Annotated in this window: 52 protein-coding genes, 1 pseudogene and 1 other annotated feature (2 of these 54 only partly in view); of the genes and pseudogenes, 49 read left to right on the plus strand and 4 right to left on the minus strand. The window is 34.8% G+C overall.

From position 1 onward, the window contains the following. The 34 genes from ACX6U0_RS13355 to spoIID all read left to right on the plus strand — a co-directional run. A protein-coding gene (locus ACX6U0_RS13355) for a serine hydroxymethyltransferase (RefSeq protein ID WP_464960407.1) crosses the window boundary here: on the plus strand, positions 1-1147 show its 3' portion. Its footprint begins 95 nt before the window's first position; 1147 of the gene's 1242 nt are visible here — the last part of the coding sequence; its start codon lies beyond the left edge, outside the window; it ends in the stop codon at positions 1145-1147. A 170-nt stretch (positions 1148-1317) separates the two neighbouring features. Further along, positions 1318-1824 carry a DoxX family protein gene (locus ACX6U0_RS13360; RefSeq protein ID WP_464960408.1) on the plus strand — a complete coding sequence of 169 codons (507 nt, stop codon included), beginning with the start codon at positions 1318-1320 and terminating at the stop codon, positions 1822-1824. 285 nt (positions 1825-2109) lie between these two features. After that, positions 2110-2739, plus strand: coding sequence for a uracil phosphoribosyltransferase (gene upp, locus ACX6U0_RS13365; protein WP_464960409.1), 630 nt, complete (start codon positions 2110-2112; stop codon positions 2737-2739). 185 nt (positions 2740-2924) lie between these two features. Next, on the plus strand, positions 2925-3872 hold the full coding sequence (locus tag ACX6U0_RS13370; protein ID WP_464960410.1) for a sugar-binding transcriptional regulator: 948 nt from the start codon (positions 2925-2927) through the stop codon (positions 3870-3872). A 200-nt stretch (positions 3873-4072) separates the two neighbouring features. After that, entirely contained in the window at positions 4073-4738 is a 666-nt protein-coding gene (deoC, locus tag ACX6U0_RS13375) for a deoxyribose-phosphate aldolase (protein WP_464960411.1), read from the plus strand. Between the two features lie 139 nt (positions 4739-4877). Beyond that, positions 4878-5282: a cytidine deaminase gene (locus tag ACX6U0_RS13380; protein ID WP_464960412.1), complete on the plus strand. Its 405-nt coding sequence runs from the start codon at positions 4878-4880 to the stop codon at positions 5280-5282. Between the two features lie 129 nt (positions 5283-5411). Then, on the plus strand, positions 5412-6596 hold the full coding sequence (locus tag ACX6U0_RS13385; RefSeq protein WP_464960413.1) for a NupC/NupG family nucleoside CNT transporter: 1185 nt from the start codon (positions 5412-5414) through the stop codon (positions 6594-6596). A 113-nt stretch (positions 6597-6709) separates the two neighbouring features. After that, entirely contained in the window at positions 6710-7342 is a 633-nt protein-coding gene (locus ACX6U0_RS13390; RefSeq protein ID WP_464960414.1) for an AmiS/UreI family transporter, read from the plus strand. A 247-nt stretch (positions 7343-7589) separates the two neighbouring features. Then, positions 7590-9797, plus strand: a complete 2208-nt coding sequence (locus ACX6U0_RS13395) for a S8 family serine peptidase (RefSeq protein ID WP_464960415.1) — start codon at positions 7590-7592, stop codon at positions 9795-9797. Positions 9798-10058: 261 nt separating this feature from the next. Then, the gene (locus ACX6U0_RS13400) at positions 10059-10283 is read left to right on the plus strand and encodes an AtpZ/AtpI family protein (protein ID WP_464960416.1); all 225 of its coding nucleotides are present in this window, start codon (positions 10059-10061) and stop codon (positions 10281-10283) included. A gap of 4 nt (positions 10284-10287) precedes the next feature. After that, positions 10288-10668: an ATP synthase subunit I gene (locus tag ACX6U0_RS13405; protein ID WP_088001391.1), complete on the plus strand. Its 381-nt coding sequence runs from the start codon at positions 10288-10290 to the stop codon at positions 10666-10668. Between the two features lies 1 nt (position 10669). Next, positions 10670-11404 carry a F0F1 ATP synthase subunit A gene (gene atpB, locus ACX6U0_RS13410; RefSeq protein WP_464960417.1) on the plus strand — a complete coding sequence of 245 codons (735 nt, stop codon included), beginning with the start codon at positions 10670-10672 and terminating at the stop codon, positions 11402-11404. 77 nt (positions 11405-11481) lie between these two features. Next, positions 11482-11697, plus strand: coding sequence for a F0F1 ATP synthase subunit C (atpE, locus tag ACX6U0_RS13415; RefSeq protein ID WP_025568599.1), 216 nt, complete (start codon positions 11482-11484; stop codon positions 11695-11697). 183 nt (positions 11698-11880) lie between these two features. Continuing rightward, a complete protein-coding gene (gene atpF / locus ACX6U0_RS13420; RefSeq protein ID WP_464960418.1) occupies positions 11881-12408 on the plus strand; it encodes a F0F1 ATP synthase subunit B in 528 nt (175 codons plus the stop codon). Further along, positions 12405-12944, plus strand: coding sequence for a F0F1 ATP synthase subunit delta (locus tag ACX6U0_RS13425; protein ID WP_464960419.1), 540 nt, complete (start codon positions 12405-12407; stop codon positions 12942-12944). The genes atpF and ACX6U0_RS13425 overlap by 4 nt, the downstream gene beginning before the upstream one ends. A 22-nt stretch (positions 12945-12966) precedes the next feature. Continuing rightward, entirely contained in the window at positions 12967-14475 is a 1509-nt protein-coding gene (atpA, locus tag ACX6U0_RS13430; RefSeq protein ID WP_088001383.1) for a F0F1 ATP synthase subunit alpha, read from the plus strand. Between the two features lie 85 nt (positions 14476-14560). Further along, complete coding sequence (atpG, locus tag ACX6U0_RS13435) at positions 14561-15415, plus strand: ATP synthase F1 subunit gamma (RefSeq protein ID WP_088001381.1); 855 nt, start codon at positions 14561-14563, stop codon at positions 15413-15415. 63 nt (positions 15416-15478) lie between these two features. Then, complete coding sequence (gene atpD, locus ACX6U0_RS13440) at positions 15479-16891, plus strand: F0F1 ATP synthase subunit beta (protein ID WP_088001378.1); 1413 nt, start codon at positions 15479-15481, stop codon at positions 16889-16891. 85 nt (positions 16892-16976) lie between these two features. After that, positions 16977-17378 (plus strand): F0F1 ATP synthase subunit epsilon, encoded by a 402-nt coding sequence (locus ACX6U0_RS13445; RefSeq protein ID WP_088001376.1) that lies wholly within the window; start codon positions 16977-16979, stop codon positions 17376-17378. 491 nt (positions 17379-17869) lie between these two features. Continuing rightward, positions 17870-18238 carry an NADH-quinone oxidoreductase subunit A gene (locus ACX6U0_RS13450; protein WP_088001374.1) on the plus strand — a complete coding sequence of 123 codons (369 nt, stop codon included), beginning with the start codon at positions 17870-17872 and terminating at the stop codon, positions 18236-18238. Beyond that, entirely contained in the window at positions 18229-18747 is a 519-nt protein-coding gene (locus ACX6U0_RS13455; protein WP_464960420.1) for a NuoB/complex I 20 kDa subunit family protein, read from the plus strand. The genes ACX6U0_RS13450 and ACX6U0_RS13455 overlap by 10 nt, the downstream gene beginning before the upstream one ends. Beyond that, positions 18744-20066 carry an NADH-quinone oxidoreductase subunit C gene (locus ACX6U0_RS13460; protein WP_464960421.1) on the plus strand — a complete coding sequence of 441 codons (1323 nt, stop codon included), beginning with the start codon at positions 18744-18746 and terminating at the stop codon, positions 20064-20066. Before ACX6U0_RS13455 ends, ACX6U0_RS13460 begins: the two co-directional genes overlap by 4 nt. Before the next feature lie 8 nt (positions 20067-20074). Then, positions 20075-21175, plus strand: coding sequence for an NADH-quinone oxidoreductase subunit D (locus ACX6U0_RS13465; protein WP_464960422.1), 1101 nt, complete (start codon positions 20075-20077; stop codon positions 21173-21175). Next, positions 21175-22176, plus strand: a complete 1002-nt coding sequence (gene nuoH, locus ACX6U0_RS13470; RefSeq protein WP_464960423.1) for an NADH-quinone oxidoreductase subunit NuoH — start codon at positions 21175-21177, stop codon at positions 22174-22176. The genes ACX6U0_RS13465 and nuoH overlap by 1 nt, the downstream gene beginning before the upstream one ends. A gap of 31 nt (positions 22177-22207) precedes the next feature. After that, positions 22208-22627: an NADH-quinone oxidoreductase subunit NuoI gene (gene nuoI, locus ACX6U0_RS13475; RefSeq protein WP_088001364.1), complete on the plus strand. Its 420-nt coding sequence runs from the start codon at positions 22208-22210 to the stop codon at positions 22625-22627. Then, on the plus strand, positions 22624-23142 hold the full coding sequence (locus ACX6U0_RS13480; RefSeq protein WP_088001362.1) for an NADH-quinone oxidoreductase subunit J: 519 nt from the start codon (positions 22624-22626) through the stop codon (positions 23140-23142). The genes nuoI and ACX6U0_RS13480 overlap by 4 nt, the downstream gene beginning before the upstream one ends. Next, the gene (nuoK, locus tag ACX6U0_RS13485; protein ID WP_088041657.1) at positions 23139-23453 is read left to right on the plus strand and encodes an NADH-quinone oxidoreductase subunit NuoK; all 315 of its coding nucleotides are present in this window, start codon (positions 23139-23141) and stop codon (positions 23451-23453) included. Before ACX6U0_RS13480 ends, nuoK begins: the two co-directional genes overlap by 4 nt. A 17-nt stretch (positions 23454-23470) precedes the next feature. Further along, positions 23471-25327, plus strand: a complete 1857-nt coding sequence (nuoL, locus tag ACX6U0_RS13490) for an NADH-quinone oxidoreductase subunit L (RefSeq protein ID WP_464960424.1) — start codon at positions 23471-23473, stop codon at positions 25325-25327. Continuing rightward, a complete protein-coding gene (locus ACX6U0_RS13495; RefSeq protein WP_464960526.1) occupies positions 25327-26835 on the plus strand; it encodes a complex I subunit 4 family protein in 1509 nt (502 codons plus the stop codon). Before nuoL ends, ACX6U0_RS13495 begins: the two co-directional genes overlap by 1 nt. 3 nt (positions 26836-26838) lie before the next feature. Then, entirely contained in the window at positions 26839-28335 is a 1497-nt protein-coding gene (nuoN, locus tag ACX6U0_RS13500; RefSeq protein ID WP_464960425.1) for an NADH-quinone oxidoreductase subunit NuoN, read from the plus strand. A 79-nt stretch (positions 28336-28414) separates the two neighbouring features. Next, positions 28415-28651: a DUF1146 family protein gene (locus ACX6U0_RS13505; RefSeq protein WP_464960426.1), complete on the plus strand. Its 237-nt coding sequence runs from the start codon at positions 28415-28417 to the stop codon at positions 28649-28651. A gap of 80 nt (positions 28652-28731) precedes the next feature. Then, a complete protein-coding gene (locus ACX6U0_RS13510) occupies positions 28732-29451 on the plus strand; it encodes a YwmB family TATA-box binding protein (protein ID WP_464960427.1) in 720 nt (239 codons plus the stop codon). Positions 29452-29483: 32 nt separating this feature from the next. Continuing rightward, complete coding sequence (gene murA, locus ACX6U0_RS13515; RefSeq protein WP_464960428.1) at positions 29484-30788, plus strand: UDP-N-acetylglucosamine 1-carboxyvinyltransferase; 1305 nt, start codon at positions 29484-29486, stop codon at positions 30786-30788. A gap of 320 nt (positions 30789-31108) precedes the next feature. Then, complete coding sequence (gene spoIID / locus ACX6U0_RS13520; RefSeq protein ID WP_464960429.1) at positions 31109-32140, plus strand: stage II sporulation protein D; 1032 nt, start codon at positions 31109-31111, stop codon at positions 32138-32140. 59 nt (positions 32141-32199) lie between these two features. Here the strand turns inward: spoIID and ACX6U0_RS13525 are convergent, their stop codons facing one another. Continuing rightward, positions 32200-33819, minus strand: coding sequence for a peptide ABC transporter substrate-binding protein (locus ACX6U0_RS13525; protein ID WP_464960430.1), 1620 nt, complete (start codon positions 33817-33819; stop codon positions 32200-32202). 44 nt (positions 33820-33863) lie between these two features. After that, positions 33864-34164: a binding site (T-box leader), on the minus strand. 335 nt (positions 34165-34499) lie between these two features. Between ACX6U0_RS13525 and ACX6U0_RS13530 the strand changes: the two genes are divergently transcribed. The 10 genes and pseudogenes from ACX6U0_RS13530 (at position 34500) to ACX6U0_RS13575 (ending at position 48278) form a co-directional block, all read left to right on the plus strand. After that, on the plus strand, positions 34500-35297 hold the full coding sequence (locus ACX6U0_RS13530) for a peptidoglycan DD-metalloendopeptidase family protein (protein WP_464960431.1): 798 nt from the start codon (positions 34500-34502) through the stop codon (positions 35295-35297). Between the two features lie 291 nt (positions 35298-35588). Then, complete coding sequence (spoIIID, locus tag ACX6U0_RS13535; RefSeq protein ID WP_088001342.1) at positions 35589-35858, plus strand: sporulation transcriptional regulator SpoIIID; 270 nt, start codon at positions 35589-35591, stop codon at positions 35856-35858. A 157-nt stretch (positions 35859-36015) separates the two neighbouring features. Further along, the gene (gene mreB, locus ACX6U0_RS13540) at positions 36016-37017 is read left to right on the plus strand and encodes a rod shape-determining protein (RefSeq protein ID WP_088001340.1); all 1002 of its coding nucleotides are present in this window, start codon (positions 36016-36018) and stop codon (positions 37015-37017) included. 468 nt (positions 37018-37485) lie between these two features. Next, positions 37486-40143 (plus strand): hemoblobin-interacting domain-containing protein, encoded by a 2658-nt coding sequence (locus ACX6U0_RS13545; protein WP_464960432.1) that lies wholly within the window; start codon positions 37486-37488, stop codon positions 40141-40143. Between the two features lie 40 nt (positions 40144-40183). Then, entirely contained in the window at positions 40184-42349 is a 2166-nt protein-coding gene (locus ACX6U0_RS13550; RefSeq protein ID WP_464960433.1) for a cohesin domain-containing protein, read from the plus strand. Between the two features lie 286 nt (positions 42350-42635). Continuing rightward, positions 42636-42815: pseudogene (locus ACX6U0_RS13555) on the plus strand (sugar phosphate nucleotidyltransferase); the annotation flags it as partial. A 102-nt stretch (positions 42816-42917) separates the two neighbouring features. Next, positions 42918-44252: a UDP-glucose dehydrogenase family protein gene (locus ACX6U0_RS13560; RefSeq protein WP_464960434.1), complete on the plus strand. Its 1335-nt coding sequence runs from the start codon at positions 42918-42920 to the stop codon at positions 44250-44252. Positions 44253-44435: 183 nt separating this feature from the next. Beyond that, positions 44436-45959, plus strand: coding sequence for a spore germination protein (locus ACX6U0_RS13565; RefSeq protein WP_464960435.1), 1524 nt, complete (start codon positions 44436-44438; stop codon positions 45957-45959). Between the two features lie 3 nt (positions 45960-45962). Continuing rightward, a complete protein-coding gene (locus ACX6U0_RS13570; RefSeq protein WP_464960436.1) occupies positions 45963-47144 on the plus strand; it encodes a Ger(x)C family spore germination protein in 1182 nt (393 codons plus the stop codon). 15 nt (positions 47145-47159) lie between these two features. Next, on the plus strand, positions 47160-48278 hold the full coding sequence (locus tag ACX6U0_RS13575; RefSeq protein WP_464960437.1) for a GerAB/ArcD/ProY family transporter: 1119 nt from the start codon (positions 47160-47162) through the stop codon (positions 48276-48278). Positions 48279-48294: 16 nt separating this feature from the next. Here ACX6U0_RS13575 and ACX6U0_RS13580 read toward each other — a convergent pair whose 3' ends face one another. After that, positions 48295-48546 carry a hypothetical protein gene (locus tag ACX6U0_RS13580; protein WP_464960527.1) on the minus strand — a complete coding sequence of 84 codons (252 nt, stop codon included), beginning with the start codon at positions 48544-48546 and terminating at the stop codon, positions 48295-48297. Positions 48547-48715: 169 nt separating this feature from the next. Between ACX6U0_RS13580 and ACX6U0_RS13585 the strand changes: the two genes are divergently transcribed. The 5 genes from ACX6U0_RS13585 to ACX6U0_RS13605 all read left to right on the plus strand — a co-directional run bounded on the left by ACX6U0_RS13585 (position 48716) and on the right by ACX6U0_RS13605 (position 53301). Then, a complete protein-coding gene (locus tag ACX6U0_RS13585) occupies positions 48716-49990 on the plus strand; it encodes an MFS transporter (RefSeq protein ID WP_464960438.1) in 1275 nt (424 codons plus the stop codon). Positions 49991-50429: 439 nt separating this feature from the next. After that, positions 50430-51263: a flagellar hook-basal body protein gene (locus ACX6U0_RS13590; RefSeq protein WP_464960439.1), complete on the plus strand. Its 834-nt coding sequence runs from the start codon at positions 50430-50432 to the stop codon at positions 51261-51263. Between the two features lie 111 nt (positions 51264-51374). Next, positions 51375-52196, plus strand: coding sequence for a flagellar hook-basal body protein (locus tag ACX6U0_RS13595; protein WP_464960440.1), 822 nt, complete (start codon positions 51375-51377; stop codon positions 52194-52196). A gap of 106 nt (positions 52197-52302) precedes the next feature. After that, positions 52303-52725 (plus strand): 3-hydroxyacyl-ACP dehydratase FabZ, encoded by a 423-nt coding sequence (fabZ, locus tag ACX6U0_RS13600; RefSeq protein WP_088001322.1) that lies wholly within the window; start codon positions 52303-52305, stop codon positions 52723-52725. 186 nt (positions 52726-52911) lie between these two features. Then, the gene (locus tag ACX6U0_RS13605; protein ID WP_192603549.1) at positions 52912-53301 is read left to right on the plus strand and encodes a hypothetical protein; all 390 of its coding nucleotides are present in this window, start codon (positions 52912-52914) and stop codon (positions 53299-53301) included. Positions 53302-53865: 564 nt separating this feature from the next. Here the strand turns inward: ACX6U0_RS13605 and ACX6U0_RS13610 are convergent. Then, complete coding sequence (locus tag ACX6U0_RS13610; RefSeq protein ID WP_464960441.1) at positions 53866-56622, minus strand: DEAD/DEAH box helicase; 2757 nt, start codon at positions 56620-56622, stop codon at positions 53866-53868. After that, positions 56606-57671, minus strand: the 3' portion of a protein-coding gene (locus ACX6U0_RS13615) for a hypothetical protein (RefSeq protein ID WP_464960442.1). 560 nt of this gene lie beyond the right edge of the window; only the last 1066 of its 1626 coding nucleotides appear in the window; its start codon lies off the right edge, out of view; it ends in the stop codon at positions 56606-56608. Before ACX6U0_RS13615 ends, ACX6U0_RS13610 begins: the two co-directional genes overlap by 17 nt.

Below are 57671 nucleotides of genomic sequence, written 5' to 3' on the forward strand. Positions count from 1 at the left end.
AAACTTTGTTAGTGAAGCAGTTATGGAAGCACAAGGTTCAGTATTAACGAATAAGTATGCTGAAGGTTACCCAAGTAAACGTTATTATGGTGGTTGCGAATACGTAGACATCGCTGAGAATATTGCTAGAGACCGTGCGAAAGAAATTTTTGGAGCAGAGCATGTAAATGTACAACCTCATTCAGGTGCTCAAGCAAATATGGCAGTTTATTTCACGATTTTAAAACATGGTGATACAGTATTAGGTATGAATTTATCACATGGTGGACATTTAACTCATGGAAGTCCTGTAAACTTTAGTGGACTTCAATATAACTTCGTTGAGTACGGAGTAGACCCAGAAACTCAAGTTATTAATTATGAAGATGTATTAGAAAAAGCTCGCGAGCATAAGCCGAAACTTATTGTTGCTGGTGCAAGTGCATATCCAAGAGCGATCGACTTTAAAAAATTCCGTGAAATCGCTGATGAAGTAGGAGCATTATTAATGGTTGATATGGCACATATCGCTGGTTTAGTAGCTGCTGGACTTCATCAAAATCCAGTACCTTTTGCTGACTTTGTTACAACGACAACTCATAAAACATTACGCGGACCACGTGGTGGAATGATTTTATGTAAAGAAGAGTATGCAAAAGCAATCGATAAATCAATTTTCCCTGGTATTCAAGGTGGACCATTAATGCACGTAATTGCTTCTAAAGCAGTAGCATTTGGTGAAGCTTTACAAGATGACTTTAAAGTGTATGCTCAAGCGATCATTGATAATGCAAACCGTTTAGCTGAAGCATTAAAGGCTCAAGGAATCCAATTAGTATCTGGTGGTACTGACAATCATTTAATCTTAATTGATGTTCGTTCATTAGAATTAACTGGTAAAGTTGCAGAACATGTATTAGATGAAGTGGGTATTACTTGTAATAAAAATACAATTCCATTTGACCCAGCGAGTCCATTTGTAACAAGTGGAATTCGTATTGGTACAGCTGCAGTTACGTCTCGTGGATTTACACTTGAAGACATGGATGAAATAGCTTCTATTATTGCAGATACATTAAAAAATCACGAAAATGAAGAAGTACTTGAAACATCACGTAAACGCGTTGATGCATTATCAAGTAAATACGTTTTATATCCTGCATATTAATCAATCAAAGTAGCCATTTATAATGGCTACTTTTTTATTTTGAATAGTAGGAATTATGTGATTATAGACACAATAAGTTCAATATAACTTGTGAAAAAGTTCACAATGTAAGGATTAAATTAGTTAAAATATAAGTGTAATCATAAATAAAATTGACGGAGGAAAAGATTATGTTTATTACCTTTTTAAGAACAAATAATATAGCAGCCGGTGTTTTAACGGTGCTTCGTCTCTACTTAGGCTATTCTTGGTTAGATGCAGGCTGGGGTAAATTAACTGGAGAGGGATTTGATGCAACAGGATTTCTACAAGGAGCAATTGGTAGTGCGACTGGTGATCATCCAGCAGTACAACCGTGGTGGGCTGACTTTTTATCAAGTTTTGCTTTACCGAATGTAGATTTATTTAACTTCCTAGTGCCAATTGGAGAATTTGCTGTAGGACTTGGTTTAATTCTTGGATGCTTTACAAAAACTGCGATGTTCTTTGGGCTAGTTATGAATTTTGCGTTCCTATTTAGTGGAACGACAAGTACAAATCCACAACTAGTTTTATTAGGTATCTTTATTATAATCGCGGGTTCAAATGCTGGAAAATTTGGACTGGATACTTTTGTTGGCAAATATATTACATCAAAATTTCCTAATTTAAATATAAAAAGTAAACAAATGATATAAAAGGTTTCTAAAACACTCGTAAGGCTTGTAGGTTTATGAATACAACAAGTTTATAAAAAATAAAAAATATCTCTTTAAAGTAGTTATTTCTTAACGCATTGAAGAGGTATTTTTCCTGTGTTTTATTATTCTGATATACTTTTGAACATGTTAATAAGGACTATGTTTTATAAAAAAGACAAATGAAATGAAAACGATTTTAAGATGTGACTTGAATTATTTAATCTCTTTCGGTATTCTTTTTAAAGATAATATATTACTAAGTCTTTGCAAGGAGCGATATTAATGAGTAAAGTATACGTTTTTGATCATCCGTTAATTCAGCATAAAGTTACACTTATTCGTAGTAAAGATACTGGAACAAAAGAATTTCGAGCTTTAGTAGATGAAGTGGCAGGGTTAATGGCATTTGAAATTACTAGAGATCTTCCTTTACAAGAAGTTGAAATTCAAACACCAGTTGCAACTGCAAAATCAAAAGTAATCGCAGGTAAAAAATTAGGGATTGTTCCTATTTTACGTGCAGGTTTAGGTATGGTCGACGGATTCCTACAACTTGTACCTGCAGCAAAAGTTGGACATGTAGGTTTATACCGTGATCCAGAAACATTAAAGCCAGTAGAATATTATGTTAAACTTCCTACGGATGTAGAAGAACGTGATTTCATTGTAATCGATCCTATGCTAGCTACAGGTGGATCTGCTGTTGAAGCGATTAACTCATTAAAAACACGTGGTGCTAAAAATATTAAGTTTATGTGCTTAATTGCTGCTCCAGAAGGTGTTGAAGTTTTACAACAAGCACATCCTGATGTAGATATTTACATAGCTGCACTTGATGAAAAATTAAACGATCATGGTTACATCGTACCTGGATTAGGGGATGCAGGAGATCGTTTATTCGGTACAAAATAATAAACGCAGACTTTTAAATTTTGTGAACGTCTGCACACCAAGCTTTCCTTTAAGGAAAGCTTTTTTATTTAATATAAATTGGAAAAGTCTAAAAGAACAATGTTGGTATAAATTAAATTTAGAGTTATAATAATTAAAAATTTGTTTCGGAAATTGTTTTGGCTAAAAAAGGGGATAAAAGTGGAATGTCACTAGAAAAACAGCGGTTAATAATAGATGCAGCAAGATTGTATTATGATTCAGATTTTAGTCAACAAGAAATTGCTAATAAATTAGGTATTTCTCGACCAACTGTTTCGAGATTACTTCAACAAGCAAAGGAACTTGGGTATGTACGGATCGAAATTATTGACCCATTAGAAGATAATCATGACTTAGCAAAAGAATTAAAAAAGAAATATAATTTACAATCAGTTGAGGTTTGTTATTCACCAATTGATGATTACAGTGAAGTCACACAAATTATTACAAAAAAGGCTGCAGATGTACTTGGTGATTTTGTACATGATGGTGATATTGTAGGGGTTACTTGGGGGACCACAATGTATCACATTGCTAAAAAATTAGAAAAGAAGTCTGTAAAAGGCGTAGAAGTTATTCAGTTAAATGGCGGAATCAGCTATTCGAAAACGAATACATATGCATCTGAAACTGTAAATATGTTCGCTGAGGCGTTTAATACAATTCCTAGATATTTACCGCTACCAGTCATTTTCGATAATCCACAAGTAAAGCAAATGGTGGAATCAGACCGCCATATTGAAAGGTTAATTGAGCTTGGTAAACAGTCTAATATTGGAATATTTACAGTCGGCACTGTAAAAAAAGACGCCTTATTGTTTAGAGTCGGATATTTTAATGAAGAAGAAGAGCAGGACATACAAACGTATGCAGTAGGGGATATCTGCTCACGCTTTTTTGATAAAAAAGGACAGATCTATTCAAATTTGCTTAATAGCAGAACGATTGGTATTGAATTAGATGAGTTAAGAAATAAGGAAAAGTCCATTCTGGTGGCAGGTGGGGAGAAAAAAACTGATGCGATTCACGGCGCCTTAGTTGGTAAATACGCCAATATTTTAATTACTGACCAATTTACAGCTAAGCGTTTATTGGAAATAAATAATGAGTAAAGACCTATATATGTTTAGTTGAAAAACTAATCATAAATAGGTTTTTTTATAGGAAAAACTAACCATGAACATAAGTTCAATTTATGTTTTACAAAATTTCATGAAGGTGATATAGTAAAAGCATATTCAATTAGTAACATCAAAAAGGAAATGACATCTTCATTTCCATTACATTATAAATTAATTAAGGAGTGACCCAAATGAGTTACGCAAATTTAGTTGACCATACGTTATTACGTGCAGATGCAAGAAAAGAAGAAATTACAAAATTAGCTGAAGAAGCTAAAGAATTTAGCTTTGCTTCTGTATGTGTTAATCCTACATGGGTTTCATATGCTAGTGAATTATTAAAAGAATCAACTGTAAAAGTATGTACAGTTATTGGTTTCCCTCTAGGTGCAAACACTCCTGAAGTAAAAGCATTTGAAACAAAGAATGCTATTGAAAATGGTGCAGATGAAGTTGATATGGTAATTAACATTGCAGCATTAAAAGACAACAATAACGAATTAGTAGAAAGAGACATTCGTGCGGTTGTTGAAGCTGCTAAAGGAAAAGCTTTAGTAAAAGTAATCATTGAAACTTGTTTATTAACAGACGAAGAAAAAGTTAGAGCTTGTGAATTATCAGTTAAAGCTGGTGCTGACTTCGTGAAAACTTCTACTGGTTTCTCAACAGGTGGAGCAACAGTTGAAGACGTAGCATTAATGCGTAAAACTGTTGGTGCAAATGTAGGCGTAAAAGCTTCTGGTGGAGTTCGTAACTTAAAAGATCTTGAGAATGTAGTAGCTGTTGGTGCAACTCGCATCGGTACTAGCTCAGGTGTTAAGATTGTTCAAGGTGAAGAAGCAAACACAGCTTATTAATTTCTAAATATATTTAATTTACAAAAAAGTGTGTGGGTTATTGCTCTTTCTGAAATTCATTGTTAATATGTAAAAGCGAAGACAAAACTCACACACTTTTAAATGAATTGCCAAACTATTCATTAGAGGTGAAAAAGAAATGAATACACAATCTTTAATTAATGAAGCTATAAAAGCAAGAGAAAATGCATATGCTCCTTACTCAAAGTTTAAAGTAGGCGCAGCAATTATGATGAATGATCAAACAGTGTTTACTGGTTGTAACGTTGAAAACGCTTCATATGGTCTTACAAATTGTGCTGAGAGAACAGCCATTTTTAGTGCAGTAGCTAACGGTAAAGGATCAGGTAAAATTGAAGCGATCGCAATTGTTGGTGATACAGAGGGACCAGTTTCTCCTTGTGGTGCATGCAGACAGGTTATTGCTGAATTTAGTGATGAAAACACGAAAGTATTTTTAACGAACTTAAAGGGTGACATCGCTGAAACGACAATTAACCAATTATTACCAGGGTTATTTAGCTCGAAAGATTTAGAAGTTTAATATATAGTAGATTAATAGTTGTCTGACATCTAACAAGCGTTTTACTTGTCTGACATCTTACAAGTTTAAAACTGTGTACGTTTTGAAAGCGCTTATATAAAAATAATCAAAATCTCGGGGGAGAGTAACATGAAATACATTATCGCACTTATTGGGCTATTAGTTGTATTTGGACTAGCTTTTGTTGCTAGTAGCGATCGTAAAAACATAAAATATCGCCCAGTATTAATCATGGTAGTTATTCAAATCGTTTTAGCTTTCTTATTATTAAATACAAATGTTGGATTATTCTTAATTAAAGGTATTTCAAATGGATTTGGTAAATTATTAGAATATGCTGCTGAAGGTGTTAACTTCGTATTTGGTGGACTAGCAAATGATGGAGCTTTTCCTTTCTTCACGAATGTATTATTACCAATCGTATTTATTTCAGCATTAATTGGTATTTTACAATTTACAAAAGTTCTACCATTCATTATTAAATACATTGGTTTAGTTTTAAGTAAGATTAATGGAATGGGTAAATTAGAGTCTTATAATGCTGTTGCTTCAGCTATTTTAGGACAATCAGAGGTTTTCATTTCAGTTAAGAAACAATTAGGACACTTACCTAAAAATCGTCTTTACACATTATGTGCTTCGGCAATGTCAACAGTATCTATGTCAATCGTTGGTGCTTACATGACAATGATCGAGCCAAAATATGTTGTAACTGCTATTGTTTTAAATTTATTTGGTGGTTTTATTATTTCATCAATTATTAATCCTTACACAGTAACAGCTGAAGAGGATATTTTAGAAGTTCAAGAAGAAGAAAAACAAACATTCTTTGAAATGCTTGGCGAATATATTTTAGATGGATTTAAAGTAGCAATTATCGTTGCGGCTATGTTAATTGGTTTCGTTGCAATCATTGGTGCGGTTAATAATATCTTTGATATGATATTCGGTATCTCATTCCAAGGAATTCTTGGTTATGTATTTGCTCCATTTGCGTTCATTATGGGTGTACCGTTTAAAGAAGCAGTTTCTGCTGGTAGTATTATGGCTACTAAGTTAGTGTCGAATGAGTTCGTAGCTATGATGGATCTTGGTAAACAAGCAAAAGAATTTAGCCCACGTACATTAGGAATCGTTTCTGTGTTCTTAGTATCATTCGCTAACTTCTCTTCAATCGGTATTATTGCAGGTGCAGTTAAAGGTTTACATGAAAAACAAGGTAATGTTGTAGCGCGTTTTGGTTTAAAATTATTATTCGGTGCAACATTAGTAAGTGTATTAACAGCGATTATTGTAGGTATCGTTTTAAATTAAATTTATCCAAGCGTTTGATTTTATATCAAGCGCTTGTACTTTTTTACGTTATATCATATTTCTAGGAGGGTTGAGTTTAATAAGATCATTACTTTCTTATTAGATGAATCGCTATGGCAACTGTAGGATTACTTTTATCTGGTGCGACTCTATTTTTAAATAGTCTTGTATTACTAAATAAAGCCGATGCTAAAAGTGCATCACTTTTAAATATATTTGTTGGTGCATTACAAGTAATCATTCCTTTGTATTTATTAACGAACATGGGAGATGGCAAGTGGGAATTATATAATCTTGCTTGTATTTTCTTTTTCGGAATTACTTACTTATATAATGGTTTTACAAATTTAAAAGGTTTTAATGGCACTGGCTTAGGATGGTTTTCACTTTGGGTTTCAATTATGTCTGTTTTATATGCATTAGTGAGCTTTATCCTTATTCTTGATATTGTGAACGGATTGTTATGGGTTCTTTGGGCTTACTTATGGTATTTATTTTTTGCAGGCTTAGTGTTAGGCAAGAAAATAGAAAGATATACAGGAATTGTTGCCATGATACAATCTTGGATTACAATCACTCTTCCTGCATTCTTAATGATACTAGGTGTATGGCAAAATGAAGTCGTAACGAAAACTTGGATTGTTATTTTAGGCGCTGCTGTTTTATACTTTGTGATTAATGAGATAAAAGCAGTTGTAAATCAGAAAAAATTTCAACTTTTTAACCAGGCGGAATTAAAAAATTAATGAAGTGTTTGAAATATGTAGTAAGCTTTTAGACTAACTTTTAGGGATGTTCCTAATCTGTTAGTCTTTTTTTTATTGGGTCATTTATATTATTAATGCTCGCATAACAAGACTTTGGTTGAACTACTTAAATGGTAACTAGAAATTTATGTTCTCTTTAGAGAAAATTTCCTTTTTATACATGAATGAAGGAGTAGTGAGAAATGATATAGGAAAATAAATGTCTAAAAAGGAGAAAGTTCATTGAATGAAAAAATATTATTTTAAAATAATTATATGTCTAGTTTTCTTCCTTGTTCCAATAAAAAATTATGCTGTTTTTGCAGAAGATCAGCAGAAAAAAGTGGCGTTATTTTCGATTAAAGATGGGATGTTAACACAAGCGCTAAAATACATGGGGAAAAATTACCCTAATATAAAGGTTAGACAAAAATTTACTGAAACTTATTATGGATTCTCCGTATCTGGCTCACTAGAAGAACTGTCTCAAATAGCGAAAATGCCTTTAGTAAATGACTTTCATTTCGTAACTACATATAAAGCACACGTAGAGGAGAGTATTCCTTTTATCGGTGCAGATGAAGCAGAGAATTATCGAGATCAAAGAGGTAGAATCATTACGGGTGAAGGTATTAAAGTAGGGATAATTGATACAGGAGTTGATTATCGACATCCAGATTTAAAAACTAATTATAGTGGTGGATACGATACAATAGACCAGGATAAAGATCCAATGGAGACAAGACTTGAGGAAAGAAGTACGTTCCACGGTACGCATGTCGCAGGTGTAATTGCTGCAAATGGTAAAAGAAAAGGTGTAGCACCAAAAGCACAAATTTATGCATATCGAGCACTTGGTCCAGGTGGAGTAGGAACATCAGAAACGGTGTTGGCTGCAATCGAACGCGCGGTAAAGGATAAGGTCGACATTATCAACTTATCTCTAGGTAATGAAGTAAATGGACCGGATTGGCCAACTAGTATTGCTTTAAACAAGGCAGTTGAAAAAGGTGTGTTAGCAATTACTGCAGCAGGAAACTCTGGTCCTGGATTATGGACAGTTGGGTCACCTGCAACTGCTGCAAAAGCACTATCGGTAGGTGCCAGCTATCCACCATTATATTTCCCTTCTATTCACATAAAAGAAAAGGAACAAATAATTACCCCTATGATCGGATCTTCCAAATGGCCAAGGAATTTAGAGGGTAAAATTGTTTTTAAACAGTACGGAGATAAGAATGAAATGAAGAGAGTGAGAAATAAATTCGTATTGCTAGAAAGAGGGAAGCTTACATTTACGGATAAGGTGAAAAATGCAGAAGCAGCGGGTGCGAAAGCAGTGATCGTCTTTAATAATGTAGAGGGCGATTTTGTAGGTCAAATCAAAGGGAATATAAAAATCCCTGCTGCCACGGTCTCAAGAAAAGTAGGATTAGCGATTCAAAAAGAGATAGAAAAGGGTAAAACGATCGCAATGACGGGGCAGGAAAAAAAGGTTGATGTGCTAGCGGATTTTAGTTCAAGAGGTCCAGTTACTGGGACATGGCAAATGAAACCAGATCTAGTAGCGCCTGGTGTGCAAATTAAAAGTACAATTCCTGGAGGTTATTTATCATTACAAGGTACGAGTATGGCAAGCCCACATGTAGCAGGTGCAGCTGCTTTACTAAAACAATTACATCCAAATTGGAGTATGGATGATTTAAAAAGCGTCCTTGTCAATACGGCAACACCATTATATAAGAATAATAAAACGATCTATCATTCATATGAACAAGGTGCCGGTAGATTGGATATTGATAAAGCTTTAGAAACTGAAACTACACTTTATCCTACATCATTATCTTTAGGTGTTACAAAAAAAGAAAGCACACCAGTAGAGAAAGAATTCACTGTTAGGGTTTCTAATAAATCAAATAAAGCAAAACAAGTAATGGCGATAAATAATCAACAGGTTAACGGAATAAAATGGGTATTACCAAAGCCTTTCACAATTCCAGCAAACACCTCAAAGTCCATCAAGCTTCATGCGGAGGTGGATACAAAGGTTTTAAAAGATGGATTTTATGATGGAGCAATTACGATTAGTACGCCAGATGAAACATTACGAATGCCTTACTTATTACTACAAGGAGAACCGAATTTTCCGACTGTAATGGGATTTCACTTTGGTAGGGTGAAAGGGAAAGGTAAGGGTAGCTATAAATATGAATTATATTTACCGAGTAAAGTCGAAGAATTTAAGATTGCAGTTTTTGAAGCAGAGACATTTCGACTAATAGATGTCATTGATCAACAAAAGAACAGTGAGCGCGGAATTATAAAGAAGGAGTTGGTGTTAAAAAACTTCCCGAAAAGCGGTATTTACAAGTTTGTGATCTTTTATAAACGTAAACAATATGAGAGTGCAACTGAATCATATGTAAATGTTTCTAGAGTATATGTCGAAGACTAAAAATTGGTAAGCGAATTTTAATAGTTTTTTAATTTAAGTAATTGACACATTTTTGTAACATATTGTATGCTTAACATGAATGTTTAAAAGGGTTTTTATTGAATGTAAACCCTTTCTAATTAAATATTTTGAATATGTGAACATTTTGTGAACTTAGCTTTAATGTGGAGATTTTAATAAATATTTGTTGTATCATAAACCATGATAAGAATTTTGGCAATTTTTTGGGAAAGAATGAAAATTGACGTGGAGGGATTGGCTATGAAAAACAACAATCAACATCCTCTTAAAGCAATGGCACTCATGTCTTCCATTCTAGCTCAACTTGTTGGATCAATTCTAATAGGAATCTTTCTCGGAAGATGGATTGACACATATTTTGATTGGCCTGTTCCAGTATTTATGATTATCGGTTTACTGTTAGGATTACTCACTGGTATATACGGCACACTTAAGCTAATTAAGCAATTTACTCCAGGGGACTAGTTACATGCAAAAAGAACATTTTAGACGTTTCGCACGAGATATGTTATACATTACTGCCCTTGCAGTTTTAGGATGGGCATTTACCGACTATAAAACAATCTTTACAGGTTATATTCTCGGTATCGTAACTAGCTTTTACTGTATATGGATTCTACACAGAAAGATAAATACCTTTTTTGATCGAGTTTTAAAGCAACAGAAAGTTCGTTCACTTGGTACTGTAATTTGTCTTTCAGCGGTGGCTCTAGCTATGGTCATCGCCCTTCGGTATGACGATTTTGTCAATATACCGGCATTAACGGTGGGACTAATGACAGGACATCTTGTCATTATGATAAATTTTGCATTACAACATACGTCTTTTGCAAGGAAGAGAGGTGAATAAATTGGAACACGGCACTTATGGTTTTAATTTTCTTGGTTTACACTTTACTTTAACAAATGTTCTGATGACTACCATTGCTGCAGTAATTGTTTTTATCATCGCAATTGCATGTTCAAGAAGTCTACAACTTCGCCCATCAGGAAAGCAAAACTTTTTAGAATGGGTTATAGATTTCGTTAAAAACATTATCAACAGTACAATGGATTGGGAAACTGGTGGTCGCTTCCTTACATTAGGTGTGACATTACTTATGTACATATTTGTTTCGAATATGTTAGGTCTTCCATTCGATATTTCAGTCGATGGAAAATCAGTTTGGAAATCACCTACATCAGACCCAGTAATTACGTTATCACTAGCAATCTTTATTGTTGGATTATCACATTATTATGGTATTAAAATGAGAGGCTTTAAGGCTTACGGAAAAGGATTTTTCCAGCCGATGGGATTCTTATTTCCACTAAAGATTATTGAAGAGTTAGCAAACACATTAACGTTAGGTCTTCGTCTTTACGGGAACATTTTTGCAGGTGAAATCTTATTAGGATTACTTGCAACAATGGGAACACATGCTTATGCAACAAGTGCAGGAGAGGGTATTCTTTGGACAATCGCTGCAGCAGTACCAATGCTTGTATGGCAAGGGTTCTCTGTATTCGTTGGTTCGATCCAAGCGTTTATCTTCGTAATGTTAACAATGGTTTACCTGTCACATAAAGTGGCGGACGAGCATTAATTGCTCAATAACATAGTTAGTTCGTTAAAATTAAAATAAAAATATATTTCTTAGGTATAAGAAGGAGGAAATTTAAAATGGCTTTAATCGCAGCGGCAATCGCAATAGGTTTAGGTGCACTAGGTGCAGGTATTGGTAACGGTTTAATTGTATCACGTACAGTAGAAGGTGTTGCTCGTCAACCAGAATTACGTTCAACTCTTCAAACTTTAATGTTCATCGGGGTTGCATTAGTTGAGGCACTTCCAATCATCGCGGTAGTTATCGCATTCATGGCTTTCGGTAAAGCGTAAGATTATACAATTAGTTAAAAAATGGCGAAGTTTGTGTTCACATTTACTTCGCCATTCCTTTATGACACTTAATAGGTTATAAGGAATTCCTTTTGAAAGTTAAGCTTAGATTAGTAAGTAATCTAGAGCTCTGTTATAAAAGATAAAATCATTAAATGAAACCCTTGAAGGGAGTGAAGGCTTGTGTTAAACGGATCACTATTCGTATTAGCCGAAGCAGGGCATGGCGGAGTACCTTGGGGCGATGTCGTGTTTCAATTATTAATCTTCGTAATCCTACTTGCACTATTAAAGAAATATGCATTAGGTCCAGTAATGGGAATTATGAAACAACGTGAAAGTCACATCGCTAATCAATTAGATTCAGCTGAAAAAAGTAATGCTGAAGCAATGAAACTAGTTGAAGAGCAAAAGCAAGAGTTAGTTGCAGCTCGTACAGAAGCTCGTGAGCTTCTTGAGAAAGCTAGAAAGCAAGCTGATGTACAACGTGAAGAAATCGTTGCAGCAGCAAAGTCTGAAGCTGAAAACATGAAAGAAAGCGCTAAGCGTGAAATTACTCGCGAAAAAGAGCTTGCAATACAATCAGTTCAACAACAAGTTGCTTCATTATCTGTATTAATTGCTTCTAAAGTACTTGAAAAAGAAGTGAAGTCTGAAGACGCATCTGCTATTTTTGATCAATATCTTAAAGAAGTAGGCGAAGCGAAATGAGTAACGAATTAGTTGCAAAACGCTATGCAAACGCTCTTTTTGAATTAGCAATTGAACAAAATTTAGTAGAAACTGTTGAACATGACCTACAAGTTGTGAAAAAGGAATATGTAGAAAACAATGAGTTACATAAGTTTCTACAACATCCTGGAATCACAAAAGAAAGCAAAAAGTCTGTATTAAACGAGACATTTGCTTCAATCTCTGAAACTGTACTTAACCTAGTTTGCTTACTAGTTGATCGCCAACGTTTAAGCATCATTCCAAACTTAGTAACTGAGTATGTGAAAATTGCGAATGAAAATCGTAATATCGCAGATGCAACAGTTTACTCTGTGACGGCAATGACTTCTGAAGAACTAGAAAAAATCGGAGCTTTATTCGCTTCGAAATTAGGTAAAAATTCTATACGAATCACAAACGAAATTGATTCTTCATTAATTGGTGGATACAAAGTTCGTGTTGGAAATCGTATTTTTGACGGCAGCTTAAAAAATAAGCTTGTACGTATTGAACGTGAATTAATCGCAAAATAGTTTGTAGATAGGGGTGAAATGCATGAGCATCAAAGCTGAAGAAATCAGTGCGCTGATTAAAAAGCAAATCGAAAATTACCAAACTGAAATAGAAGTTAGTGATGTTGGTACAGTTATCCAAGTTGGTGACGGTATCGCTCGTGCTCATGGTCTTGACCAATGTATGTCTGGAGAGCTAGTTGAGTTCTCTAACGGCGTTATGGGACTAGCACAAAACTTAGAGGAAAACAACGTAGGTATTATCATCTTAGGTCCTTACACAGGAATTAAAGAAGGCGACGAAGTTCGTCGTACTGGACGCATCATGCAAGTTCCAGTTGGTGAAGCATTAGTAGGACGTGTAGTAAACTCATTAGGTCAACCAGTTGATGGATTAGGCCCAATTGAAACGACTAAAACTCGTCCAATCGAAAACGCAGCACCAGGCGTAATGGCACGTAAATCAGTACATGAGCCATTACAAACAGGTATCAAAGCGATCGACGCTCTTGTACCAATCGGACGTGGACAACGTGAGTTAATCATCGGTGACCGTCAAACTGGTAAAACAGCAGTAGCTATCGATACAATTCTTAACCAAGCTGACCAAGACATGATCTGTATCTATGTTGCGATTGGACAAAAAGAATCAACAGTTCGTGGACTTGTTGAAACTTTACGTAAGCATGGCGCTTTAGATTACACAATCGTTGTAACTGCACCTGCTTCATCTCCAGCTCCAATGTTATACTTAGCGCCTTTCGCTGGTGTAACTATGGGTGAAGAGTTTATGTACAATGGTAAACACGTATTAGTAGTATACGATGATTTATCTAAACAAGCGGTAGCTTACCGTGAGCTTTCATTACTATTAAAACGTCCTCCAGGCCGTGAAGCTTACCCAGGGGATGTATTCTACTTACACTCTCGCTTATTAGAGCGTGCAGCTAAGTTAAATGATGAGTTAGGTGGCGGTTCATTAACTGCATTACCATTCATCGAAACACAAGCTGGTGATATCTCAGCTTATATTCCAACAAACGTAATCTCGATTACTGACGGACAAATCTTCTTACAGTCTGACTTATTCTTCTCTGGCGTACGTCCAGCGATTAACGCAGGTCTTTCTGTATCACGTGTTGGTGGTTCAGCGCAAACAAAAGCGATGAAATCAGTAGCAGGTACGCTTCGTCTTGACTTAGCGTCATTCCGTGAGCTTGAAGCATTTGCTGCGTTCGGATCTGACTTAGATAAAGCTACGCAAGCTAAACTTAACCGTGGTGCTCGTACAGTTGAAATCTTAAAACAAGGTTTACACAAACCTTTAAAAGTAGAAAAACAAGTAGTTAGTCTTTACGCTCTAACACGTGGTCACTTAGACAGCGTACCAGTTGAAGACATCACTCGTTTTGAAGAAGAAATGTTATCTTGGATGGATTCAAATGCTAAAGGTCTTTTAGATGCTATTCGTACAACTGGTAAATTACCAAACGAAGCTGACCTTAACGCTGCGATCGAAAGCTTTAAAAAGAACTTTGTTGCTTCTAAATAAGAAAGCAATTTAAATAACTGATATTGAAGGAACGAGCTTTGGCTCGTCCTTCCTTTAACTGTTTACCAAAAGGTGGTGAAAACCTGTGGCATCATTACGCGATATAAAAACGAAAATTAATTCAACAAAAAAGACAAGCCAAATCACAAAAGCGATGGAGATGGTTTCTGCTGCGAAATTAAACCGTGCTGACCAAAATGCTAAGCAATTTGTTCCTTATATGGAAAAAATGCAAGAAGTAGTTGGAAGCATTGCAAAAGGTGTAAACAGTAGACATCCGATGCTTGTAACTCGTCCTGTTAAAAAGACTGGTTATATTGTTATCACTTCAGACCGTGGTTTAGCTGGTGCATTCAATAGTAATGTATTACGTGCTGTAACAAATACAATTAAAGAGCGTCATCGTTCTAATGATGAGTTTGCTGTTATTGTATTAGGTCGTGTTGGACGTGATTACTTTAATCGTTTAGGTTACCCAATCGTTGAAGAGGTTTTAGGTATTCCTGATCAACCTTCATTCGATGACATTCAAAAATTTGCTAATCGTACTGTTCAAATGTACTCTGATGGCATTTTTGATGAGCTATACTTATCTTACAACCATTTCGTAAGTAAGATTTCTCAAGAAGTTACTGAGAAAAAGCTTTTACCTTTAACAGATATTGACACAGGTAAAGCTACAACTAATTACGAATTTGAACCTTCTGATGATGAAATCTTAGAAGTTTTACTGCCACAATACGCAGAAAGCTTAATCTACGGTGCATTATTAGATAGTAAAGCAAGTGAACATGCTTCTCGTATGACGGCTATGAAAAGTGCGACTGATAATGCGAAAGAAGTTATTAGTAAGCTTACTCTTCACTATAACCGTGCACGTCAAGCTGCAATTACACAAGAAATTACTGAGATTGTCGGCGGTGCAGCTGCATTAGGTTAATTCTGCCTTCAATGACATATAAATCGTTCGGCTTTTAAGGAAACAATGCTAGGAGGAAAAGCGATGAGCAATGGTATTATTACTCAGGTATTAGGACCAGTAGTAGACGTTAAGTTCGAAAACGGCCAATTACCACAAATTTATCATGCGTTACGTGTTCGTCAAGAAGCGGGCAGCGCAAATGAAGTTAACATTGATTTAACATTAGAAGTTGCTCTTCACTTAGGTGACGATACTGTTCGTACAGTTGCAATGGCTTCAACTGATGGATTAGTACGTGGAATGGAAGCAGTTAACACAGCTAAACCTATTTCGGTTCCAGTTGGTGACGCTACATTAGGACGCGTATTCAATGTATTAGGTGACAACATTGACTTAGATGAAGAATTAGGAGAAGACGTTCGTCGTGACCCAATTCACCGTCAAGCACCTAAATTTGAAGAATTAACTACAAAAGTAGAAATCCTTGAAACTGGTATCAAAGTAGTAGACTTATTAGCTCCTTATATCAAAGGTGGTAAAATCGGTCTATTCGGTGGTGCAGGTGTAGGTAAAACTGTATTAATTCAAGAATTAATCAACAACATCGCACAAGAGCACGGCGGTATTTCAGTATTCGCTGGTGTAGGTGAGCGTACTCGTGAAGGTAACGACTTATACCACGAAATGAAAGACTCAGGCGTTATCAAGAAAACGGCGATGGTATTCGGACAAATGAATGAGCCACCTGGAGCACGTCAACGTGTTGCATTAACTGGTTTAACAATGGCTGAATATTTCCGTGATGAGCAAGGACAAGACGTGTTATTCTTTATCGATAACATCTTCCGTTTCACTCAAGCAGGTTCAGAGGTTTCTGCCCTATTAGGACGTATGCCTTCTGCGGTAGGTTACCAACCAACTCTTGCTACTGAAATGGGTCAATTACAAGAGCGTATTACTTCAACAAACAAAGGTTCTGTAACTTCGATTCAAGCGATTTACGTACCAGCCGATGACTATACGGATCCAGCACCAGCTACAGCGTTCGCTCACTTAGATGCAACAACAAACTTAGAGCGTCGTTTATCTGAGATGGGTATTTACCCAGCGGTAGATCCATTAGCATCTACATCTCGTGCGTTAAACCCAGAAATCGTTGGAGCTGAGCACTATGAAGTAGCTCGTCAAGTTCAATCAACATTACAACGTTATAGAGAACTTCAAGATATCATCGCAATCTTAGGTATGGATGAGTTATCAGAAGAAGATAAATTAGTCGTAGCTCGTGCTCGTCGTATTCAATTCTTCTTATCTCAAAACTTCCACGTTGCGGAGCAATTCACTGGACAAAAAGGTTCTTACGTACCAGTTAAAGAAACTGTAAGTGGATTCAAAGAGATCTTAGAAGGTAAATATGATACGCTTCCTGAAGATGCATTCCGTTTAGTTGGACGCATTGAAGAAGTAGTAGAAAAAGCAAAAACACTAGTATAATATTTGTCTAATTGAAATCTCGTTCTATCATCAATTGATCATAAGAACTTGATTTGCTCACAAAGCTAGACAGGAGGAGTTAACTATGAAGACAATGAAAGTCAGTATCGTCACTCCTAATGGACCGGCTTATGAAGGCGAAACAGAATTCGTTAGCACGAAAGCAACTAGCGGTGAGCTTGGTATTTTACCTGGACACATTTCAACTGTGGCACCGTTAGCAACAGCACCTGTTAAAATTAAAACACCAACTGGAACTGATTTTGTTGCAGTTAGTGGCGGATTCATTGAAATTCGACCTGAAGCCGTTACAATATTGGCTCAATCTGCTGAAGCATCAACTGAAATTAATGTTGAGCGTGCAGTAGAAGCAAAAAAACGTGCAGAACAACGTTTACAAGAAAAACGTCCTGACACAGATATCAAACGTGCGGAACTTGCTTTACACAAAGCAATGAACCGTTTGAATGTAGCACAATATAAGTAATATTTATAAAAAAGAGGGCCCTTATTGGGCCCTTTTTTTATTGATTTGTAGTAAGTTATAATAGTATCGGCTTACTTAATCTCTCATCATAAACAATTTCCTCATTTTTTCTCATCATCATATGAATGTACGCAGATTTTTTTCGACAATTGCTTTTATTGAATGGGTTGTGGGGAATGTGGATAACTTTATGTGGATTTGTGGATAACTTTTATATTGATATAAAAATTTGACAAACATCCTAATTTATTTAAATAGTAAGATTTACTAATGAGTACATACAATTTAAAAGATTAAAAGGCCGCGATTTTTATTTTTTAAAAATACTATTCAAATTTAGAATAATTCTTAATTATTATCGACACGTTTTTGTCACATTTGTTATAATGGATACGATTACAAAACTGAATTATAAAAATTAATGAAAAATACATTATATTTATAATAAACATATAATGTAGAGCTCTGTAGTAAAGGGAGGGACAAGTTTCGTGAATGCTTATTTAAATAACTATGTGATTGTTGCTGTGTTTTTAATTATAGGAATTGCACTTCCTGTTGTTGCACTTTCAATTATCGGAAAAATATTAAGGCCACATGCACCAACTGAAGCGAAGAAAACGACATATGAAAGTGGTATTGAACCATTTCATGATGCAAAAGTACGTTTTCATGCTGGTTATTATATTTTCGCACTATTATTCGTAATTTTTGATGTTGAAACTGTTTTCTTATATCCGTGGGCAGTTGCATTTGATCAATTAGGATTCTTTGCTTTTGTAGAAATGATCATCTTTATTCTTATGCTACTACTTGGACTTATTTATGCTTGGAAGAAGAAGGTGTTGAAATGGTTATGAAGCTAGATGGAATTTCTGTTGCTGAGATGGAAGAACTCCAAAAGAATATTTTTTTCACAACACTAGAAGAAGTGAAAGCTTGGGCAAGAAGTAACTCGTTATGGCCATTAACATTCGGGTTAGCTTGTTGTGCGATTGAAATGATGGGTGTAGGCTCATCTCATTATGACTTGGACCGTTTTGGTTCGTTTTTTCGAACATCTCCTCGTCAATCGGATGTAATGATTGTTTCAGGTACTGTTACAAAGAAAATGGCACCTATTGTGAAAAGACTTTACGATCAAATGCCAGAGCCAAAATGGGTTATTGCAATGGGTTCATGTGCAACAGCTGGTGGACCATATGTTAACTCTTATGCGGTTGTAAAAGGTGTCGATCAAATTATTCCTGTAGATGTATATATACCAGGTTGTCCTCCAAATCCTGCTGCTCTAATTTATGGTATTAATAAATTAAAAGAGAAGATTCGTTACGAAGCTAAGACTGGGAAGCAGGTGACGAATAAATGAGTGAGGAAAAGTCAAAAGAACAATTAAAGAAAGAAGCAGTTGAAAAAGCAAAAGAAGCAGCTCGTCGTAAAATGGAACAATTAAAGGCTGAAAAAGAAGCTGTTGATGGATCGAATCCAACAAATGAAACTTCAGAAGTATCAGATGAAGATAAAGCGAAAACACTTGCTGAGGCAAAAGCGAATGCAGTAGCAGAAGCAAAGGCGAAAGCGGCTGAAATAGCGAAACAAAAAGCAAAAGAGGCAGCTGAAGCGAACGCTGAAGAAAAAAGTGAAGCGCTTACAAGTGAATCTACAGAAGAAGATAAAGACAAAGCCCTAGCATTAGCAAAGGCAAAAGCAGTAGCAGCTGCAAAGGCAAAGGCGGCAGCACTAGCAAAACAAAAAGCTTTAGAAGCTTCGGGATCAAATGAAACTTCGACCGAAACGGAAAATACAGATTCTACACCAGAAGGTTCAGATGAAGATAAAGCAAAAGCCTTAGCGGCAGCGAAAGCAAAAGCAGTAGCAGCTGCAAAAGCAAAGGCAGCAGCATTGGCAAAACAAAAGGCAAGTGGTGGAGAAGAATCACCATCAGAAGGAACAGATGATGATAAGGCGAAAGCAATCGCAGCAGCGAAAGCAAAAGCAGTAGCAGCAGCTAAGGCGAAAGCAGCAGCACTAGCAAAACAAAAAGCGACTGATGGTGGTGAAGCTGCTCCTGTAGAAGGATCCGATGATGAAGCGGCAAAAGCGAAAGCAAAGGCGATTGCCATTGCAAAAGCAAAAGCAGCAGCTGCAGCGAAAGCAAAAGGTAAAACAGATGTTGATGCAAATGCGCCAGCTGAAGAAGTAAAACCTTCACACAATCAGCCTTTACTTGATGAAGTCAAAGCTTTAATTGAAAAAGAATTTGGAACTGAGGTTATTGAGGAAGCAACAATCAATACCCTTTCTAAGCATGATCTTACATTTACAATTAAAAGAGATGCTTATTATAAAGTAGCTCAATTCTTAAAATATAATGATCAACTTGAGTTCACATATTTATCAGGTTTACATGGTACGGATTTTGTGGAATACATGGAAGTTTATTCTTACATCTACTCGTATAAGCGTAAGCACGGTATTGCTTTAAAGGTAAAAGCAGATCGTGAACAACCAGTAGTTGATAGTATTGCAACGATTTGGGAAGGTGCAAACTGGCCTGAACGTGAAACATATGACTTACTAGGAATTAAGTTCGTAGGTCATCCAAAATTAGAACGAATTTTACTACCTGAAACTTGGGTTGGATATCCGTTAAGAAAAGATTACGTACAATTTGATGAGGGGGTGTAAGATAAGCCATGATACGTACGGAAGAAATGCTATTAAATGTTGGACCTCAGCATCCTAGTACACACGGTGTATTTCGACTTGTGTTAAAGATTGATGGAGAGATCATTAAAGAAGCAACTCCAGTCATCGGTTATCTACACCGAGGCACTGAAAAAATCGCTGAAAATCTTCAATATACACAAATCATTCCATATACAGACCGAATGGATTATCTTTCTGCTATGACAAATAACTATGTCATTTGCCATGCAGTTGAAACAATGATGGACATTAAGGTTCCTGATCGTGCAGAATACCTACGCGTTATTTCTATGGAATTAGGAAGAATTGCGAGTCACTTAGTTTGGTGGGGTACAAACCTTCTAGATATAGGTGCAGTTAGTCCATTTCTATATGCATTCCGCGAACGCGAAATGATCATCAATCTATTAAATGAGCTTTGTGGAGCTAGATTAACATTTAACTACATGCGAGTTGGTGGAGTGAAATGGGATGCTCCAGAAGGATGGATTGAAAAGGTTGAAGAATTTATTCCATATATGAGAGAACAGTTAAAGGGATATCATGATCTTGTTTCTGGAAATGAAATCTTTATTAATCGTGTAAAAGGCGTGGGTGCTTATACACAAGAAGAAGCTATTAATTACTCATTAAGTGGCGCAAACCTTCGTTGTACTGGTATTAAATATGATCTGCGTAAAGATGCACCGTATTCTATTTACGATCGTTTTGACTTTGATGTACCAGTTGGAACAGTCGGGGATGCATGGGACCGCTATATGTGTAGAATGCTAGAAATTGAAGAATCACTGAAAATTTTAGAACAAGCCGTTGCACAGTTCCCTGAAGAAGGAGACATTTTAGCGAAGGTTCCTAAAATCATTAAAGCTCCTAAAGGTGAAGGCTATGTAAGAATTGAATCTCCTCGTGGAGAAATTGGTTGTTATATTGCTAGTGATGGCAAAAAAGAACCATATCGTTTGAAGTTTAGACGACCATCTTTCTATAACTTACAAATTCTTCCGAAACTATTAGAGGGAGAAAATATAGCAAACTTAATTACTATTTTAGGTGGTATTGATATTGTACTTGGGGAGGTAGACGGTTAATGATTGAAAATCTACTACAGAGTACACCGAATTGGATCAATTTTCTCGTTTATTTAGGTTTAGGCGTTATTTTTCTATTTGTTGTTTTAGGGTTCGTAACCTTTGGAATTCTATCAGAACGTAAAGTTATGGGTTTTATGCAAGGTCGTATTGGTCCAAACCAAGTTGGTGGAAAATACGGATTGCTTCAAACAGTAGCTGACGTTTTAAAACTTTTACTGAAAGAAGATACAATTCCGAAAGCAGCAGATAAGCCTTTATTCTTACTTGCACCAATTATTGCATTTGCTCCTGCATTTATGGTTTTAGCAACTTTACCATTTACAGAGAACTTACAATTTGCAGATATTGGCGTCGGCTTACTTTATTACATTGCAGTATCCGGACTAACAACAGTAGGTGTTGTTACGGCTGGTTGGGCATCAAATAATAAATATTCACTTATTGGTGGTATGCGTGCAGCAGCACAAATGATTTCTTATGAAATTCCACTTGTAATGAGTGTTCTAGGCGTTATTTTATTAACAGGAAGCTTAAATTTAAATGATATCGTCAATGCACAAGATAATGTATGGTTTATTGTTACACAACCAATTGCGTTTATCGTTTTCTTAATTGCTGCAGTTGCAGAATTAAATCGTACACCATTTGACTTACCTGAAGCAGAATCTGAGTTAGTTGCAGGTTACCATACAGAGTTTTCAGGTTTCCGATGGGCATTCTTTATGTTATCTGAATATGTTTACTTCTTTGCAATGTGTTCATTAATAACAGTTCTATTTTTAGGTGGCTGGAAACCAATTGTCTTCTTAGACTTTATTCCAGGTGCAGTTTGGTTCTCATTAAAATTTAGTGCAGTACTATACTTATTAATTTGGTTCCGTGTAACGTTCCCACGTTTAAGAGCTGACCAATTAATGGAGTTCGGTTGGAAAGTATTATTACCAGTTTCATTAGCAAATATCGTTATTACAGCTTTAGTGAAAAGCTTATTCTACTAAACTAGAAGACCAATCTAAAGGGGTGTGAGTCATGATTGGGTTAGTAAAAGGACTAAAATATACGCTTCAAAACTTAACGCGCGAGAAAGTAACATATGATTATCCAAATCAATCGATTCCGTTACCAGATCGTTTTCGTGGTATTCAAAAGTTTTATCCAGAGAAATGTATCGTTTGTAACCAATGTTCAGCAATCTGTCCAACAGACTGTATTACATTAACTGGTAAAAAACATCCGGATCCTACGAAAAAAGGTAAAATTATCGACACATATGATATCAATTTTGAGATTTGTATCTTATGTGATTTATGTACAGAGGTTTGTCCTACTGAAGCAATCATTATGACAAACAACTTTGAACTAGCTGAATATTCACGTGATGAGTTATTTAAAGACTTACAATGGCTTGATGAAAATGACCAAAACATTCGAAAGGAGAATAAAGCATGAGTGGTTTTGTAGTTGCTTTCTTTCTTCTTTCTTTGGCAGCAATTTTAGGTGGCGTAATGATGTTAAACTCAACGAAGGTTATGCATATGATGCTTTCACTTGTTTTGACATTCATTAGTATTGCAGGGATTTATGTTCTCCTATCAGCGGAGTTTGTAGCCGTTGTACAAATCTTGATCTACTCAGGTGCAATTACAATTCTTATGATTTTCGGAATCATGTTAACAAAACATGATGTTGAAAGTGAAAAACCTAAAAGAAATTGGCGTAATATTGCTTCATTAATTGGCGTTGTTGCATTTGGGGTAGTTATATTTCTAGGAATAAACGGACTTTCAATTGATAGTCAAGACGTTGATTTAGCAACAAATAATACGAAAAATATTGGATTACAATTGTTTTCGAATTATGTAGTGCCATTTGAAGTAATGTCTGTTTTATTATTAATCGCTTTAGTAGGAGCGATTATATTAGCAAAATCTGATGATTCAAAAGAGGAGGGTACGAAGGAATGAATTCAGTTCCAATAAATGCTTATCTTCTTTTAGCTCTAATTTTATTTTGTATCGGATTGTACGGTGCATTAACGAAACGTAATACAGTAATCGTGTTAATTTGTATCGAGCTAATGTTAAATGCAGCAAACATTAATTTAGTTGCATTTAGTAAATTAGGTGTTACACCATCATTAACTGGACAAATTTTCTCTTTATTTACAATCTCAGTAGCGGCTGCTGAAGCGGCTGTTGGCGTTGCAATACTGATTGCTTGGTATCGTCATCGTCAAACTGTCAATATTGATGAAGCTGATTCATTGAAAAGATAACTAGGAGGTGGAATTTGATGATGCAGTATGCTTGGCTAGTTCCGGTACTTCCGCTAATTTCTTTTCTAATCCTTATATTAGCAGGTACAAAAGGTAAGAAAAGTAGTGGGTTATTAGGGGCAGCTTTAACAGGAATCTCATTCATCATCTCCTTGTTCGTCTTATTTGACCGTCTACAAGGGGAAACAGTACAAGAATTATATACTTGGTTAACAATTGGTAATATAGAAGTACATGTGGGATATGTTGTCAATGCACTCAACGCATTAATGTTAGTCATCGTAACATTTGTCAGTACGTTAGTACATATCTATTCCACAGCATATATGGAAGACGATGATCGTATAACAGTATTCTTTGCTTACCTTGGGTTATTTACATTTGCGATGTTAGCACTTGTAATATCACCTAGTATTCTACAACTTTATATTTTCTGGGAATTAGTAGGATTAGGTTCATTCTTACTAGTAGGTTTCTACTTTTATAAAGAAGAAGCGAAGGCAGCAGCAAAAAAAGCGTTCATTATGACAAGAATAGGGGACGTTGGTTTATTCATTGGGATGGTCCTTTTATTTTGGAAAACAAAGAGCTTTGATTTTGATCAAATCTTTAAAGTAATCCAAGACGGACAAGTAAGTACAGGAATGTTGACACTTATTGCCATTTTAATTTTTATTGGGGCGATGGGGAAATCTGGTCAATTTCCACTTCATACTTGGTTACCGGATGCAATGGAAGGTCCAACGCCAGTATCAGCTTTAATTCACGCAGCAACGATGGTAGCTGCAGGGGTTTACTTGGTTGCGACTTCTTATCCAATCTTTATTGCAAGTGAAACAGCATTAACTGTTGTGGCAGTTGTTGGTGGATTTACAGCTATATTTGCAGCAAGTATTGGTTTAGTTCAAAGAGATATAAAACGAGTATTAGCTTATTCTACTGTGAGTCAATTAGGGTACATGATGCTTGCGCTTGGAGTAGGTGGTTATACAGCAAGTATTTTCCACTTAACAACTCATGCATTCTTTAAAGCATTATTGTTCTTAGCAGCAGGTAGTGTAATCCATGCTGTTCACACACAAGATATTTTCAAAATGGGTGGACTTCGCCAGAAGATGAAGTGGACGTCTACTTTATTCTTAATCGGTACATTAGCAATTACAGGTGTTCCTTTACTATCAGGCTTCTTTAGTAAAGATGAAATTTTAGCTGCAACTTGGTCAAATGGAAATTATGTTTTATTCATCATTGCACTAACAGCAGCATTTTTCACATCATTTTATATGTTCCGTTTATTTTTCCTAGTTTTCACTGGAGAAGAAAAAACGAAAGGTGCTCATGAATCGCCAATGTCAATGGTTATACCAATGTCACTATTAGGCGTACTTGCAATATTTGCAGGTTATATCAATACACCATTCTTTGGCCGATATTTAAATGAGTTTTTAGTTGAGGATGTACCATTTACAATAACTGAGCATAGTCATGAACCAGTTTGGATTATGATCGTTGCAACGTTAGTATCACTTGCAGGTATAACACTTGCTTATTCTATGTATGGCAGTAAAGCGAAGAAATCAGTTCAAGAAGAAAACGGGTTATTCTATGAAATTCTTCTTAACAAATACTATGTTGATGAACTATACAACGTAACGATTGTAAAAGGTATGTTTGCAATTGGTCATGTGATGTATGCGATTGAACGATTTGTCATTGAGGGAATTGCGATTGTCGTAAAAGGAATTGTGAGTACAGTTGGTAGTATCGGTTCTCGACTTCAAAGTGGCCAAGTCCAAACATATGGCTTTATTACATTGTTAGGTCTTGCTCTTATTTTATTAACATTAGTTGTGACAGGGGGGTACAACTTATGATGAGTTCTCAATTTTTATTATGGGTTGTTTTCTCACCTCTATTAGGTTTACTACTTGTAACGTTTGCGCCAAAGACTTCTTACAAGCTTTGGGCGCTGGCAACAGCGGTTTTAACATTTGTATTAACAGCAATCACATACATTGCTGGTCAAAATCATTCTAATTTACAAGATTGGAATATTTCATACGAATGGTTTTCGTTTGGAAAATTCTTTGCAGAGTCAACTAGATTATTTGAAGTGAAATTTGAACTTGGTGTAGATGGATTATCTTTAGTAATGATTTTACTTACAGGTGTCATCTCACTAATTTCTGTTATTGCAGGTTATTCGATTAATAAAGGTTCAAGAAGCTTTTATCAATTGTTATTTATCCTACAAGTTGGTATGTATGGCGTATTTGCTTCTCAAAATTTAGTATTATTCTTCTTATTTTTCGAATTAACACTTGTTCCAATGTTCTTCTTAATCGGAAGATGGGGACGTTTTGATAGCGAGCGAGCTGGTTACCAATTCTTAATCTATAACGGATTAGGATCAGCATTTTTATTATTTGTCATTGCTGTATTATTCGCTCGAACTGGGACTACAAATTATGCTGATTTAGCGAATATCATTCCAGTTGGTTACAATACAATTAGCCCAATTTCAGACAAACTAAAAATGGGACTGCTAGTTTGTTTATTAATTGCTTTTGCAATCAAATTACCATTATTCCCGTTCCATCGTTGGATGGTGAATGTGCATACACAGGCAAATCCTGCTGTTGTTATTATTCACGCGGGTATTCTATTAAAAATTGGAACATATGGTTTAATTCGTTTTGCATTAGGAATTTTCCCAGAACAATTTGATAAAATGTCAGTAGCTCTAGCGATTATTGGGGTAGTAAATTTACTTTATGGAGCTTATATTGCATTAACTCAAAAAGATTTACGTTCAGTATTAGCTTATTCAAGTTTTTCACATATGGGGATTGTCATCATCGGACTTGCAGCAATGAATAGTGCTGGGATCCAAGGGGCAATTTTTCAATCTGTTTCTCACGGTTTAATAGCTGCACTTCTATTCTTACTTGTTGGTATGTTAGAAAATCGTGGAGATACAACCAGTTTTGATAAAATTACCGGTTTAGCAAAATCTACTCCAAGATTGGCAGGATTATTATTATTTGGTGGTATGGCTTCACTAGGATTACCTGGTTTATCAGGCTTTGTTGGAGAATGGCTATCGTTTGTAGGTTTATTCCAAAGTCATAAAATTATTGCAGCTGTAGGTACTTTAGGTATCATTTTAACAGCGGCGTATATTTTAAGAGCAATTCTTGCACTAAGCTTTGGAAAAAATAGTGAATTTGTTTCATCATTTACTGATTTATCAAAAAGCGAAGCAATCGCGTCGGTAATTTTAGTCATTGCGATTATAGGGCTTGGTGTATATCCTGCTCTTGTAAATGACATGATTTTATCATCAGTGGACTTTATCATTCAAGGGATTCGAGGTGTATAGAAGATGACATGGAAAGCATTATCTGAATTTCAATGGGAATCAATGGGTCCAGAGATCATTCTAATAGCTGCCGCACTTCTTCTATTAGTTCTTGAACTGGTATTGCCTAAAAACGTAAGTCGTAAAGTAATCGGTTGGGTAGGATTATTCAGTGTTGTAGCAGCATTTGTATGGCTTATCACTCTATATAATCATGAACCAGTCAATTTATTATTTGGCACTTTCAAGCTTGATTCATTTTCACTTGTTTTTAAATCAATATTGTTAATTGGTGCAATTTTAGTATTGTTACTTGCTTTAGGAGATGATACGATCTCTGAGCAGTCAGAATACTACACATTATTTATTACTGCATTAATTGGAACAATGTATATGGCTTCAAGTAGTGATTTAATTACGTTATTTGTTGGTTTAGAGCTTCTTTCAATTTCTTCTTATATTTTAGTAGGAATTCAAAAAAGACGAGCAGGTTCTTCTGAGGCTGCACTTAAATACGTAATAAACGGTGGTATTTCAACTGCTATTACATTATTCGGCTTAAGCTATACTTATGGCTTAACTGGTACGACAAACATCACAGAGATGAATCTAGCGCTTTCTCAGGGGGTTGCTAGTAGTAATGAGTTTTTATTAATCATTGCATTCGTTTTAGTATTTGTTGGCTTGTCATTCAAATTAGCATCTGTACCGTTCCATATGTGGGCACCAGATGTTTATGAAGGGGCACCAACTCCTGTAACAGCATTTTTAGCAACAGTTTCAAAAACTGGTGGCTTTATCATAGTTTTACGTATATTCCTATCGATTTTCACAGGCGCATTACTGATGGAAGAGCAAAAATCAGTATTTGAAGTAATGCAGCCGGTTGTTGGTGTATTAGCAGCACTTTCAATGATTGTAGGGAATACAATTGCTTTAAAACAAAATAATTTAAAACGTATGTTAGCATACTCAGGTATCGCACATGGTGGTTATGTACTTGTTGCATTTTTAAGTATTTCTCCATTTATGTTTGAAAGTATTTGGTTCTACTTATTAGCTTATACATTCATGACAATGGGTATTTTAACGATCGTTTATAATGTACAACAGCAAAGAGGTTCTGACTCGCTTACAGCATTTGCAGGACTTGTTAAAACAAATCCTTCTATAGCAATTGCAATGACAATTTTTGTATTATCATTAGCGGGGATACCATTAACTTCAGGTTTCATCGGAAAATTAAATATCTTTATGGGGGCTTTTGTTCCAGTAAAAGGATTTTATGTACTTGGTGGAATTTTACTATTAACGACAGTGATCTCTTATTTTTACTATTTTGGGATTTTACAAAATGTATTCTTCAGAAGCGGCGAAGAACGTCCAGTTGTTCTGCCAAAAACACATATCCTTGTTGTAATCATTTGTGTGATCATGACTGTTGCACTTGGAATCAAACCATCTTTAGCGTATGATGTATTCCATCAGTTAGAAATTGTAAAAGATTTCTTCCAAGCTTAAAATGAATGTAATATGAATGAAAGTGTAGGGTTACTCCTACACTTTTTCTTTTTAGTTTAGCGAAAAAGGAGGGAAAATGATGAAAACATTACTTGGCACAGAGGCTTTATTAGCAATTATTGTCAATTTAGTCTTCATTATTTTAACTTGGTGGGCATTAACAGCAATTAAGTGGGAAAGTATTATGAAAAAAGGTCATGTTCCACAAATTCGACTATTTATGGTCCTATTAACAATCACAATTTCGTCATCTGTAAGTAGTTTTTTCTTAAATTATTTACAGTATGCAAAAGACCTCACATTTTTGTTGAAATAATTTGTCAGAAGATGTGTTACGATACATCGTATAAACCCCTCTCTACCTGTTAAAAATGAAAGTAGGAGAGGGGATTTTTTATGAAAAAAATATTCTATTTATTTTTAATTACGATTAGTGTAGCATCAGTAATGTTCTTTAATATAAATAAAACCGGTATGGCAGAATCGGGAGTTGGCCAATTAAATCGTTTTGCAGATGTATTAAATAAAAAAGACATTTCCATTACAAGTTGGAATTTATATGCAAGAGAAGCTAAAATAAATACTTCGGCAACTGAAGTAATGAAAAAGTATAAAAATAATTTTAAAAATTTCAAATGGTCTATAGATAATGAAAAAAATAAAATAATTGGTGTTTCCAATCATACTTTTGTCACAGAACGACTTGTTGTTACATCTACTAGTGACAATAGTAGTTATGTTATTTATGAATTAACTGGGACTAAATGGGACCAACGAACTGAAAAAGAAACAAAAAATCTAATTGAACAATCACTGGAAAATATTTTTAATGAAGAACCTACTTTTTTTACTTGTATTAAAGGGACAATGGGTGGTAAACTTGAAGGTGTTTTGCAGGGTATAAAAAATGATTTTTTGGATACATTCAAAGCAACAAAAATTGAAGAAATAAAAGAAGGGGCATTCGTCTCTGTCTCAGCATATACTGAACAGTGGAATGACGCTCTAGTTGCAAATGGCAAAAAAATTAATTTACAAATTGCAATTCGTGAAAACAATGTTGATGAATCAAAAACAATTATTATTGGAACACCGATTATAACAGTAGAATATTGATAGATCTATTTTAGGACACGGAGGGGAAAAGCTTGGATAAAATCATTGTCCGTGGCGGGAAACAGCTTCAAGGCACTGTACGTGTAGAAGGTGCAAAAAATGCTGTCTTACCAGTTCTTGCTGCAGCGCTACTAGCTAGTGAAGGAAAAAATATAATTCATGACGTACCAACTCTATCTGATGTTTACACAATTAACGAAGTTCTTCGTAATTTAAATACAGAAGTTGAGTTCACAAACAATACAGTAACTGTTGATGCTTCAAAAGATTTACATGTTGAAGCACCATTTGAATATGTTCGTAAAATGCGAGCATCTATTCTTGTAATGGGACCACTATTAGCGAGGAACGGTCATGCTCGTGTTGCATTACCTGGTGGATGTGCAATCGGTTCTAGACCAATTGAACAACATTTAAAAGGATTTGAAGCAATGGGTGCTCAAATTACGGTTGGAAATGGTTTTGTTGAAGCAAAATCTAATGGCCGTTTAAAAGGAGCTAAAATCTATTTAGATTTCCCAAGTGTTGGTGCGACTGAAAATATTATGTCTGCTGCTTCTCTAGCTGAAGGTACAACAGTAATTGAAAATGCTGCAAAAGAACCAGAAATCGTTGATCTTGCAAACTTTATCAATTCAATGGGTGGAAAAGTTCGTGGTGCCGGTACAGGTACAATTCGTATAGAAGGTGTACCAACATTATTTGGTACAACTCATCACATAATTCCAGACCGTGTAGAAGCAGGGACATTTATGGTAGCTGCTGCTATTACGAATGGTAATGTATTAATTGAAAATGCAGTTCCAGAGCATTTAAGCTCAGTTGTAGCGAAAATGCGTGAAATGGGCGTTACAATTATCGAGGAAGAAGAAGGTCTTCGAGTGATTGGAACGGATAATTTAAAACCTGTAGACATTAAAACAATGCCTCATCCAGGCTTCCCAACAGATATGCAATCTCAAATGATGGCACTTCTATTAAAAGCTAACGGAACAGGCATGATTACTGAAACAGTATTCGAAAATCGTTTCATGCACGTTGAAGAATTTAGACGCATGAATGCAAATATTAAAATTGAAGGTCGTTCTACAATTATCCATGGACCAAACAATCTTCAAGGAGCAGAAGTAGCTGCAACAGATTTACGTGCTGCTGCATCATTAATCCTTGCTGGACTTGTAGTTGACGGATATACACGTGTAACAGAATTAAAACACTTAGATCGTGGATATGTAAACTTCCATGAAAAGCTTGCTGCACTTGGAGCGGACATTGAACGTGTAAACGAACCAAGCACAGCAATTGAAGAAGAAACACTGAAAGACTTACAAGCGTAAACTTAAAAACAATGATGAAATGCCTGGCACTATGTGTTTCCCCACATGGAGTCGGGCATTTTTATTTTACATGCGAATAGGAATAATGGCGAAAAGAATGTAGTTATTTGCATGTAAACTTTAATCAACTTTCTACTATACAGTTATAGGCAAAAATCCTATAAAATATTCTAAAAATAATGAAAAAGAAAAATCTTTACATACTAACAACTTGCGAAAATTGTTCTAAATGCTTGTCCATGTTCATAAATTAGCTCTAGAACGGCAATTAGATGTAAATTGCCAGGGAATGCTTTTTGGAAATGGATAGGAGGAAAAGAATGAAATCATTTAAAACATTAATTACTGCAGGATTAACAACATGCTCAGTCGTAATTATTTTACCAACATTGCTAGTTCTTCCGTTTCATAGCCAGACGGATGGTAAATTAACAGATCAATTACAGTACAATGCGAATCAAGTGGAAGCAGCAAGTAAAAATAAAAATGAACTAGTAGAAATATCTGTTTATCGAACGAAAACGAAAAAAGTTGAAAAACTTCCAATTGAAGAATATGTTTTAGGTGTCGTAGCGTCAGAAATGCCTGCTATATTTGAGCCAGAAGCATTAAAGGCTCAGAGCTTGAGTGCAAGGACATTTATTGTAAAACGTTTAGAAGAGGGTACCGAATTAGATGAAGGTGGAATTGTAAATGATACAGTCCAATACCAAGTATTCCAAGATCGTGATGATTTAAAAAAGAAATTTGGAGCAGAATATGATTCGAAAATAAAGAAGCTTGAAGATGCAGTAAAAGCCACAGAGGGTCAAATTATAACATACGATGGACAACCTATTACAGCATCATTCTTCTCCTCAAGTAATGGTTATACGGAGAATTCAGAAGAATACTGGAAAAATAGTCTACCATACTTAAAAAGTGTTGCTAGTCCTTGGGATTCTGTTGCACCAAATTATATAGCGAAAAAAGCATTCTCTGTAAAAGAATTCGAATTAAAACTTGGAATTACGCTAACCTCTAAATCAAGTGTTGGAAAAGTTATTTCCAGAACGAAAAGTAATAGAGTAGAACAAGTAGCTTTTGGTAAGACAATTCTAACAGGAAAAGAAATTCGAGAAAAATTAGAGCTACGATCAACTGACTTTTCATGGGAAAGAAAAGATGATCAAATTATCATCACAACAAAGGGTTATGGTCACGGGGTTGGAATGAGCCAATACGGTGCAAATGAAATGGCGAAACAAGGGAAGCTATACGATGAAATTGTAAAGTACTATTATAAAGATATAGATATTACATCGTTAAATAAAAAAGACTTTGAAGTACTGAGTACAGCTGCAAAGAAATAAGTGAACAAAAAAACAGACCTTAATTGGTCTGTTTTTTTATTGATTCATCTTCTACTTCATTACTGCTTATTTGCATATTTGTAATAGAAATAACCAACAAAAGGTCTTACTTTAATCCCTGTGACTGATTCCTTTTGAAGGTATACATATCCAGCTTGATAGATTGGTGCGATAACTGCATCTTGTAACAGGATGTCTTCAGCTTTATGAAGTAACTCAGCGCGTTCAGTTTCATTCTGAATGCTAACTGTATTCGCCTGGAGTAATAAGTCATCATATTGTTTATTACTGTAATTTAGTACGTTTAAAGCTGATTTAGATGTAAATAGTTCTAAATAAGTTGTAGGATCTGGATAATCTGCACCCCATGTATCTAAAGATAAGTCATAATCACTTTGTTGTCGTAATTCAAATTTCTGTTGAGCCGGTTGTACAATAATATCAACTGATAGGCCTTGTAAATTTGATTCTAGTTGGGATTTAATGTACTCACCTAATTTACGAGACGTATTACTATCGTTAACTAATAAAGAAAGTGAGACAGTAGATTTTCCACTTTCTGATAATGCTTCTTTAAAAAGTGACTGTGCTTTCGATAGTTCAACAGATGATGAGTGTTTCGTAGAACTGACAAAATCCTTTCCTTTTGAATCCTTTACAAGCCCTTTTGGGATAATTCGATCAGTTGGGATTGAGCCGTCGTTTAATAACACTGTACTAATATCTTCTTTATTGAATGCATTCGAAATTGCTTTACGAGCTTTACTGTTTGCTAATAATGGATTTTGTTGATTAAAGCTAATATAAGAAATAATTGGCATTGCTAACTTTTGTAATTCTTGATTGTCTTTAAAACGGTCAATCACACTTGAGTCAATAATTGCTTGGTCCAGTTCCCCAGTTTCATATAAATTTACTGCAGTTGTTGTTTCCTTCATTACTTTAACGTCAATCTCATTTACTTTCACATTCTTTTTATCGTAGTATTGATCATTCTTTTTCATTGAAAATCCTGAACCATGATCCCAATTACTAACAACATAAGGTCCATTATATAAAGTTGTACTTGCCTCTAGCCCGTATCGATCGCCTTGTTCTTTAACGAATTTCTCGTTTAAAGGGAAATACATAGGTAAGCTTGTTAATTGGATAAAATAAGGAATTGCACGCTCTAATTTTATTTCAAGCGTTTGATCATCTAAGGCAGTCACACCAAGTTTATTAACAGGAAGCTTTCCTTGATTAATTTCTTGGGCATTTTCAATATCATATAAATCGTAAGCAAATTGCGCTTTCGTTTTTGGATCAATTGCTCTTTTCATTGCAAATACAAAATCTTGAGCAGTTACTTTATCGCCATTTGAGTATTTAGTATCTCTTAATGTGAATGTATAAACCTTACCATCTTTACTGACTGTATGAGATTTAGCGGCTGCTGGTACATATTCCCCTTTATCATTAGGCATATAAAGACCTTCCATGACACTATTTAATGCATTTAAAGAAGGTCCATCTAAAGCAAGTGAACTATCTAGACTAACAATATCGGAAGTATCCATTAATCGTAGTGTCTGATCTTTAGATGTATTTTGAACTTGAGTTCCTTGATTGCTACATGCTGTTAATGTTAGAGAAAGTAATATAGTGAATGTAATAAAGCTTTTTTTATTGATGAACATCTTTATCTCTCCTTTTTTGGACACAAAAAGAGTCCCCGCCTTATAAAAAGGACGAGGACTCCCGTGGTGCCACCTTAATTAGTCTAATACCGTATTAGACTCACTTTGCAGTATCAAAACAAATGGATCTACAACTACTTGTGACAAACAAAAAGCAGTATCGAAACATATGTTTGAATACCTGTCTCTTTTATCGGTGAGACGTCCGCCAAAGCCTACTGCACAGATTGTGGTTCGGTTTGGCTGCTCAGAAGCCCATTCAAAAATATGTCCGTACTGACTCGCACCAACCGTCAGCTCTCTGAAACATTCATATAGTCTACTCTTCTTCATCATTGCAGAAATTTATTTTAAACAAAAATTAATAATAGTTAAATTTATCGATCTAGCCATTTTAAAATGTCTAACAAGCTTGTAGTGTGATTATATTTTGAATGAAAATAAAATGCAAGAGAAATATTCTTCCATTTTCATATTTACATAAATATAGTTATCCACAAAAGTTGTGTATAACTAGTATGAATCTGTGTATAACTCGGCTACAATTGTTAATATTTAACGGATAAATTGTGGATTAGATGGTAGTATTTAGAAAAATAAGAATTTTGTCGAATTAAAATTTTCTAAATTGCGTATATAATTTCTGGAATCTGTTGACAATGATTGCAGAGGTGATAAGGATGAGAGAGGAACAAAACAAAAAGACTTCTCAAAAAGTTGTGAAAATGTTAAGAAAGCGTTGGGTAGTACCAGCAATTTATTTAGTGAGTGCAGCAGTTATTTTAACAGGTGCTTTATGGTATCAGTATAGTAATGCTCCTACTCCAACAAAACAAACTGGAACAGCAATTGACACAAATGAGCCAGATGCAGTACCGGTAACAAAAACTGAAGAAAAACTAACATATCCTGTTGCAAAGGATACGACAGTTCAAGTGAAGAGTCATTTCTATGATGATTCAGCTTCAAAGGATCAACAACAGCAATCTTTAATTCTAGTGGATGGTTCAACTTACGCAATCAACACAGGTATGGATTTAGCAGATAAAAATGGTAAGGAGTTTGGAGTAACAGCTGCATTAAGTGGTACAGTTACAAAAGCTCAAAAGGATGCTGAACTTGGTTATGTTGTGGAAGTAGATAATGGAAATGGTTTAGTTTCTTACTACCAAAGCTTGAAGTCAATCAGTGTTGAAGAAGGATCAAAAGTAACGCAAGGACAAGCTCTAGGTGTTGCTGGAACATCATTAATCGGTAAAGAAAATGGCGTACACGTTCATTTTGAATTACGTAAAGATGGCGTAGCAATTAATCCTGAGAAATATCAAGGTCAAGATGTATCTGCAATTATCAATGCTGAAAATTCAAAAAGTGAAGCAAAAGATTCAGATACAATGAACACATCTGGAAACGTTTCTGATACAGAATCAGGAGAAGAAAATTCTGATTCAACTGATGAGAATACTGACTCAAACTAAATTCAATCATCAATTTTAAGCAATTCACAAAGTGCCCAACACAGGGGATTCAGATCCCATATGTGTTGGGCGCTTGTTTTTTTCTGACAATTGTGCATAGTTATTAGGTTTTGCTAATACAATGTTATAAACCCATCAAAGAGGTGTTTGAGGTGAGGGATCGTGGATTTTCTACCTAGTCAAAATAAATGTACCTCAGCAGGTCAGTCAGAGCAGGAAAACGAGCAGCTTAGTCAGTCAAAACGAGTCTCATTTCACGCTTCTCACATCCAATTCGAGGAGGAGAGTAGTGTGCACGATTACATCAAAGAGAGAACAATCAAGATAGGGAAATATATCGTGGAGACGAAGAAAACAGTACGTGTAATTGCAAAAGAATTTGGTGTGTCAAAAAGTACAGTACACAAAGATTTAACAGAACGCCTTCCGGAAATTAATCCGGATTTGGCAAATGAGGTAAAAGAAATTCTAGATTATCACAAATCAATTCGTCATTTACGCGGTGGAGAAGCAACAAAGCAAAAGTATCAAAAAGAAGACGTTGAAAAGGTAATAAAGTAGAGATTGGCGAGCCTTGAAAACAAAATTAGAAATATTTAACCTCCTGTTCACAATAAATTAATTACTAAAAGCAGTCTTTTATGGTAAAATTATATTTTGGTATAACACGTATTCGGAACTGCTCATGAGTATAGTGAATAAGGAGGAGCCAAAAAGAATGTTTTCTAAGGATATCGGGATAGATCTTGGTACAGCCAATGTCTTAATACATGTAAAAGGTAAAGGAATCGTTTTAAACGAGCCTTCTGTAGTTGCAATTGAACGTAATAGCGGAAAAGTATTAGCAGTAGGTGAAGAAGCAAGCCGCATGGTAGGTCGTACACCTGGTAATATTGTTGCAATTCGTCCGTTAAAAGACGGCGTTATTGCTGACTTTGATATTACAGAAGCAATGCTACGTTATTTTATTAATAAATTAGATGTAAAAGGATTTATGTCAAAACCGCGTATTTTGATTTGTTGTCCAACAAACATTACGTCTGTTGAACAAAAAGCAATTCGTGAAGCTGCTGAAAAAAGCGGTGGTAAACAAGTTTATTTAGAGGAAGAACCAAAGGTTGCGGCTATTGGAGCTGGAATGGATATATTCCAACCAAGCGGTAACATGGTAATTGATATTGGCGGTGGGACAACCGATATTGCTGTATTGTCTATGGGAGATATCGTCACCGCCTCTTCAATTAAAATGGCAGGGGACAAGTTTGATATGGAGATTTTAAACTATATTAAACGCGAGTATAAACTGCTAATTGGTGAGCGTACTGCTGAACAAATTAAAATTGAAGTAGGAACAGTTTTCCCAGGTGCACGAAACGAATCAATCGATATTCGTGGACGTGATATGGTAACTGGACTACCTCGTACAATTACTGTATATTCTGACGAAATTCAACGTGCTTTAAGTGAACCAGTTTATTTAATTGTACAAGCTGCAAAAACTGTTTTAGAACGTACACCGCCAGAATTATCTGCTGATATTATTGATCGCGGGGTTATCTTAACAGGTGGTGGAGCACTTCTTCATGGTATTGATACATTACTAGCTGAAGAATTAAAAGTTCCTGTTTTTATTGCTGAAGATCCAATGCAATGTGTAGCGGTAGGTACTGGTATCATGCTTGAAAACATTGATAAAATTCCAAGTCGTTATTTAAAATAATCTATTTTAAAATCTCGAGCCTTATGCTCGAGATTTTTTTTGTGAAATGATCCATGACCACAAACTTTCCTTCATATAAAAAATCCTCATTTTAGTTGTTGATAAAAAGAATACCCATTAGAAAATTATTATTATTCAAAAGTAAAGATTATACTGGTTTATTTAAAAATAGTCCATTTAGCCTGTTTTTTATGCCCAGCTTCTGAATTTATTCAATTTCAAAATATATCACCGATATATTTTGAGTAATCGTTTATTATTATGCATTTCTTTATATTTCCTAATAATTGGTGCAAGAAATAAATGAAAGAAATTTTATCATCCTGGAGATGATTCTACAACATGCTGTTAGAAGCTAAGGAAGAATTATAAATGTTTTGTAGGTCTAAACACCTATGATTAATATACTATTTTAGTTTGAAAAAGCCTTTTCAGCTTTAATAGACTAATTCATTGAGGGGAAAAGAAATGAAAAAAATAAAAAAGTATGCCCTATCTAAAATTGGAAGAAATGCGATCTGTATGACTTTAGTTGTTTCAATGGTAAATGGCGCAATTGCAAATGCTGACCCTGTAGGAGATCCGTCATTTATCTTAAAAGGTGATGTAATAGTGGCTGATGACCTAAAGTGGGTATCATCTAGTTTACAAACAGACCACAATGTATTATCAATCGATTTAACCCAGCATTTTAATCAATTACTTGATGCAAATTCATTGAGTATAACTGGCACTTCAAGTGATACAAACATAGCTACTAGTTCTATATCAGGGAAGTTACTTCATCTTGTTTTACATTCAGCTGGAACGGCTACCATATCAATTACTGGTACAGATCAAAGTGGGAAAACTTTAACTGATCGTTTTAATGTTACGGTGACGAAAACTGGTGATACAGACGGCGATGGGATTATTACGCCCGCAGATTCATTATTTATCTATAAAGTAATCAGTAATAAAGTCCAGTTAAGCGATGACGAAAAGAAATTAGTAGATATCGATGGCGATGGTCAGATTACTGCTAAAGATGCAACAGCTGTCATGAATGCTTACAATGGCAAGGCAAGTATTATTCAAAATAACCAATATTATATTACATTGAAAGATGTAAATGACTCACCTGAGGCATTTAATATTCAAGTGTATGGCAGTATGAAGGTTGGCCAAACACTTACTGGTACATATGAGTACATGGATATTGAAAACGATACTGAAGCGGGGACTAGCTACCAATGGTATAGAAGTAATTATTCAGATGGACAAGGTAAAGTTGCTATTGCCGGAGCTACTGCTTCAACTTATAAACTTACAGAAGAGGACTCTGGAAAGTACTTGTCCTTTGAAGTAATACCAGGTTCATCAAATGGAATGGGTTCGGCATACATTAGCCAAACAACAGATAAAATTGTTAACTTAGCACCACTTCTTCAAGGTTTCACTTGGACACAAGGTAGTGTAGCGGGAGCAACAAAAGCTACTGCGATTCCAAATGGGGAATTAAAGTATCTCATTCAATATGATGATCAAATGGAACGTCCATTCGAAGGTGATGTAGCAGATGCTTATACGAATTCGTTAACAGTAGGCTCAGATATTCTGGCAACATTAGATGCGAGAATCTATATCGTTTCAGTAGATAGTAATAACAAGATAACTGGTTGGGCGAAAGAATCTGTAGATGCTCAAAATGTGAAGAAAAAAACGCCACCAACATTAGCTGCTGATAATAGCATCAATCATGTTGGAAAGGAAATAGCAGTTACTTTCAATGATGACCAAAATTGGGTATCAGGAATAAAAGAAATAACGATTGATCATAATCTTGTCAAACCAGAAGATTATTCAATTGCGAACGGTACAATCACATTTGATAAAGCACTCTTTACTTCTTTAGGAGACTATCAAATTAACATTTCTTCCACAAACTATGAGGATGCTAGTATCAAACAAACAATTGAAGCTAATGAAGCACCGAGTGTGAGTCAGGTTAAAATAACGGGAAGTTTGCAAGTTGGCAAAACCATTACTAGTTCATATCAATATAATGATATTGAAGATGATCTTGAAGGTAATTCAACTTACCAATGGTATCGCTCAGATCTTGCCGATGGTTCTGATAAGGTTGCAATCGTAGGTGCTAATTCAAAAGAATATTTATTACAAAACGAAGATGAAGATAAATTTATGACTGTTGAAGTTACGCCAGTTGCATCATCTGGATTCGCGACAGGTAGTTCAGTATTAAGTGAGACAACTGAAAAAATAACACTTCCTGTTAACGTTTCGCTAACTGCTACTACTGATCCAGCACCTTTAGATGAATCTAACTTAAATGCTGCATTCATTAACTTAACACTTACTGGAAATACAATAGACAGTACTACGGTGATGGATGACATAATCCTAAATAATGCACCTCAAGGTTTAATAGCTTATGTAGCTCCAATGGATGAAAATAATGTGATACTACAACTAGATTATGAAGATGGAACAGATTTCGATCAGGATATATCAAACTTTAGTGTAACGATAAAGGGTGGCTCTTTAAGTGGTGGTCAAGATGTTACAACAGACAATATGATGATTAAAGCAATTAATGAATCAAATACACCAACTGCATTTATTTCTGAATATCTATATGGAGGTAATGGAAATATCGCAATCGAACTATCAAATGTTGATGATGTTTTCGCAAGGAAAGGTAACAGCTACACACTTGAACTGCACCAGTGGAATAAAAGTTTAAATAAAAAGACGGTTACTACTGTTGATCTTTTTGAGAATCAGGATACAGGTTATCTATGGTCAAATCCTTATATCATAATTGATAGAATAGCATATAGCATCATGGATGATACAACGATTGCATATTACAATAATGAAGCTGATTTAAGTATCAATGTGACGAATCTTGCATTTGTACTAAAAAGAGATGGACAAGTTGTTGATGTACTTGGTGATATGAATGCGGCATCTAACACAAGCCCTGCAATTATATCCACTATCGGAAAAACAATGATTCGAAAACCTGGTTTTTATGGAGGTTCTACTACTTATTATCAATATCAATGGAAAACAATTAATACAGATATTTATAAATTTTTAGGAAACCATCAGGCGAAGTAGGTACGTTTATAGAAAAAGAAAAACTAGGGGGACGAATAGATTGATAGATAACATCAAACAAAGAAGAACTTTACATTCAATCCTAACAATTATTATTTTAATTGCTACAATTTCTTCAATACCATATAGTTCAAAAGCACTTTCACTTTTGAAAAAGGACGGAATGACGGTTACGGTTGGGTCGATTCAGGGGTATATTGGCCAAACTGTTGAAGTTCCAGTATCTGTGGAGAACCAAACAGAAGGAATTGCATCATACGGGATGAAGTTTGCATTTGATAAGGATGCAATAGAAATAGAAAGCATTACACCAGAGCATGGAAATGCAAATGAACTTGAATGTTCCACTGATGATTTAGGATGTTTCTTTACAAACATTGATAACAAAGAAGGTAAATTAAATATCGCTTGGGTAGATTCTTCTGGTGGAGATCATCCAATTTATGATGAAAAACCATTATTTATAATAAAGGTTAAAATTAAATCATCATCATCAAAAGACATATTACCATTAACGATTGATACAAAAAATCCTGAAAACTTAATCTTTACAAATATAGAGAATAAAATGATCGATACGACTTTCAATGAAGGTAAGTTGACAATCTTAAGCCCATCATCATCAACTGGTCCTAAAGTAGAAGAGATCTTAGTAGATGTTGAAGGTGGAAAAGATGATCAAGTAGAGTCAGTTGTGAAATTACCAGTAAAACGTTCAACTGAATCTAACGGTAAAGTGAAGGATGAAGTTAACTTCACTTCTGAACAAGCACAAGAATCTCTTAAAAAGATAGAACAACTTGGCGGAAATACCGCAAAGATAGTATTACCTGATCAGCAGGATCTTGTTTCTGAAGTAAAAGTAAATGTTCCTAAAAGTGCTGTACAAAGTTTATCAAATAAAGAAGTTAATCTAGAGCTATACACAGATTCGGCTAAGATTTTCATTCCGAATGCCTCTTTGGGAACATTTGAGGATGATTTATACTTCCGTATGATCCCTGTTAAAAAAGAAGAGGATAAACAAGAAATTAAACAACGTGCATTAGAAGAAGACATAGTGCAAGTAGCTTCAGGAGATAAAGAAGTTAAAATATTAGGAAGACCAATGGTCATTGAAACAAATATGGAAAATCGTCCTGTCACTTTAACGATGCCTCTACCTAATTTTCCATCAAGTGCAACTGAACAAACAGAGATGTTTAAACATTTAGTCGTTTATATTGAACATGATGATGGAACAAAGGAAATCGTAAAAGGAAAATTAACTGCATACAAAAATGGAGAAAAAGGTATATCATTCGGGGTAAATAAATTCAGTACATTTACTGTTTTATATATGGAAAATGTAAATGAAGGTAATACGAACGTTGTACCAACAGCTTCTAAAGTAAAAATCGTGGGTAGTCCAACAATCAACACTACATTAAAAGGACAATTTTCATACTTTGATAAGGACGATGACGTGCAAGGTATGTCTACATTTAAATGGTACCGTGCGGATAATGCAAAAGGAACAAATAAGAAAGTCATTTCTGGCGCAACAAAATCTACTTATAAATTAATGAATGTAGATAAAGGGAAATACATTGCATTTGAGATTACACCAATTGCAAAAACTGGTAACACGAAAGGGAAGGCAGTCATTAGTTCTTTCGTAGGACCGGTTAAAATACCAAATAATATCCCTGTGGCAAAATACTTAAAAATTGAAGGAAATACTTCAGTTAATAATGTATTAACTGCGAAATATGTTTATAAAGACATTGAAGGGGATAAACAAGGAAAATCGATTATTAAATGGTATCGATTAGACCAAAAAACGAAGAAAAAACAATATATTGCGGGAGCTACAAAGTCTACTTATAAATTAACGAAAGCGGATCAAAATCAATACATTGGTTTTGAAGTAACACCTGTTGCAAAAACAGGAAATAAAACTGGTAAGAAAGTAATGAAAACTACTTCTTCAATTGTAAAACCAGAGATGAAGGGCCATTTTAAACTTGGCGTTATTAGTAATAAAGCATATGTAGAGAAGTTAGCAAATACAATCAAAAAGACGTATAAAGGCGATAATATTAGGGTGAAAAAAGAAGGCTCAAACTATCGTTTATATGCAGATTTTATTGATAAGAAACGTGCGAATCAAGTCGGAAAAGATATGATTAAAAAGAAATTAATTGTTGACTATTATGTTTTCTAATCAATGATAATTTTTTAAAAAAACTCAAGCAATGATGCTTGAGTTTTTTATTTGAATTGTAATCCTTATGTTTGAGTTTTGTAAAAAATAGATGAACTTGAAGGTTGTTAAATAACAAATAAAGAAGGGATAGATGTAAAGTTTTTCAAAAGCCAGTGATTGTAAAGATTACTTAAGTGATCTGTAAATTAGTGATGTTGGTGGTAGCCTGTTCATAAATTTAAGTACCAAAACTTCTTGAGGATTGAACGATGGTCAAACATACTTTATTGGGGAGCGAACGTAAATGAAGGTAAGAAAAGCAATTATTCCAGCTGCTGGACTTGGTACACGATTTTTACCTGCAACTAAAGAGATACCAAAGGAAATGTTACCAATTGTGAATAAAGCAACCATTCAATATATTGTTGAAGAGGCAGTTAAATCAGGAATTGAACCTCAATTAAGTTTGCAATGGAAAGCGAAGAATTTAAACACGATTTGATTCAATATCTTGAAGAAGTAGTCAGTCAAAACGGAAATGAAAAAACAGTTCACGTTGATTAATGATATAGGATGGGGATGGGGAATGAAGCAAATTATTGTTGCTGGTACAGGTTATGTTGGTCTTGCCACAGGTGTTTCATTTGCGACGGTTGGTTTTAAAGTTACCTGCGTTGATGTAGACATAAATAAAATCAATTTACTTCAAAAAGGCATTTGTCCTATCTATGAACCAGGCTTACAAGAAGCTTTATTGGAGAACATCATGCAAGAGCGGATAGATTTTACCACAAATATTGATCAAGCATATAGTAGAGCGGATGTCATATTTATTGCAGTTGGTACCCCGGAATTGCCCGATGGTACAGCCAATTTAACATATTTAAAAAAAGTGGCGAAAGATATAGCAATTAGAGCTTCAAAAGATTTAGTTGTGATCATTAAAAGTACAGTACCCGTTGGAACGAATGAAGTAGTGAAACAAATTTTGAAAGATTTTGCTCTTCCTCAACTCAAAATAGATGTTGTTTCAAACCCTGAATTTTTAAGAGAAGGATCAGCTTTACACGATATTTTCCACGGAGAACGGATTGTCATCGGTGCCGATCATCCTCAGACTGCTTCATACGTAGAGGAATTATATAAATCATTTAACCTGCCAACTTTCATAACAAGTGTTCGAAGTGCTGAAATGATTAAATATGCTTCTAATGCATTTTTAGCAACGAAAATTAGTTTTATAAATGAAATTGCTTCAATTTGTGAAGTAGTCGGTGCAGATGTAGAACAAGTAGCTCAAGGCATGGGGCTTGATCGTCGGATAGGGTCTCAATTTTTAAATGCAGGTATTGGATTTGGAGGTTCTTGTTTTCCAAAAGATACATCTGCGTTGATACAAAGCTCGGCGTTGGAGGGTTTAGAACTAAAACTTCTTAAAGCAGTCATTGACATAAATGAATATCAGCAATTGAAATTATATGAATTAGCAAAAGTTTATTTTGGCACATTGAAAGATAGACAGATAGCCATTTTAGGGGCTAGCTTTAAACCAAATACAAATGATATACGCCATGCACCTTCAATTGCTCTGATAAAAGCGTTATTAAAAGACGGAGTAAATATAACTGTATATGATCCAATCGCTCTACCAGAAGTAAAAAGAGAATTTGGAGATTTAGTGAAGTACTCCAATGAATTATATGAAGCTATTTCAAACAAAGATGCCGCATTAATTGTAACTGAATGGAATGAAATTGTTCGAGCAGAGCTCAGTCAATTTGAAACAAGAATGAAGTATCCACTTATATTTGATGGCCGAAATTGTTTTGAAATAGAAAAAGTTGAAAATACAAATATACAATATTATTCAATCGGCCGAAAACCAGTTAATGTTAATTTGCAAGTAGCACAGAAGCTATAGCGTACGAGAAAATAATAAATCAACCCTTGTTACATCAACATGTAGCAAGGGTTATTTTTATGCTCAAAAGGCTGGTTGAAACTAGTTGTAAATTAGCTTGGTTAGAATTCAATACATGAAATGAAAGAATTTGGAAAAAGTATAGAAATATAAAGCCATAAAAATTATGGACGGTGGTAACTAATGTTTAACTATAAAGAAACGAATAGTGCAGCAACGAATAGGAAAATTCCTTTTCAAAATAATATCTCTCGTTCCTTAAGTAAGGATATTTTAGAAAATATAAAACGAATTAAGGATGATTTTGGTGACAGTTCTGATTTGATTATCAGACATGAATCTCTTGGTGAAGGAATGCAGTATTCCTTTGCAATTATTCACATTGACGGAATTTCAAATGAAAAAATAGTCAATGAAGGAATCATTGAAAAAATCGTAAAAATTAATACAGAAAAAGAAACATCATTGTCTTTATCAGATTTAGAAAATGGTTTAAAGAGTATCATCTCAGTTTCTAGTTTAAAATCTCAATCGAGTTATACGAATCTCTTATCAGCGCTACTTCTAGGTGACACAATCATTCTTTTAGATCATGATACAAATTTCTTAGTTGCATGTACGAAAATGGTTCAATCTAGAAGTATATCGGAACCCTCTACACAAACAGTTATTAGAGGTCCAAAAGATAGCTTTACAGAAAGCTTACGTACGAACACTTCACTCATCCGAAATAGAATCCAACATCCGGCTCTTCGAATTGAATCGATGAAAATTGGTGAAATCACTAGAACAGATGTTGAAATCATGTATATTAAAGGTGTTGTTGACGAGAATTTATTAAAGGAAGTTAATCATCGTTTAGAGGCGATTAATGTAGATGAAATTCTTGAGTCGAGTTATATCGAAAATTATATTCAAAATGACCAAAAAACAATTTTTCCAACAATGCTACATACGGAACGACCTGATGCAGTAGTTGGAAATTTACTTGAAGGTCGAGTAGCCATTTTTACTGCGGGTACACCGTTTGTATTAATTTTACCTGCAACCTTCACACAGTTTTTTCAATCTCCCGAAGACTACTATCAAAGCTCATATATTGGAACATTCTTAAGGATTTTACGATATATGTCATTCTGGGTTGCCTTATTTGCACCCGCAATATTTATCGCGATTACTTCCTTTCATCAAGCGGTTATTCCAACTGTATTATTAGTAAGTTTAGCCGCACAACGGGAAGGTGTTCCCTTACCGGCCATTGTTGAAGCAATCGGAATGGAAATGGTTTTTGAGGTATTACGTGAAGCTGGTATTCGAATGCCTAGAGCGGTTGGCCAGGCGCTTTCTATTGTAGGAGCCTTGATTTTAGGGCAAGCCGCAGTTCAAGCGGGATTCGTATCGGCATCGATGGTTATCATTGTGTCAATCACCGCCATTGCGAGCTTTACAATTCCTTACTACAATATGTCAATTGCAGCGAGGATTCTAAGATTTATTTTATTATTAGCAGCAGCTTATATCGGTTTGTTTGGCATATTAATTGGTGGATTAATTATTCTAATGCATATGTGTAGCTTACGTTCTTTTGGGGAGCCTTATTTTGCGCCATTCGCTCCGTTTCGCTTAAGTAGTCAGAAGGATACAATTTTAGTTGTTCCTTCCCAAGGTAATACAAAATCAATTAAAGAACAAAGTAATGGGGAATAAACCATGAAAAAGAAATTTTGTATGATCTTTCTTATTGTCATATTATTGTTAAACGGATGTTCAAATTATAGAGAATTAAATGGGTTATCAATCGTTGTCGCAATGGGTTTAGATTATCTACCTAAAACAAAAGAGTATGAAATGATTGTTCAAATCATTAACCCAAATGCAATTGCTACCCAAACAGGTGCGCAAGGGATTCCAATTATTTCACTAGTTGAAACGGGTAGAACAATTTCAGAAGCTGCTCGTAAAGTGACAAAAAGAGTTTCAAGGCCCAATATTTATTCGCATGTGGCGCTTGTAGCGATTGGAGAAACATTAGCAAAAGAGGAATCAATAAATTGGATTTTTGATGTATTTGAGAGGGATTCGAAAATCCGTGTAAATATCCCAGTCATTATTGCTAGGAAAGACAGTGTTTATCGAGTGATGAATAACTTACCACCTCTTGATAAACTTCCTGCAAGATCAATTGTTGGAAAAATTCAAAACACCTCTAATCTGTTAGGTGAAAATCATGAAACTCAAATGCGGGAAGTCATTTCAGCTATCTCAAGTCCAGGACGTGAGCCAACTATTAATGGCGTATCATTAGCGTATGAAACTCCTGAATCAGAATCATTGGCGAATACTGAAAAAGTAAAATCAACATATGCAGCCATAAATGGAATGGGTGTATTTAGCAAAGGAAAACTAGTTGGGTGGCTAGATGGTCCTCCAGCAAGAGCAGTCCAATATATCGATAATTTAATCAAAGAAACCAATCTTCAAGTTCAATGTAAAAAGGAGAAATATGATTCATTAGAGCTGACACGTGTAAAAACGAAAACAGATGTAAAAATGAAAAAAGGAATACCAAATATTCATGTAAAAGTAAAGGCGATTGGTCATATAGATGAAGTTTTATGTAATGATGATTTTGACAAAGCGAAAACGCTAAATAAATATGAAAAATTAAGTGAAAAAGTTGTAAGACAAACGATTTTAGATGGTTTAACACAAGCCCAGAAGCTTGGTGGAGATGTCTATGGATTTGGTGATAAACTCCATGTAGGCGATCCAAAGGCTTTTAAAAAACATGAAAAAGATTGGAATAAAGTATTCCAGAAAGCAAAATTCAAAGTAACTGTTGATGTACAAATTAACAATGTAGGTATGAGAAAGCGAACATACCCATATTAAAAAGAAGGTAATAAGATGAATCGCAAATTATCTATAAGTGGCTATCAGTTTTTTTGTATGATCGTTTTATTTGAAATTGGGAGTACTTCGTTAATTGGTTTGGCAACAGATGCCAAGCAGGACGCGTGGATTAGTTTAATTATTGCATTAACCATGGGCTGCGTACTGTTTTATATTTATATTAAATTATTTGAAATGTTCCCAGACTTACCGTTTACACACTATATACAAAAAATATTAGGAAAATATGCAGGAATACTCCTTGCATTAATCTATACTATTTACTTTATTTATATTGCTGGTCGAGTTCTGCGAGATTTTGAGGAGTTATTAGTGATATCACTATACAATGCAACTTCTCTCATATCAATTGGCATACTAATGAGTTTTTTAGTTATGTATGCTGTATATAAAGGATTTGAAACGTTTGGAAGGGTAAATGAATTTTCATTTTATTTAATCATGTTAATTATCGTAGTAGTCATTGGATTTGAGATTGTCGGAGATTTATTTAATATCAATAATTTAAGACCAGTTTTAGAAAGTGGCTGGAAACCAGTTTTACATGCTGCGTTTCCATTAACAGTAACATTTCCTTTTGGTGAAATTATTACCTTAACTATGCTGATGCCACATTTAAGAAAACCTGAGCTCGCATTAAAAGTTGGTATGCCTGCGATGATATTTGCTGGATTATTACTAACAACCTTGACACTAGTAAATATAATGATTTTAGGAGTGGATGTATTAGATCGGGCAACTTATCCGATTTTAACTGCTGTTAGTTATATAAACATTGCTAATTTCATTCAAAGACTTGATTCATTAATAGTAATTGTCATGGTGTTAGGTGGATTCATGAAAGTAGCAGTCTTCTTCTTTTGTGCTGTAATTGGTGCTTCTGATTTATTCAGAGTGAAAAAAAGAGATCAGTTAACCTACCCAATTGCAGTCATAATTGTTCTTAGCTCGGTTTGGATGGCACCTAATTATTTAGAACATTATAAAGAGGGATTAGATGTTGTTCCATATTACTTACATGTCCCTCTTCAAATAGTTGTTCCAATTGCTTTGCTTGCAATTGCAATCATACAGAAAAAAGTGAATGAAAAAAACAGCTTAGAAAATAACTAAGCTGTTTTTTAATGATTTAGTTAGCTGAATTTTGTGGGTTTTTTGTTCGGTTTTGTACTTTTTTCTTATTCAAGAATTTTAGGACCGTATTTCCGACCGCAAAAGGAACTGTAAATAAGAAAATCACCACATAATCCTCTCCAACCAGCTCCGTTTTACTAACTAGTATATAGCTCCACATTTCAGAGAAACTTGTGCCTTGTATTAAATCAATACCTGCCAATAAACTCATTGTTAATACAAATAAACATAAAAATATAAAAAACATTTTCAAAAAATCAGCTCCCTGTCAAAACGAAACAATTTTACGACATTATTATTTTGGTTGATTATGGAAAAGATTATGCGAAAAGTTAAAGAAAGTCCGACAAGAATCGCGCTTTTTATTCTGAAAATTTAGTATATAATGAATAAGGGTGTAAAAAGGGGGACTTAAATTGTTACAAATTTTTAAAAACCGTAATTTCTTATGGTTATTTTTAGCAAATTTCACTTCTCAGCTTGGATCCGTAGTGGGCATGACTGCATTTATGCTTTATTTGTTAAGGAAATTTTCTAGTCAACCGTCATATGCGACGATAACAGAATTAATGTATACTTTACCAATGCTTTTTTTGTTTTTTTTAGTTGGTGTATTTGCAGATCGGTTAAATCGTAAGAAAATTGCTATGTATTGCGATTATATTAGTGCGTGTTTATCAGTTGTATTACTAATCACAATCATGCAAGATTGGATATTTCTATCATTCTGTGTTCTTTTTTTAAGAAGTGGTGTATCGAAATTTTTTCAACCTGCACAGTCTTCACTATTACAAGGGATTTTAACCGAAGACCAATATGCAACCTCGGCAGGTTTAAATCAACTTGTTAGTAGTTTATTTATGCTATTTGGTGGAGCAATAGGAACAATTGTATTTTGGAAGTTGGGCGTAGAAGCTGCTATTATCATTGATACGATATCATTTATCCTATCTGGACTTCTGATCCAAGTAGCAAAACTCTCTAAAGAAATTACAAATCCTAATGGTCACCATACATTAAAAGATTTGAAATTTACATTAGTGCTAAAAGATTTTAAAGAAGGAATTGTTTACATTTTAAATCACTCATTACTAAGGTCTCTATTATCAGGATTTTTCCTATTTGGTGTCATTAATGGAGGATTTTCAGTTATGCCTTCATTTATCTTAAAATACAAACTAGCACCTGAAAATTATGAAGAACTTTTAATTTATATTGGAGTTGCATTTGGTACAGGTGTATTGCTTGGAAGTATTGTTGGTTCAATGCTAGCAAAGAAGATGCAACTTCAGAATATGATCATTATTGGACTGATTATATCCGGGTTATGTGTCATTGCTTCAGGGTTTTCAACTTCACCAATTGCTTACATACTATGGCAATTTATCATTGGACTAATATTACCAATCGTAAATATAGGGATAGGTGGTTGGTTCCCTAAAATTGTTGAAAAACGGATGATGGGAAGAGTTCAAGGTTGGATCCAACCAATTATACTTTTATCTCAAAGTATTACACTAGGCTTAATCGCGTTATTCTATCCAGCTATTTTAAAGATTGAATGGTTACATGCAATTGTCGGGTTAAGTTTATCAATAGTGGGTGTGTATTATTTCGTTGTTTTACCTAAGTACATGAAAACTGGATTGAGTAATGCTGCTGTAGAAACTGAAAGGTCAGTTTCACAATAATTGAGATAGCAATAGCCTGTAACTAAATGTTGGTTACAGGCTATTTTTTTTATGAATGATAGATTCACCTTAATCAGACTGACAAAGTAGATTCAAAAAAGTAAAAAACAGACTCATTTCGTAAGTCTTTTTTCATATTAATCACCAAATTTTGACTACCGGTCATTTTTGATACAATGCTACTATTTTACAAGAGAAAACATTTTTCGACATAAGCTATTTGGACCATACAAATAAATACAAGAAGGTATATAATAGAGTTGATGAAATTTATCAAATTTTGTGTATCTTATATACAATGACCTAATAAACAAAAATAATGCAATATTTAAAGTGAAAATAGATTCGTACGAATAGAAGATATATACGTTAACAAATTATTGTGGAATGTCATTTAGTTTCAATTATTGAAGCTAAATAGATAGAGAGGAGTAGCTTTATGCTAAGAGGTTTTTATGCAGCAGCATCAGGTATGATTACACAGCAAAGAGTAACAGAATACTTGACTAACAATATAGCAAACGCTAATACGCCTGGTTATAAAGGTGAACAAGCTTCATTGCGTTCTTTTCCAGAATTATTAATGAAAAGAATGAACACAGAAGATATTCCAGGTAAAAATATTAGCCAAAATGGCCCAACCTTAGGTGGATTAAATACTGGAGTATACATGCAAGAAACACTACCAAAGTTTACACAAGGTGATCTTCAACAAACAAATAAATCCACTGATATAGCGATTCAAGAGCGTGTTATTCCATTCAATACGGCTGCTAAAACAAAAGGTGCTCTATTTTTTGAGCTTCAGAATCCAGATGGAACTGTTCGTTATACTAGAAATGGGAATTTTACATTAGATCAACAAGGTTATTTAACAACAAATAATGGCTTCTATGTTTTAGGTGAGAATAATCAACGTATTCAAGTCCAATCTTCTGATTTCAAAATGCTTGAAGATGGAACAATTGTTGATAATGGACGAAATGCAGGTAAATTAAAAGTTGCATTTTCTGATAATCCAAACGTATTAGTGAAAGAAGGCGAAGGTCTGTTCAAAACGATAAGTGGACAAGGACTTCCGACAGCTTCTGGAAATAATCGAATTGCTTTTTCTGTTAACCAAGGATTTATTGAGCGTTCAAATGTTGATGTTACACAGACTTATACTGAACTTATGTCAGCGTACCGTAGCTTTGAAGCTAACCAAAAAGTTCTACAAGCTTATGATCGAAGCATGGAAAAAGCTGCAAATGAGATTGGAAGCATAAGATAAAAATGAAGAATGTTCAAAGAATGGTTTAGAGTCATCTGTTAAAAATTTAGATGGATAAAAAATTAGAATCATATAACAACAGTGAAAAAAATAAATGAGGAGGGTAATTATATGAATCGCATGCTAACAATCGCATCGAATACAATGGGACAATTACAAAATCAATTAGATGTAATTAGTAATAATATTTCTAATGTAAACACTGTAGGGTATAAACGTCGTGATACTAACTTTAGTGAAATGCTTACTCAGCAGTATGATAATCAAACTCGATACGATCAAGAGGTGGGACGTAACACACCTTATGGAATTCGTTATGGAGTGGGTGCAAAGCTTGCTCATACAGCACTACAATTGGATGCTGGTGCAATTCAACGAACGGAACGAAAGCTTGATGTAGCTTTAGTTCAAAAAAATCAATTTTTTCAAGTAAATGTAACTGAAAATGGCCGAACGGAAACTAGATATACAAGAGATGGATCGTTTCAATTATTACCAATAAACGGTGATGGTTCTAGATTGCAGCTTTCTACAAGTGAGGGACACCCAGTATTAGGGACGAATGGTCCAATTATTGTGGATGGTAATGCAAAGGACTTTTCTTTTAATGAAAAGGGTAGTCTGACAGTAACAAATCAAAATGGAACAAGAACGAACTATCAGCTAGCCGTAGTAAATGTTTTGAAACCACAAAACTTTGAAAGTGCGGGCAGTAATTTGTACCGTATTTCACCTGCAGCAACTGCTGGACAAACAGTTCGTCCAATTAATGCAAATCAAGTGAGTACAATGGGTGGCGCGCTAGAACAATCGAATGTCGATTTAGCTACTTCAATGACTGACTTAACAATTACTCAAAAAGCTTATCAATTCAGCTCACGTGCGATTACAATGGCTGACGAAATGAGCGGATTAATTAATGGATTGCGTTAAATAATAAAATAAGATAGTATATTACTTATAAAAAATAGAAGCTGGTCTTAAGACTTGCTTCTTTTTTGTACGAATCAGTTAAATTGATCTAGGAGGAATAAATAAAATGTTAGATATCCAAGCAATTAAAGAGATTATTCCACATCGTTATCCATTTTTATTAGTTGATCGAATTGTAGAACTTGAAGAAGGAAAACGTGCAATTGGATTAAAAAATGTAACAGCAAATGAAGAATTTTTTAATGGTCATTTTCCAGAATTTCCTGTAATGCCAGGCGTATTGATCGTCGAAGCTCTTGCACAAGTTGGAGCAGTTGCTGCATTAAGCTTAGAGCAGAATAAAGGCAGACTTGCACTTTTTGCGGGCATCGATAATTGCCGATTTAAAAAACAAGTAGTACCTGGTGATACACTAAGACTTGAAGTGGAACTTGTGAAAATGCGTGGACCAATTGGTAAAGGTAAAGGCGTAGCAACAGTTGATGGTCAAGTTGCATGTGAAGTTGAATTAACATTTGCATTAAAGTAAGAATAAATTTCTAGCCCTACCAATTATTTCAAAAAAACGATTCTTGATTTTGCCATACCACGTGTAAATTGTAGAATAATTTAAATTATTTTGTTGTAATTCGTCATTTTATGGTATTATAACAATGTTATCAAAAAATACACCTTAGAGAATTTACAAAAATTTTAAAACGGGGGTATGTACATCATGCTCAAAGATTTACCACGTGGTACGAAAGTTAGCATTACCAACTCTATCAAAACTGCTTTTGAATTATATATGAGGAACTTAGAGTGGGATTTAGAAGCGTATAGCTGGGATGATTTCTTAGCTGAGTGGAAAAGTTACAATGAGCAACACGCTTCATGGCAATCAACTGTTGAAGATTCAATCTTGAATAGTGAACAGTTTCACCAAGAATTAGCTACAAAAATGAACGCAGATATTACAAAAATATTGAATGATGATCCTACAGAAGATCAAATTCAACAAATCGAGCAGCTAGTAAAAGAGCTAAAAGTGGAAGACCCATCTTACTCTTGTAAATTAGAAGCTAAATATCATATCGAACGCCTTCAAGAAATGCAATCGGTATAATAAATAGAAAACAGACCTGTCTAGTGGTCTGTTTTTTATTTTGTTTATTATTTAAAGAGAAAGCTATTTGAGTATAAATTGATAAAACAATAAATAAACACAAGGTAAGGTAAATAATTTATTAAAGGGGTATATTTGCATACCAATTCGCATTGTTATAGCAGGCTTTTCATTATTGTTGTTTTGTTGTGTGTAGTTACTGAAAATTAGTTCTCTTTAAATGAATTTAAAATAATTAAGGAAGTGCCTAAAAAGGATTTTAATTTTAAAATTAGACTATTTAGAGTATCACATTTTTATTTTATTGTTTTAAGAAGTTATTTAAGAATGCACTGAAGATAAAGAATAAGATTGCAACGGAAGGCAGCTCGACTCCTGTGGGAATAGCGGGAAGGCTGAGACCCCGGAGGTGGGCCGAGGAGGCTCAGCTCTCGCCCCACGGAAAGCGAGCAGCCTGAAGTGGAAATCAACGCTTTCCTCTTTTAAAACAATAAAAAAGGGAGCCCCATGTCAAATAGACTTATGAGACAGCCCCTTTATAAGTACAACATTGATTATAACCTACTAAACACCCAATAGTTCAGCTAACTCGTCCATTGATAGTTCGGTAATCCATTGTTCACTAGTTATGATCGTATCATTTAATGATTGTTTGCGTTGTAGCATTTCATCAATTTTTTCTTCTAGTGTACCGATCGTTACGAACTTATGAACTTGAACGAACTTTGTTTGGCCAATTCGATAAGCTCGGTCTGTCGCTTGATTTTCTACTGCTGGATTCCACCAACGATCAAAGTGCATGACATGGTTTGCAGCTGTTAAATTTAACCCAGTTCCACCTGCTTTTAAAGAAAGGATGAATATTTTTACTTCACCATTTTGAAAACGAGTAATCATTTGATCACGAGCAGTTTTTGGTACACTTCCGTTTAAGAAAAGTACTTCTTCTCCAAATTTTGATTGAATGGCTTCTTTTAACATATCACCCATTCTGACATATTGAGTAAAGATGAGACAGCTTTCTTTTTGTTCCAAAATAGGATCAATTAATTCAAACAGCCTTTCAACCTTACTCGAACGGTCTTCAAATTCGACAAGTTGAGATTCTTTCAAGAACAATGAAGGATGATCACAAATTTGTTTCAGCTTATTTAACATCCACAATATTCGTCCACGTCTTTCAATGCCACTTAAAGTATCAATTTGCTTTAAACTATCCTGAACGACCTGTTCATATAATGCAGCTTGTTCAACCGACAATGGACATAGCATTTTTTGCTCTTGCTTCGGTGGTAAATTTAAGGCAACATCCTCGTCTTGTTTCGTTCGTCGAAGTAAGAAAGGTGCAATTAATCGATGAACTGCACTGATTTTTTCTTCATCCCGATCTTTTTCAATTGGATTGACATAATTTCCAACAAATCGATTTAACGTACCAAGATAACCTCTGTTAATAAAATCAAAAATTGTCCATAGCTCTGTTAAGCGATTTTCCATTGGCGTACCAGTTAATGCAATACGATGCTCGGCTTTTAGTCCACGGACTGCTCGAGATTGTTTCGTAGTCGGATTTTTGATATTTTGAGCCTCATCTAAAATGATACTTTTCCATGCATATTGTTTAAGGTCTTCATAATCTAGCACACTTAAAGCATAGGAAGTAATGACGATATCAACATCTCTAACAATTGAAAGAAGGTCAGATCCTTTTAGGCGATTTCCACCGTAATGAACATGAATCGTTAAACCTGGATAAAAAGTTTCGATTTCTCTTTTCCAGTTATTGATCACGGATGTTGGGCAAACAATTAAAGAAGCACCTCGTTGTTCCTCATGTTCTTTTCTATATGCTAAATATGCAATCGATTGAATGGTTTTCCCTAGTCCCATGTCATCTGCAAGTAATGCACCGAATCCCATGTTTTTTAAATGAATAAGCCATTCAAATCCTTTTTGTTGATATGCTCGTAAAGTTGCTTGAAGTCCAGGTGGCTTTTCTAACTCAGGGACATCATTAATAGAAGTAAGACGTTTCGTTAATTCGCGGAAAACATCATCAACTTCAATTTCAACTTCTGCAAACGGTGAATTGTCATCCTCGACTTTTTCAGAGCCTTGAAGCAATTCGTGCTGAAGTACTTCATGAAATCGTAACCCTTGCTTTTCTGCTTTTGCCATCATTTTCTTCATTCTTGCAATAAAGGCAGGATCGAGTGCAATCCATTGTCCATTAAATTGAATTAATCTGCGTTGGTTTTCAACAAATTGCTGGAACTGCTGTTCAGAAAGCTCCATTCCATTTGTAGAGATTCTCCAATTAAAATCAACCAGTGTTTCCATATTAAAAAATGAATTTCCTGTAGGTTTGCCTTTAACGCTTGCTTTTAGCGTCATTTTGTTTTGTTTTAAAGCCTGCCACCAACTTGGCAACAGTACTTGAATATTTGCAGAGAGTACCTTCTCACTATCTTCCGTTAAAAATGTCCAAGCATCTTGCTCTGAAAGAATGTTTCTTGGTAGATTGTCTTCAATTAAAGTAGGAACAAGTAATCCAACACCTTGAAACGTGCGATCCAAATATTCAGCATATGATGCATGCTTACTATGGAGTGATGGGTGTCCATTATATTCATATGGCTTGATCGTTTTTCGTTCATCTATTAAATATGTACGTAAATGCCAGTCATCATGCTCACTCATCGGTTCTTCAAGTACTAAACGAATTGAGAATGGAACATCATCATCTCTAAGTCCGATTTTCACATGCCAGTCATCCTCGTCAATACTATGAGTAAGCTGTTGTTTTAGATAAGTAGGATTATGATATAGGCCTCTTGCAATCTCCCACTTTTTTGAATGAATTGATCCAATCTCAAACTGTTGCTTAATTGCCGCAGATACTAATTCCTGTACAGTAGGCTCCAAAAGCTCGGTCCCATCAATTCTCCATAATTCATTTCCAGCTTGATAATGTGCAAAGCTTGGTGAAACCTGCCCTTCATGAAAAGAAGGATAAAGCTGTGAAATCGTTTGATGAAATTCTTTTGCTTCATCAAGATAAGTTATTTCTACTAATGAATTCTCATGATGCTCTTTGAAAAAAGTCAGTGCTTCAATAGGAGTTAAAAGAATACCCTCAATCTGTCCAACTCGACTAGATTGTAGTAAAGTCCCATAGTATGAAGGAACATGCCACTGAAACAATAGATGCTTCCATACGCTTACCGGTAAAATGCCACCGTGGCTTTGCATCCCATAAATGAGTAGTCCCTTATTCTCTACCCATTTTACTGCAACACTAAGATTAGCTAGTCGCTTCATTGACTAATTTTCCTTTCCTTAATTCCTCTTGAAGTGCACGTAAACGAATAAATTGAGATTCAATATATTGAATATAATCATTCCATTCATCAATGCGCTTTAATTTCTTATAATTAGTTTTCAGTTTCTTTAAATATCGAACTGCTAATTTATAATTAGAACGACCCTTTAGCTCAATATAATATAGAACCATGTGATGATAAATCGGAAGAACAGATTGTGGGTCATGCTTATGTGCTTCCTGTAAATCATGTTTATCTATTTGTTCAGGATGATAAGAATATAAATACATTTGTAATTCAGTCCAACGCTTATACTCCTGATTATGCATTAAATAATCTGTATACTGCATCTCACTATAAGGAAGAAGCGCTTGATAAACGACTTCTAATCCCGCCGTTTGATTTGTATAAAAGCTATTGTATTCATAATGTGATAGAAAATGTTTTGCAAAAGTGCTCTTTGCATATTCATCATCTCCATGTTGGAGATAGTATAGTAGCATTTCGTAATATAAAGGTAAAAAATTTGAAAGACGTTCAGTTTCATTATTTTTGCGTAAGCTTTCAATCCAATAAGTAAAGCTATACAAAGTACGCTCATTCTGACTATATTTTTTTAAAATGGTAAGCATATCGTCATCATTTTTTAATAAAAAATGCAACTGGGCCATGCCTAAGTCAACATAGTAATCTTCTGGGATCTTCGAAAAATCTTCCAAATCTTGACGTAATTTCTTCTCATTATTCAATAATTCCTTATATACATGACGGAAAGAATTATATCTCGGTATTAAACAAAGCTTTCGATCGAATAGTAAAGATTTTAGCTGCTGTCTTAACACATCCTCATATTGATGTGAAACGGAACCGCCTGTAATATTATGTAACTGTCTACTTACGGCCTCTATTTGATTTTCTAGCATTGTCATTTCTCTTGGTAATTGAGCATTGTCATAAACTGTACTTTGAATTTCAATTTGATTCACCATTTTATTCATCGTGAAAATGGCTGCCAGTAGCTGATACTGTAGTTTTTCCTTTTCTTGT

It is taken from the genome of Gottfriedia sp. ABJ_BB2_2, assembly GCF_055484705.1.

Bases quoted from the DNA above. Each gene is read 5' to 3' on its own strand.
- atpE (WP_025568599.1), top strand. From the start codon at position 11,482: ATGGCTTTAATCGCAGCGGCAATCGCAATAGGTTTAGGTGCACTAGGT.
- ACX6U0_RS13370 (WP_464960410.1), top strand. From the start codon at position 2,925: ATGTCACTAGAAAAACAGCGGTTAATAATAGATGCAGCAAGATTGTAT.
- ACX6U0_RS13400 (WP_464960416.1), top strand. From the start codon at position 10,059: ATGAAAAACAACAATCAACATCCTCTTAAAGCAATGGCACTCATGTCT.
- ACX6U0_RS13510 (WP_464960427.1), top strand. From the start codon at position 28,732: ATGAAAAAAATATTCTATTTATTTTTAATTACGATTAGTGTAGCATCA.
- ACX6U0_RS13395 (WP_464960415.1), top strand. From the start codon at position 7,590: ATGAAAAAATATTATTTTAAAATAATTATATGTCTAGTTTTCTTCCTT.
- spoIID (WP_464960429.1), top strand. From the start codon at position 31,109: ATGAAATCATTTAAAACATTAATTACTGCAGGATTAACAACATGCTCA.
- ACX6U0_RS13445 (WP_088001376.1), top strand. From the start codon at position 16,977: ATGAAGACAATGAAAGTCAGTATCGTCACTCCTAATGGACCGGCTTAT.
- ACX6U0_RS13575 (WP_464960437.1), top strand. From the start codon at position 47,160: ATGAATCGCAAATTATCTATAAGTGGCTATCAGTTTTTTTGTATGATC.
- upp (WP_464960409.1), top strand. From the start codon at position 2,110: ATGAGTAAAGTATACGTTTTTGATCATCCGTTAATTCAGCATAAAGTT.
- ACX6U0_RS13605 (WP_192603549.1), top strand. From the start codon at position 52,912: ATGCTCAAAGATTTACCACGTGGTACGAAAGTTAGCATTACCAACTCT.
- ACX6U0_RS13460 (WP_464960421.1), top strand. From the start codon at position 18,744: ATGAGTGAGGAAAAGTCAAAAGAACAATTAAAGAAAGAAGCAGTTGAA.
- ACX6U0_RS13590 (WP_464960439.1), top strand. From the start codon at position 50,430: ATGCTAAGAGGTTTTTATGCAGCAGCATCAGGTATGATTACACAGCAA.
- ACX6U0_RS13380 (WP_464960412.1), top strand. From the start codon at position 4,878: ATGAATACACAATCTTTAATTAATGAAGCTATAAAAGCAAGAGAAAAT.
- ACX6U0_RS13385 (WP_464960413.1), top strand. From the start codon at position 5,412: ATGAAATACATTATCGCACTTATTGGGCTATTAGTTGTATTTGGACTA.
- ACX6U0_RS13595 (WP_464960440.1), top strand. From the start codon at position 51,375: ATGAATCGCATGCTAACAATCGCATCGAATACAATGGGACAATTACAA.
- ACX6U0_RS13530 (WP_464960431.1), top strand. From the start codon at position 34,500: ATGAGAGAGGAACAAAACAAAAAGACTTCTCAAAAAGTTGTGAAAATG.
- ACX6U0_RS13560 (WP_464960434.1), top strand. From the start codon at position 42,918: ATGAAGCAAATTATTGTTGCTGGTACAGGTTATGTTGGTCTTGCCACA.
- ACX6U0_RS13525 (WP_464960430.1), bottom strand. From the start codon at position 33,819: ATGTTCATCAATAAAAAAAGCTTTATTACATTCACTATATTACTTTCT.
- mreB (WP_088001340.1), top strand. From the start codon at position 36,016: ATGTTTTCTAAGGATATCGGGATAGATCTTGGTACAGCCAATGTCTTA.
- ACX6U0_RS13405 (WP_088001391.1), top strand. From the start codon at position 10,288: ATGCAAAAAGAACATTTTAGACGTTTCGCACGAGATATGTTATACATT.
- ACX6U0_RS13390 (WP_464960414.1), top strand. From the start codon at position 6,710: ATGGCAACTGTAGGATTACTTTTATCTGGTGCGACTCTATTTTTAAAT.
- atpA (WP_088001383.1), top strand. From the start codon at position 12,967: ATGAGCATCAAAGCTGAAGAAATCAGTGCGCTGATTAAAAAGCAAATC.
- ACX6U0_RS13495 (WP_464960526.1), top strand. From the start codon at position 25,327: ATGAGTTCTCAATTTTTATTATGGGTTGTTTTCTCACCTCTATTAGGT.
- ACX6U0_RS13505 (WP_464960426.1), top strand. From the start codon at position 28,415: ATGAAAACATTACTTGGCACAGAGGCTTTATTAGCAATTATTGTCAAT.
- ACX6U0_RS13360 (WP_464960408.1), top strand. From the start codon at position 1,318: ATGTTTATTACCTTTTTAAGAACAAATAATATAGCAGCCGGTGTTTTA.
- nuoK (WP_088041657.1), top strand. From the start codon at position 23,139: ATGAATTCAGTTCCAATAAATGCTTATCTTCTTTTAGCTCTAATTTTA.
- nuoN (WP_464960425.1), top strand. From the start codon at position 26,839: ATGACATGGAAAGCATTATCTGAATTTCAATGGGAATCAATGGGTCCA.
- ACX6U0_RS13480 (WP_088001362.1), top strand. From the start codon at position 22,624: ATGAGTGGTTTTGTAGTTGCTTTCTTTCTTCTTTCTTTGGCAGCAATT.
- ACX6U0_RS13565 (WP_464960435.1), top strand. From the start codon at position 44,436: ATGTTTAACTATAAAGAAACGAATAGTGCAGCAACGAATAGGAAAATT.
- ACX6U0_RS13610 (WP_464960441.1), bottom strand. From the start codon at position 56,622: ATGAAGCGACTAGCTAATCTTAGTGTTGCAGTAAAATGGGTAGAGAAT.
- ACX6U0_RS13545 (WP_464960432.1), top strand. From the start codon at position 37,486: ATGAAAAAAATAAAAAAGTATGCCCTATCTAAAATTGGAAGAAATGCG.
- nuoL (WP_464960424.1), top strand. From the start codon at position 23,471: ATGATGCAGTATGCTTGGCTAGTTCCGGTACTTCCGCTAATTTCTTTT.
- nuoH (WP_464960423.1), top strand. From the start codon at position 21,175: ATGATTGAAAATCTACTACAGAGTACACCGAATTGGATCAATTTTCTC.
- ACX6U0_RS13425 (WP_464960419.1), top strand. From the start codon at position 12,405: ATGAGTAACGAATTAGTTGCAAAACGCTATGCAAACGCTCTTTTTGAA.
- atpD (WP_088001378.1), top strand. From the start codon at position 15,479: ATGAGCAATGGTATTATTACTCAGGTATTAGGACCAGTAGTAGACGTT.
- fabZ (WP_088001322.1), top strand. From the start codon at position 52,303: ATGTTAGATATCCAAGCAATTAAAGAGATTATTCCACATCGTTATCCA.
- ACX6U0_RS13580 (WP_464960527.1), bottom strand. From the start codon at position 48,546: ATGTTTTTTATATTTTTATGTTTATTTGTATTAACAATGAGTTTATTG.
- deoC (WP_464960411.1), top strand. From the start codon at position 4,073: ATGAGTTACGCAAATTTAGTTGACCATACGTTATTACGTGCAGATGCA.
- ACX6U0_RS13455 (WP_464960420.1), top strand. From the start codon at position 18,229: ATGGTTATGAAGCTAGATGGAATTTCTGTTGCTGAGATGGAAGAACTC.
- ACX6U0_RS13570 (WP_464960436.1), top strand. From the start codon at position 45,963: ATGAAAAAGAAATTTTGTATGATCTTTCTTATTGTCATATTATTGTTA.
- ACX6U0_RS13465 (WP_464960422.1), top strand. From the start codon at position 20,075: ATGATACGTACGGAAGAAATGCTATTAAATGTTGGACCTCAGCATCCT.
- nuoI (WP_088001364.1), top strand. From the start codon at position 22,208: ATGATTGGGTTAGTAAAAGGACTAAAATATACGCTTCAAAACTTAACG.